The 56555-nt window shown below is 73.0% G+C and carries 52 protein-coding genes and 1 pseudogene (1 of these 53 running past the window's edge); 31 read left to right on the top strand and 22 right to left on the bottom strand.

The window, feature by feature from the left end; all coding sequences use genetic code 11:
• Positions 1-58: 58 nt before the first annotated feature.
• The 4 genes from pflA to CUT83_RS18865 all read right to left on the bottom strand — a co-directional run bounded on the left by pflA (position 59) and on the right by CUT83_RS18865 (position 7183).
• Entirely contained in the window at positions 59-868 is an 810-nt protein-coding gene (pflA, locus tag CUT83_RS18850; protein ID WP_101257033.1) for a pyruvate formate-lyase-activating protein, read from the bottom strand.
• On the bottom strand, positions 868-3180 hold the full coding sequence (gene pflB, locus CUT83_RS18855; RefSeq protein ID WP_101257034.1) for a formate C-acetyltransferase: 2313 nt from the start codon (positions 3178-3180) through the stop codon (positions 868-870). Before pflB ends, pflA begins: the two co-directional genes overlap by 1 nt.
• A 50-nt stretch (positions 3181-3230) precedes the next feature.
• Positions 3231-5954: a bifunctional acetaldehyde-CoA/alcohol dehydrogenase gene (gene adhE, locus CUT83_RS18860; RefSeq protein ID WP_101257035.1), complete on the bottom strand. Its 2724-nt coding sequence runs from the start codon at positions 5952-5954 to the stop codon at positions 3231-3233.
• Positions 5955-6106: 152 nt separating this feature from the next.
• Complete coding sequence (locus tag CUT83_RS18865; protein ID WP_101257036.1) at positions 6107-7183, bottom strand: carbohydrate kinase family protein; 1077 nt, start codon at positions 7181-7183, stop codon at positions 6107-6109.
• An 88-nt stretch (positions 7184-7271) separates the two neighbouring features.
• Here CUT83_RS18865 and CUT83_RS18870 point away from each other — a divergent pair, with 88 nt between their 5' ends.
• The 12 genes from CUT83_RS18870 to CUT83_RS18920 all read left to right on the top strand — a co-directional run bounded on the left by CUT83_RS18870 (position 7272) and on the right by CUT83_RS18920 (position 16834).
• Positions 7272-7850 (top strand): GNAT family N-acetyltransferase, encoded by a 579-nt coding sequence (locus CUT83_RS18870; protein WP_101257085.1) that lies wholly within the window; start codon positions 7272-7274, stop codon positions 7848-7850.
• 122 nt (positions 7851-7972) lie between these two features.
• Positions 7973-8056, top strand: a complete 84-nt coding sequence (locus CUT83_RS31615) for a putative leader peptide (protein WP_369126574.1) — start codon at positions 7973-7975, stop codon at positions 8054-8056.
• Positions 8057-8213: 157 nt separating this feature from the next.
• On the top strand, positions 8214-9911 hold the full coding sequence (locus CUT83_RS18875) for a nitrite/sulfite reductase (protein WP_101257037.1): 1698 nt from the start codon (positions 8214-8216) through the stop codon (positions 9909-9911).
• Positions 9912-9996: 85 nt separating this feature from the next.
• Positions 9997-10182 (top strand): hypothetical protein, encoded by a 186-nt coding sequence (locus CUT83_RS18880; RefSeq protein WP_093660134.1) that lies wholly within the window; start codon positions 9997-9999, stop codon positions 10180-10182.
• Positions 10179-10910: a phosphoadenylyl-sulfate reductase gene (locus CUT83_RS18885; protein WP_101257038.1), complete on the top strand. Its 732-nt coding sequence runs from the start codon at positions 10179-10181 to the stop codon at positions 10908-10910. The genes CUT83_RS18880 and CUT83_RS18885 overlap by 4 nt, the downstream gene beginning before the upstream one ends.
• A gap of 47 nt (positions 10911-10957) precedes the next feature.
• Positions 10958-11554, top strand: coding sequence for an adenylyl-sulfate kinase (cysC, locus tag CUT83_RS18890; protein ID WP_240957525.1), 597 nt, complete (start codon positions 10958-10960; stop codon positions 11552-11554).
• Positions 11551-12549, top strand: a complete 999-nt coding sequence (gene cysD, locus CUT83_RS18895) for a sulfate adenylyltransferase subunit CysD (protein WP_165869350.1) — start codon at positions 11551-11553, stop codon at positions 12547-12549. The genes cysC and cysD overlap by 4 nt, the downstream gene beginning before the upstream one ends.
• Positions 12550-12552: 3 nt before the next feature.
• Positions 12553-13950 carry a sulfate adenylyltransferase subunit 1 gene (locus CUT83_RS18900; RefSeq protein WP_101257039.1) on the top strand — a complete coding sequence of 466 codons (1398 nt, stop codon included), beginning with the start codon at positions 12553-12555 and terminating at the stop codon, positions 13948-13950.
• Complete coding sequence (locus CUT83_RS18905; RefSeq protein WP_101257040.1) at positions 13938-14066, top strand: hypothetical protein; 129 nt, start codon at positions 13938-13940, stop codon at positions 14064-14066. Before CUT83_RS18900 ends, CUT83_RS18905 begins: the two co-directional genes overlap by 13 nt.
• 176 nt (positions 14067-14242) lie before the next feature.
• The gene (locus tag CUT83_RS18910; protein WP_101257041.1) at positions 14243-15061 is read left to right on the top strand and encodes an ABC transporter ATP-binding protein; all 819 of its coding nucleotides are present in this window, start codon (positions 14243-14245) and stop codon (positions 15059-15061) included.
• Positions 15048-15986 (top strand): ABC transporter permease, encoded by a 939-nt coding sequence (locus tag CUT83_RS18915; protein ID WP_101257042.1) that lies wholly within the window; start codon positions 15048-15050, stop codon positions 15984-15986. Before CUT83_RS18910 ends, CUT83_RS18915 begins: the two co-directional genes overlap by 14 nt.
• Before the next feature lie 95 nt (positions 15987-16081).
• A complete protein-coding gene (locus CUT83_RS18920) occupies positions 16082-16834 on the top strand; it encodes a sirohydrochlorin chelatase (RefSeq protein WP_101257088.1) in 753 nt (250 codons plus the stop codon).
• Between the two features lie 84 nt (positions 16835-16918).
• On the opposite strand, the gene CUT83_RS18925 is transcribed toward CUT83_RS18920, so the two are convergent.
• Positions 16919-17656 (bottom strand): RICIN domain-containing protein, encoded by a 738-nt coding sequence (locus CUT83_RS18925; protein WP_101257043.1) that lies wholly within the window; start codon positions 17654-17656, stop codon positions 16919-16921.
• A 251-nt stretch (positions 17657-17907) separates the two neighbouring features.
• On the opposite strand from CUT83_RS18925, the gene CUT83_RS18930 reads away from it, so the two are divergent.
• Positions 17908-19722, top strand: coding sequence for a hypothetical protein (locus CUT83_RS18930; protein ID WP_158239032.1), 1815 nt, complete (start codon positions 17908-17910; stop codon positions 19720-19722).
• Positions 19723-19756: 34 nt separating this feature from the next.
• Here CUT83_RS18930 and CUT83_RS18935 read toward each other — a convergent pair whose 3' ends face one another.
• Positions 19757-20422 carry a GPR1/FUN34/YaaH family transporter gene (locus CUT83_RS18935; RefSeq protein WP_101257045.1) on the bottom strand — a complete coding sequence of 222 codons (666 nt, stop codon included), beginning with the start codon at positions 20420-20422 and terminating at the stop codon, positions 19757-19759.
• A 224-nt stretch (positions 20423-20646) separates the two neighbouring features.
• Here CUT83_RS18935 and CUT83_RS31620 point away from each other — a divergent pair, with 224 nt between their 5' ends.
• Positions 20647-21015 carry a protease inhibitor I42 family protein gene (locus tag CUT83_RS31620; RefSeq protein WP_101257046.1) on the top strand — a complete coding sequence of 123 codons (369 nt, stop codon included), beginning with the start codon at positions 20647-20649 and terminating at the stop codon, positions 21013-21015.
• A 38-nt stretch (positions 21016-21053) separates the two neighbouring features.
• On the top strand, positions 21054-22790 hold the full coding sequence (locus CUT83_RS18945; protein ID WP_158239034.1) for a C1 family peptidase: 1737 nt from the start codon (positions 21054-21056) through the stop codon (positions 22788-22790).
• Between the two features lie 18 nt (positions 22791-22808).
• On the opposite strand, the gene CUT83_RS18950 is transcribed toward CUT83_RS18945, so the two are convergent.
• The gene (locus CUT83_RS18950) at positions 22809-23357 is read right to left on the bottom strand and encodes a DUF1697 domain-containing protein (RefSeq protein WP_101257048.1); all 549 of its coding nucleotides are present in this window, start codon (positions 23355-23357) and stop codon (positions 22809-22811) included.
• Between the two features lie 93 nt (positions 23358-23450).
• Positions 23451-24749 (bottom strand): DUF5919 domain-containing protein, encoded by a 1299-nt coding sequence (locus tag CUT83_RS18955; RefSeq protein WP_101257049.1) that lies wholly within the window; start codon positions 24747-24749, stop codon positions 23451-23453.
• A gap of 217 nt (positions 24750-24966) precedes the next feature.
• On the opposite strand from CUT83_RS18955, the gene glgX reads away from it, so the two are divergent.
• From glgX to CUT83_RS18970, 3 genes are all read left to right on the top strand, one after another.
• Positions 24967-27081 (top strand): glycogen debranching protein GlgX, encoded by a 2115-nt coding sequence (glgX, locus tag CUT83_RS18960; protein ID WP_101257050.1) that lies wholly within the window; start codon positions 24967-24969, stop codon positions 27079-27081.
• 166 nt (positions 27082-27247) lie between these two features.
• Positions 27248-29695: a malto-oligosyltrehalose synthase gene (gene treY, locus CUT83_RS18965; RefSeq protein WP_101257051.1), complete on the top strand. Its 2448-nt coding sequence runs from the start codon at positions 27248-27250 to the stop codon at positions 29693-29695.
• Between the two features lie 180 nt (positions 29696-29875).
• The gene (locus tag CUT83_RS18970; protein WP_240957526.1) at positions 29876-31018 is read left to right on the top strand and encodes a lytic polysaccharide monooxygenase; all 1143 of its coding nucleotides are present in this window, start codon (positions 29876-29878) and stop codon (positions 31016-31018) included.
• A 56-nt stretch (positions 31019-31074) separates the two neighbouring features.
• On the opposite strand, the gene CUT83_RS18975 is transcribed toward CUT83_RS18970, so the two are convergent.
• Positions 31075-31617 (bottom strand): FHA domain-containing protein, encoded by a 543-nt coding sequence (locus CUT83_RS18975; protein ID WP_101257053.1) that lies wholly within the window; start codon positions 31615-31617, stop codon positions 31075-31077.
• A gap of 364 nt (positions 31618-31981) precedes the next feature.
• Here CUT83_RS18975 and CUT83_RS18980 point away from each other — a divergent pair, with 364 nt between their 5' ends.
• Both CUT83_RS18980 and treZ read left to right on the top strand, forming a co-directional pair.
• The gene (locus CUT83_RS18980) at positions 31982-32926 is read left to right on the top strand and encodes an N-acetyltransferase (RefSeq protein WP_101257054.1); all 945 of its coding nucleotides are present in this window, start codon (positions 31982-31984) and stop codon (positions 32924-32926) included.
• Positions 32927-32985: 59 nt separating this feature from the next.
• Positions 32986-34725, top strand: coding sequence for a malto-oligosyltrehalose trehalohydrolase (treZ, locus tag CUT83_RS18985; protein WP_101257055.1), 1740 nt, complete (start codon positions 32986-32988; stop codon positions 34723-34725).
• A gap of 126 nt (positions 34726-34851) precedes the next feature.
• Here treZ and msrB read toward each other — a convergent pair whose 3' ends face one another.
• The 4 genes from msrB to CUT83_RS19005 all read right to left on the bottom strand — a co-directional run bounded on the left by msrB (position 34852) and on the right by CUT83_RS19005 (position 38408).
• Positions 34852-35259, bottom strand: coding sequence for a peptide-methionine (R)-S-oxide reductase MsrB (msrB, locus tag CUT83_RS18990; protein ID WP_101257056.1), 408 nt, complete (start codon positions 35257-35259; stop codon positions 34852-34854).
• 16 nt (positions 35260-35275) lie between these two features.
• Positions 35276-36700 (bottom strand): UDP-N-acetylmuramate--L-alanine ligase, encoded by a 1425-nt coding sequence (murC, locus tag CUT83_RS18995; RefSeq protein WP_101257057.1) that lies wholly within the window; start codon positions 36698-36700, stop codon positions 35276-35278.
• Positions 36701-36927: 227 nt separating this feature from the next.
• Positions 36928-37407: an indole-3-glycerol phosphate synthase gene (locus CUT83_RS19000; RefSeq protein WP_101257058.1), complete on the bottom strand. Its 480-nt coding sequence runs from the start codon at positions 37405-37407 to the stop codon at positions 36928-36930.
• 140 nt (positions 37408-37547) lie between these two features.
• Positions 37548-38408, bottom strand: a complete 861-nt coding sequence (locus CUT83_RS19005) for a pyrimidine reductase family protein (RefSeq protein ID WP_101257059.1) — start codon at positions 38406-38408, stop codon at positions 37548-37550.
• A 66-nt stretch (positions 38409-38474) separates the two neighbouring features.
• Between CUT83_RS19005 and zapE the strand changes: the two genes are divergently transcribed.
• The 3 genes from zapE (at position 38475) to CUT83_RS19020 (ending at position 42451) form a co-directional block, all read left to right on the top strand.
• Positions 38475-39611, top strand: coding sequence for a cell division protein ZapE (gene zapE, locus CUT83_RS19010; protein ID WP_420882375.1), 1137 nt, complete (start codon positions 38475-38477; stop codon positions 39609-39611).
• Between the two features lie 201 nt (positions 39612-39812).
• Positions 39813-41198: an alkaline phosphatase PhoX gene (locus CUT83_RS19015; RefSeq protein WP_101257060.1), complete on the top strand. Its 1386-nt coding sequence runs from the start codon at positions 39813-39815 to the stop codon at positions 41196-41198.
• Between the two features lie 164 nt (positions 41199-41362).
• Positions 41363-42451, top strand: coding sequence for a polysaccharide deacetylase family protein (locus CUT83_RS19020; protein WP_143688590.1), 1089 nt, complete (start codon positions 41363-41365; stop codon positions 42449-42451).
• A 52-nt stretch (positions 42452-42503) separates the two neighbouring features.
• Here the strand turns inward: CUT83_RS19020 and CUT83_RS19025 are convergent, their stop codons facing one another.
• Positions 42504-42707: a hypothetical protein gene (locus CUT83_RS19025; RefSeq protein WP_143688591.1), complete on the bottom strand. Its 204-nt coding sequence runs from the start codon at positions 42705-42707 to the stop codon at positions 42504-42506.
• A gap of 90 nt (positions 42708-42797) precedes the next feature.
• Between CUT83_RS19025 and CUT83_RS19030 the strand changes: the two genes are divergently transcribed.
• Entirely contained in the window at positions 42798-43553 is a 756-nt protein-coding gene (locus CUT83_RS19030; RefSeq protein WP_101257062.1) for a peptidyl-tRNA hydrolase, read from the top strand.
• A gap of 32 nt (positions 43554-43585) precedes the next feature.
• Here CUT83_RS19030 and CUT83_RS19035 read toward each other — a convergent pair whose 3' ends face one another.
• The gene (locus CUT83_RS19035; protein WP_173915108.1) at positions 43586-45280 is read right to left on the bottom strand and encodes a BCCT family transporter; all 1695 of its coding nucleotides are present in this window, start codon (positions 45278-45280) and stop codon (positions 43586-43588) included.
• A gap of 216 nt (positions 45281-45496) precedes the next feature.
• On the opposite strand from CUT83_RS19035, the pseudogene CUT83_RS31050 reads away from it, so the two are divergent.
• Positions 45497-46928 (top strand): annotated as a pseudogene (locus CUT83_RS31050) (MbnB/TglH/ChrH family RiPP precursor modification enzyme).
• 81 nt (positions 46929-47009) lie between these two features.
• On the opposite strand, the gene CUT83_RS30360 reads toward CUT83_RS31050, so the two are convergent.
• The 6 genes from CUT83_RS30360 to CUT83_RS19075 all read right to left on the bottom strand — a co-directional run bounded on the left by CUT83_RS30360 (position 47010) and on the right by CUT83_RS19075 (position 50487).
• The gene (locus tag CUT83_RS30360) at positions 47010-47618 is read right to left on the bottom strand and encodes a Fic family protein (RefSeq protein ID WP_173915109.1); all 609 of its coding nucleotides are present in this window, start codon (positions 47616-47618) and stop codon (positions 47010-47012) included.
• Positions 47605-48327 (bottom strand): hypothetical protein, encoded by a 723-nt coding sequence (locus tag CUT83_RS19055; RefSeq protein WP_101257065.1) that lies wholly within the window; start codon positions 48325-48327, stop codon positions 47605-47607. Before CUT83_RS19055 ends, CUT83_RS30360 begins: the two co-directional genes overlap by 14 nt.
• A gap of 399 nt (positions 48328-48726) precedes the next feature.
• The gene (locus CUT83_RS19060; RefSeq protein WP_420882376.1) at positions 48727-48921 is read right to left on the bottom strand and encodes a DUF397 domain-containing protein; all 195 of its coding nucleotides are present in this window, start codon (positions 48919-48921) and stop codon (positions 48727-48729) included.
• 11 nt (positions 48922-48932) lie between these two features.
• A complete protein-coding gene (locus CUT83_RS19065; protein WP_101257067.1) occupies positions 48933-49136 on the bottom strand; it encodes a DUF397 domain-containing protein in 204 nt (67 codons plus the stop codon).
• On the bottom strand, positions 49133-49984 hold the full coding sequence (locus tag CUT83_RS19070; RefSeq protein WP_420882377.1) for a helix-turn-helix domain-containing protein: 852 nt from the start codon (positions 49982-49984) through the stop codon (positions 49133-49135). The genes CUT83_RS19065 and CUT83_RS19070 overlap by 4 nt, the downstream gene beginning before the upstream one ends.
• 203 nt (positions 49985-50187) lie before the next feature.
• Positions 50188-50487: an NIPSNAP family protein gene (locus CUT83_RS19075; RefSeq protein ID WP_101257068.1), complete on the bottom strand. Its 300-nt coding sequence runs from the start codon at positions 50485-50487 to the stop codon at positions 50188-50190.
• Between the two features lie 303 nt (positions 50488-50790).
• Between CUT83_RS19075 and CUT83_RS19080 the strand changes: the two genes are divergently transcribed.
• Positions 50791-51969: a hypothetical protein gene (locus CUT83_RS19080; protein ID WP_101257069.1), complete on the top strand. Its 1179-nt coding sequence runs from the start codon at positions 50791-50793 to the stop codon at positions 51967-51969.
• A gap of 64 nt (positions 51970-52033) precedes the next feature.
• On the opposite strand, the gene CUT83_RS19085 is transcribed toward CUT83_RS19080, so the two are convergent.
• Positions 52034-52243, bottom strand: coding sequence for a DUF397 domain-containing protein (locus CUT83_RS19085; protein ID WP_101257070.1), 210 nt, complete (start codon positions 52241-52243; stop codon positions 52034-52036).
• A gap of 186 nt (positions 52244-52429) precedes the next feature.
• On the opposite strand from CUT83_RS19085, the gene CUT83_RS29685 reads away from it, so the two are divergent.
• The 5 genes from CUT83_RS29685 to CUT83_RS19110 all read left to right on the top strand — a co-directional run.
• The gene (locus tag CUT83_RS29685; protein WP_107490866.1) at positions 52430-53077 is read left to right on the top strand and encodes an ATP-binding protein; all 648 of its coding nucleotides are present in this window, start codon (positions 52430-52432) and stop codon (positions 53075-53077) included.
• A gap of 442 nt (positions 53078-53519) precedes the next feature.
• Complete coding sequence (locus tag CUT83_RS19095) at positions 53520-53969, top strand: hypothetical protein (RefSeq protein ID WP_093850355.1); 450 nt, start codon at positions 53520-53522, stop codon at positions 53967-53969.
• A gap of 84 nt (positions 53970-54053) precedes the next feature.
• Positions 54054-55331, top strand: a complete 1278-nt coding sequence (locus tag CUT83_RS19100) for a hypothetical protein (protein WP_143688592.1) — start codon at positions 54054-54056, stop codon at positions 55329-55331.
• Complete coding sequence (locus tag CUT83_RS19105) at positions 55328-55915, top strand: hypothetical protein (RefSeq protein WP_101257072.1); 588 nt, start codon at positions 55328-55330, stop codon at positions 55913-55915. The genes CUT83_RS19100 and CUT83_RS19105 overlap by 4 nt, the downstream gene beginning before the upstream one ends.
• Positions 55912-56555, top strand: partial view of an ABC transporter ATP-binding protein gene (locus tag CUT83_RS19110; protein ID WP_101257073.1) — the 5' portion only. 97 nt of this gene lie beyond the right edge of the window; the window shows 644 of its 741 coding nt (coding positions 1-644); the start codon lies at positions 55912-55914; the stop codon falls past the right edge of the window. The genes CUT83_RS19105 and CUT83_RS19110 overlap by 4 nt, the downstream gene beginning before the upstream one ends.

Here is a 56555-nt window from a genome sequence, read left to right on the forward strand (position 1 = left end):
GCCCGCGCGGCCCGCGCACCGGTGCGGGTGCGGGTGCGGGTGCGTACCGGCCCGGGGCTCACACCGCGTACAGCCCGTGGCCGGCGAAGATCCCGCGGGCCTCGGCCACCTGCTCCGGGGTGGGCACGGGGGTGCCGGCCAGGGGGAAGGTCCTCCCGACGGCCTCCCACTTGGCGGCGCCCAGCTTGTGGAAGGGCAGTACGTCGACGCGGGAGACGTTGCCGAGGGAGGCGGCGAAGGCGGCGACGCCCTCGATGTTGTCGGGCCCGTCGGTCAGGCCGGGGACCAGCACGAACCGTACCCACACCTCGTTGCCCAGCAGTGCCAGGCGGCGGGCGAAGGCCACCGTGGGGGCGATCTCGCCGCGGCCCCCGGTGACCTTCCGGTACAGCCCCGGCTCCCAGGACTTGATGTCCAGCAGCACCAGATCGGTGTCGGCCAGCAGTGCGTCGGATGCGCGGGCGCCGAGGAAGCCGGAGGTGTCCAGAGCGGTGTGCAGGCCCAGTTCGTGCTTGAAGCGGTGCAGCAGTTCTCCGGTGAACACCGGCTGGAGCAGCGGCTCGCCGCCGCTGAGGGTGGCGCCGCCGCCCGCGGCCCGGATGAAGGCGGTGTACTTGCCCGCCTCGGCGACGAGCTCGTCGGCGGTGGTGCGGCGGCCGTGGCGCAGCCGCCAGGTGTCGGGGTTGTGGCAGTACAGGCAGGCCAGCGGGCAGCCGGCGAGGAAGGCGGTGAAGCGGGTGCCGGGGCCGTCCACGCCGGTGGACAGGTCCCAGGAGTGCACCGACCCGGTGACCGGGCGGCGGGTGGCCGCCCCGGCGGGGGTTGCGGCCCCCGCCGGCGCGGTCGCCTGGTAGGTCAGGCGGTCCATCACAGCGCTCCGTGGAAGGTGCGGGCGATGACGTCGAGCTGCTGCTCGCGGGTGAGCTTGACGAAGTTCACCGCGTAGCCGCTGACGCGGATGGTGAGCTGCGGGTACTTCTCCGGGTGCTCCATGGCGTCCACCAGCGTCCGGTGGTCCAGGACGTTGACGTTCATGTGGAAGCCCCCGGCGGCGGTGTAGCCGTCCAGCACCCCGGCGAGGTTCCCGGCGCGCTCGGCCGGGGTGCGGCCCAGGGCGTCGGGGGTGATGGTGTTGGTCAGCGAGATGCCGTCCTCGGCGTCGTCGTAGTCCAGCTTGGCCACCGACAGGGCCGAGGCGATGTAGCCGTGGCGGTCGCGGCCGTTCATCGGGTTGGCCCCGGGGGCGAAGGGGGTGCCGGCACGGCGGCCGTCGGGGGTGTTGCCGGTCTTCTTCCCGTAGACGACGTTGGAGGTGATGGTGAGCACCGACTGGGTGTGGACGGCGCCCCGGTAGGTGGGGTGGCGGCGCACCTTCTCCATGAAGCCGTGCACCAGTCCGCGGGCGATCTCGTCGGCCCGGTCGTCGTTGTTGCCGTAGGCCGGGTAGTCGCCCTCGACCTCGTAGTCGACGGCCAGCCCGGTGGCGTCGCGGATCACCCGCACCCGTGCGTGCTTGATCGCCGAGAGCGAGTCGGCGGCGACCGACAGCCCGGCGATGCCGCAGGCCATGGTGCGCAGCACCTCGCGGTCGTGCAGGGCCATCTCCAGCCGCTCGTAGGCGTACCTGTCGTGCATGTAGTGGATGACGTTCAGGGCGTGGACGTAGGTCCTGGCCAGCCACTCCAGCATCGCGTCGTAGCGCTCGGCGACGGTGGCGTAGTCCAGGTACTCGCCCTCGACCGGGCGGAACCCGCGCACCACCTGCTCGCCGGTGATCTCGTCGCGGCCGCCGTTGATGGCGTAGAGCAGGGCCTTGGCGACGTTGACGCGCGCCCCGAAGAACTGCATCTGCTTCCCCGTGGCCATCGCGGAGACGCAGCAGGCGATGGCGGTGTCGTCGCCGTACTTGGGGCGCATCAGCTCGTCGGACTCGAACTGCAGGGCGCTGGTGTCCACCGCCGTCCTCGCCGCGAACTCCTTGAAGCCCTCCGGCAGCGCCCGCGACCAGAAGACCGTCAGGTTGGGCTCCGGCGCGGGACCGAGGTTGTACAGGGTCCGCAGGGCGCGGAAGGCGGTACGGGTGACCAGCGGGCGGCCGTCCTCGCCGATCCCGGCCAGCGACCAGGTCACCCAGGTGGGGTCGCCGGAGTAGAGCTGGTTGTACTCGGGGGTGCGCAGGAAGCGGACGATGCGGAGCTTGATCACGAAGTCGTCGACCAGCTCCTGGGCGCCGCTCTCGGTCAGCAGCCCGCGCTCGATGTCGCGCTGGAGGTAGACGTCGAGGAAGGCGTCGATGCGGCCGATGGACATGGCCGCGCCGTTCTGCTCCTTCACGGCGGCCAGGTAGGCGAAGTACAGCCACTGGACGGCCTCGCGGCCGGTGGCGGCCGGGCGGGAGACGTCGTACCCGTAGGAGGCGGCCATCTCCTTCAGCTCGCGCAGCGCCCGGATCTGCTCGGCGTTCTCCTCGCGGTCGCGGATGACGTCCTCGGTGGGCCACTGGTCGTCCAGCAGCGCCCGGTCGGCCTGCTTGTCGGCGATCAGCCGGTCCACGCCGTACAGGGCGACGCGGCGGTAGTCGCCGATGATGCGGCCGCGGCCGTAGGCGTCGGGCAGGCCGGTGATGATGCCGGCCGAGCGGCAGGCCCGGATCTCGGGGGTGTAGGCGTCGAAGACGCCGTCGTTGTGGGTCTTGCGGTAGGTGGTGAAGATCTTCTTCACCTCCGGGTCGGGCTCGTGGCCGTAGGCCTTCAGGGCCGCCTCGACCATCCGCCAGCCTCCGATGGGCATGATCGCCCGCTTGAGGGGGGCGTCGGTCTGCAGGCCGACGATCAGGTCCAGGTCCTTGTCGATGTAGCCGGGGCCGAAGGCGGTGATGGTGGAGGGGGTGGCGGTGTCCACGTCGTACACGCCGCGCTCGCGCTCGGCGGGGAACATCGCCAGCAGCTTCTCCCACACGGCGGTGGTGCGGTCGGTGGGGCCGGCGAGGAAGGAGCCGTCGCCCTCGTAGGGGGTGTAGTTGTGCTGGACGAAGTCGCGGACGTCGACGGCGTCCCGCCACAGGCCGCCCTTGAAGCCCTGCCAGGCGCCGGCGTCGGCGCGGGGACCGGTTTCGGTGCGGGCGCCGGTACCGGCGCGGTCCGGCGAGTGGGGGGTCTGCGGCTGCGGAATGGTGGTCATGGCTGGTCTCCCTTGGGGTTGACCCGTGCGGGGCGGTCGGGCGGCTGTGCTCATGCCCTGGCGGCATGGCCGTAGTAGGCCTGGCGCATCAGCGCCTGCATCTCGTCGAGCATCGGCATCCGGGGGTTGGCGGGGGCGCACTGGTCGGCGTAGGCGTTGCGGGCCTGCTCGGGCAGGGCGGCGAGGAACTCCTTCTCGTCCACGCCCGCCTCCTGGAAGGAGGCCGGGACGCCGCAGCGGGCGCGCAGTTCCTCCACGGCGCGGGCGTAGGACTCCACGCCCTCCTCGGGGGTGGCGGCCGGCAGGCCGAGCATCCCCGCGATCTCCTGGAAGCGCTCGTGGGCCCGGTAGGTCTCGTACTTGGGCCAGCCGGTCAGCTTGGTGGGGATGCGGCCGTTGTGGCGGATGACGTGCGGCAGCAGCAGCGCGTTGGTCCGGCCGTGGGTGATGTGGAAGGTGTTGCCGAGGGTGTGGGACATGGCGTGCACCAGGCCGAGGAAGGCGTTGGCGAAGGCCATGCCGGCGATGGTGGAGGCGTTGTGCATCCGCTCGCGGGCCCTGGGGTCGGCGGGGCCGTGGGTGACGCAGCGCTCCAGGTTCTCGAAGATCAGCCGGATGGCCTGCAGGCACAGCCCGTCGGTGTAGTCGTTGGCGTAGACCGACACATACGCCTCGGTGGCGTGGGTGAGGGCGTCGAAGCCGGAGTCGGCGGTGACGGCGGGCGGCAGGGTGGCGGTCAGGACCGGGTCGACGATGGCGACGTCGGGGGTGAGGGCGTAGTCGGCCAGCGGGTACTTGCGGGCTGCGGCCGGGTCGGAGATGACGGCGAAGGGGGTGACCTCGGCGCCGGTGCCTGAGGTGGTCGGCACCGCGATCAGCTTCGCCCGCTCCCCCAGCGGCGGGAAGGTGAAGGCGCGCTTGCGGATGTCGGAGAACTTCTCCTTGGTGTCGGCGAAGGCGATCTCGGGGTGCTCGTACATCAGCCACATGACCTTGGCGGCGTCGATGGGCGAGCCGCCGCCGAGGGCGACGATGGTGTCGGGCTCGAACTCGCGCATCCGCTCCGCCCCGCGCTCGACGGTGGCCAGCTCCGGGTTGGGCTCGATGTCGTCGATGATCTGGAGGTTCACCGGCTCGGTGCGGGAGCGCAGGATGTCCTTGACGCGGGTGAGGTAGCCCAGGCGGTCCATGGTGCGGTCGGTGACGACGGTGACGCGCCGCATGCCGCGCATGTCGCCGAGGTAGCGCAGGGAGTGGCGCTCGAAGTAGATCTTCGGCGGGACCTTGAACCACTGCATGTTGGTGTTGCGCCGCCCGATGCGCTTGATGTTGAGCAGGTCGACGGCGGTGACGTTGCCGGAGACGGAGTTGTGGCCGTAGGAGCCGCAGCCCAGGGTCATCGAGGGCAGGAAGGAGTTGTAGACGTCGCCGATGCCGCCGAGGCTGGAGGGCGCGTTGGCGATGACGCGCACGGCCTTGACGCGGCGGCCGAACTCCTCGGTCAGCACCTCGTCGTCGGCGTGGATCACCGCGCTGTGGCCCAGGCCGTCGAACTCGACCATCTTCGCGGCCAGTTCGATGCCCTGCTCGGTGCTCTGGGCGCGCAGCAGGGCCAGCACCGGGGAGAGCTTCTCGCGGCTGAGCGGCTCGGCGGGGCCGACGCCCGTGATCTCGGCGAGGATGACGGAGGTGTCCTCGGGGACGGTGAAGCCCGCCTGCTCGGCGATCCAGTGCGGCGGCCGGCCGACGGCGTCGGCGTTGAGCTTCGCCCCGGCGCAGTTGGCGCTCCGGGCGGTGGTGCCGAAGAGGAACTTCTCCAGCTTCTCCTTCTCCTCGGCGGTGGCCAGGTACGCGTGGAGCCTGCGGAACTCCGCCACGGCCCGCTCGTAGATCTCGGCGTCCAGGACGGCGGCCTGCTCGGACGCGCAGATCATGCCGTTGTCGAAGGCCTTGGACAGGACGATGTCGTGCACCGCGCGGGGGACGTCGGCGGTGCGGTGGACGTAGGCGGGGACGTTGCCCGCGCCGACGCCGAGGGCCGGCTTGCCGCACGAGTAGGCGGCCCGGACCATGGCGTTGCCGCCGGTGGCCAGGATGGTGGAGACGTCCGGGTGGTTCATCAGCAGACGGGTGGCCTCCATCGACGGCTCCTCGATCCACTGCACGCAGTGCTCGGGGGCGCCCGCGGCCACGGCCGCCTCCCGTACGATCCGGGCCGCCTCGGCGCTGCACCGCTGGGCCGAGGGGTGGAAGGCGAAGACGATCGGGTTGCGGGTCTTGAGCGCGATCAGCGCCTTGAAGATCGTGGTGGAGGTGGGGTTGGTCACCGGGGTCATGGCGCACACCACGCCGACGGGCTCGGCGATCTCGGTGATCCCGTTCAGCTCGTCGCGGCGGACGACGCCGACCGTCTTCAGCCCCTGCATCGAGTGGGTGACGTGCTCGCAGGCGAAGAGGTTCTTCATCGCCTTGTCCTCGAACACCCCCCGGCCGGTCTCGGCGACGGCCTGCTCGGCCAGTTCGCAGTGGCTCGCCAGGGCCGCCAGGGAGGCCTTCCGCACGATGTGGTCGACCTGCTCCTGGGTGAAGGAGGCGTACTCGTCGAGGGACTTGACGGCGTTCGCGGCCAGGGTGTCGACGGCGTGCCGGACGGTCTCGGCGTGCTCGCCGCTCCCGGTGCGCCCGGCGTCCGCCGGCGCGGCGGGACGGGCTGCGGGACGGGCGGCGGAGCGGGCGGTGGAGCGGGCTGCGGGACGTGCGGTGGCTTCTGCCATGGGGATCACCTCTGGGTGGGGGCCTCGGTGACTCCATTGCACGCCGCCCGGGGCGTGCGGCGCAGTCGCCGAAGGGGCCCCGCCCCACGGCCGAAGGTCCCGCCCCGGCGGGGGGTGCGGGCCGAAGGTCCCGGTACCGGCCGGTAGGGCGCTCACCTGCGCATATGACGGCCCATCTGGTGCGTCCGGGGCGGGTCGGCGCCCCGGACCGCACAGGTGGCGGCGGCGACGGCGGCGCCGGTGGCCAGGGCCTGTTCCAGGGCGCTCGCGGTCAGCCCGTCCAGGCGCCCGCCGAGGGCCCCGGCGGTGTGGAGGGAGTGCAGCAGGCCGCCCATGAAGGCGTCGCCCGCGCCGACGGTGTCCACCACGGCGGTGGGTTCGGCCGGCGCCCTCAGCCGTACGCGCTCCGCGCCGCCCGCCCCCTCCAGCGAGGCGTACGCGCCCGCCGCTCCGAGCGTGACGACGACCAGGGCCGCGCCGTGGCCGTGGAGGACGCCGGCGGCCTCCTCCACACCGGCGCCGGGCAGGAGGTGGCCGAGGTCGTCGTCGGACAGCCGCAGGATGTCGGCCGCGGCGCACCAGCGCGGCAGCCGCTCTCGGTAGACGGCCGGTTCCACCAGCAGCGGCCGGACGTTGGGGTCGATGGAGACGGTGGCCCGCCCGCGCACCCTCGCCAGCAGCCGTTCCACCGCCTCCCCGCCCGGCGGCCGCACCAGTGCCAGCGATCCGGTGTGCAGACAGGCCGCCGGAGCGGCCGCGGCCCGTTCCAGCTCGTCGTCCGTCCACTGCCAGTCGGCGGTGCCCTCGGCGTGGAAGGAGTACTCGGCGCGGCCGTCGGCGTCGACGTCGGCGACGGCCAGGGTGCTGGGCTCGGCCGCCTCGACCGCGGCGGCCAGGTCCACGCCGGAGGCGGCCAGATGTTCGCGGAAGAGGCGGCCGAAGACGTCCCGCGACAGCCTGCCCAGGAAGCGGGTGGGGGTGCCGAGGCGGGCGAGGGCCACGGCGGTGTTGGCCGGTCCGCCGCCGGGCAGGACCTCCAGCCCGATCGAGGGGGTGGAGGTCCGCTCCCCGCCGCCGGGCGCCGGGACGGTGAAGGCGTCGGCGACGCACTCGCCGAGCACCGCGACGGGCGGGGCGGCGGTGGGCGCGGGCACGGGGGCGGTGGGCGCGGGCACGGGGGCGGTGGGCGCGGGCACGGGGGCGGTGGGCGCGGGCACGGGTGTGGGCATGGGGGCATTCTGGTACGCGCCGCCGGCCGGGGGGCGGTCCTCGGGGCCGCTTCCCGGCCGCCTGCGGCGGCGTGCTTCACTGCCCGACATGAGCACCACCATCACCGTCACCATCTGGTCGCTGGAGCAGACCTCCCCGTCCGACCTCTCTCCCGCCCACATTCCGGACAGCGGGTCCGGCATCCGGATTGTCCGCGCGGAGGTGCCCAGCCCGGAGTTCAGCCGCTTCCTCTACACCGCCGTCGGCGGGGACGTCACCTGGACGGACCGGCTGGGGTGGACGTACGCGCGGTGGCGGGAGTTCCTGGAGCGGCCCGGCGTGGAGACGTGGGTGGCGTACGACCGCGGGACCCCGGCCGGGTACATCGAACTGGAGGCGCAGCCCGAAGGGGCGGTGGAGATCACCTACTTCGGCCTGATCGCCGCCTTCCGAGGCCGGCGCATCGGCGGGCACCTGCTGTCGTACGGGACCGCGCGCGCCTGGGACCTGGCGGAGCGCTGGCCGGAGCGGGAGCCCACCCGGCGGGTGTGGCTGCACACCTGCAGCAAGGACGGCCCCCATGCGCTGGCGAACTACCGGCGGCGGGGCTTCCGTCTCTTCGACACCAGGACGGAGGACGAACCGGACGTCCCCGCCCCGGGCCCCTGGCCGGGAGCGGAGGTCTGACGCCCCGCCCGGGGCCCCGCGGCCCCGGGCCCGACACCATCCCGTCTCGCGGATCGGGACACCTTTGTCCGGACTATGGATAGCGGTGGACTGTCGCGAGATGCTCATGCCACGCTTCTGCCATGTCTCGAGCTGGAATTGCCTTGGTGAGTCGGCGGCACGTCGACCTCGGCCGCATGTCCAGCGCCATCTGTCCGACGGGCTGACAGTCCCAGCACCGCCGCACATCCGCCGCCCCCGTCGTCGCGGGCAGGCGCCCCCCGATTCCCGCTTCCCGTCCGGGTTCACGCATGTCAGCGCACCCGGGCGGATCCGGTCCGCTTCCCGCGCAGCCGAGTCCAGCAGAAGGACGAACACACCGCCATGGCCGACACCCCCAAGCCAGCCAGCGCTGCCCCGACCCGCCGCAAGGCCGGCCGCCACCGCGGCGAAGGCCAGTGGGCCGCCGGGCACTTCACCCCGCTGAACGCCAACGAGCAGTTCAAGAAGGACGACGACGGTCTCAATGTGCGGACACGCATTGAGACGATCTACGCCCACCGCGGGTTCGACTCCATCGACCCCGGCGACCTGCGCGGCAGGATGCGCTGGTGGGGTCTGTACACCCAGCGCAGGCCCGGGATCGACGGCGGCAAGACCGCCGTCCTGGCCCCGGAGGAGCTGGACGACGAGTACTTCATGATGCGCGTGCGCATCGACGGCGGACGGCTGACCACCGAGCAGCTGCGCGTCATCGGCGAGATCTCCCAGGAGTTCGCCCGCGGCACCGCCGACATCACCGACCGGCAGAACATCCAGCTCCACTGGGTCCGCATCGAGGACGTCCCCGAGATCTGGCGCCGCCTGGAGGCCGTGGGCCTGTCCACCACCGAGGCCTGCGGCGACACCCCGCGCGCCTTCCTGGGCTCGCCGGTCGCCGGGATCGCCGCCGACGAGATCATCGACGGCACGCCCGCGCTGGAGGAGGCCAAGCGCCGCGTCGTCGGCAACCCGGCGTTCTCCAACCTCCCCCGCAAGTTCAAGGCTGCCATCTCCGGATCCCCCCTGCTGGACGTGGCGCACGAGATCAACGACGTGTCGTTCGTCGGCGTACGCCACCCCGAGCTCGGCCCCGGCTTCGACGTGTGGGTGGGCGGCGGCCTGTCCACCAACCCCAAGCTCGGCGTCCGGCTGGGCGCCTGGGCACCGCTGGAGGACGTGGCGGACGTCCTGGAGGGCGTCGTCTCGGTCTTCCGCGACTACGGCTACCGCCGGCTGCGCAACCGCGCCCGCCTGAAGTTCCTCGTCGCCGACTGGGGTGCCGAGAGGTTCCGCCAGGTGCTGGAGGACGAGTACCTGGGGCGGAAGCTGGCCGACGGCCCCGCCCCCGAGAGCCCCGTCCAGCGCTGGCGCGACCACATCGGCGTGCACCGGCAGAAGGACGGCCGCTTCTACGTCGGCTTCGCCCCCCGCGTCGGCCGCGTCGACGGCGCCACCCTCACCAAGATCGCCGAACTGGCCGAGGGCCACGGCTCGGGCCGGGTCCGCACCACCGTCGAGCAGAAGATGATCATCCTCGACGTGACCGAGGACCGGGTGGACTCCCTGGTGGAGGGCCTGGAGTCGCTGGATCTGACGGCGCGTCCGTCGGTCTTCCGGCGCGGCACCATGGCCTGCACCGGCATCGAGTTCTGCAAGCTGGCCATCGTCGAGACCAAGGGCCGCGGCTCCACCCTCATCGACGAACTGGAGCGCCGCCTGCCGGACTTCGACGAGCCGGTCACCATCAACATCAACGGCTGCCCCAACGCCTGCGCCCGCATCCAGGTCGCCGACATCGGCCTCAAGGGCCAGCTCGTCACCGACGCGGACGGCAACCAGGTGGAGGGCTACCAGGTCCACCTCGGCGGCGCGCTGGGGCTGGAGCCCGGCTTCGGCCGCAAGGTGCGCGGTCTGAAGGTCACCGCCGCCGAACTGCCCGGCTACGTCGAGCGCCTGCTGACCCGCTACCGCGAGGAGCGGCAGGACGGCGAGCGCTTCGCCCAGTGGGCGGCGCGGGCCGAGGAGGGGGCCCTCAAGTGAGCGACGCACACGCGGCCACCGCCCCGCACCCCACCACCAACCCGCACCGTCGCCGCGTGGGCGGAGAAGCGAACGAGGAGGCACCGTGAGCGAGCGTGCCGCCCCGTTCTACTGCCCGTACTGCGGAGACGAGGATCTGCGGCCGTCCGAGGACGGCCACGGCGCGTGGGAGTGCGCCTCCTGCAATCGCGCCTTCAGGCTCTCGTTCCTCGGACTGCTGGCCGACGGCCTGCGGCGGTCCGGTTCCACCGAGGGAGACAGCACACGATGAACGCCGCCGAGGACCGTTACGACCTGTACGACCTGCGGGCGGACGCCGGCGAGCTGCGCCGGCTCGCCGAGAAGGCGGGCCGTGAACTGGAGGACGCCCCGGCGCTGGAGGTCCTGCGCTGGGCGGCCGGCGCCTTCGGCCCGCGCTTCTGCGTGACCTCCTCGATGGAGGACGCCGTCGTCGCGCACCTGGCCTCGCGCGTGGCGCCCGGTGTGGACGTGGTGTTCCTCGACACCGGCTACCACTTCCCGGAGACCATCGGCACCCGGGACGCGGTGGCGGCGGTGATGGACGTCAACGTCGTCACGCTCACCCCGCGGCAGACCGTGGCCGAGCAGGATGCCGAGTACGGGCCGCGCCTGCACGACCGCGACCCCGACCTGTGCTGCGCGCTGCGCAAGGTCAGGCCGCTTGAGGAGGGCCTGCGCGGGTACGACGCCTGGGCCACCGGGCTGCGCCGCGACGAGTCCCCGACCAGGGCGGGGACGCCGGTCGTCGGCTGGGACGAGAGGCGGGGCAAGGTCAAGGTCTCGCCCATCGCACGCTGGACGCAGGACGACGTGGACGCCTACGTTGCCGAGCACGGTGTCCTCACCAACCCTCTGCTGATGGACGGTTACCCCTCCATCGGGTGCGCGCCCTGCACTCGGCGGGTGCTGGAGGGCGAGGACGCCCGTTCCGGCCGCTGGGCCGGACGCGGCAAGACCGAGTGCGGACTGCATGGCTGATGGCGAACCCGATGGCCGTAGGGGCCCAGACAGTTGAGGAGCGTCAGATGAGCGGGGCGACCGCCTCCGGCACGGACAGAACCGGCACCACCGGCAGCACCACCGGAACCGGCACCGGAGCCACGATCTGGCTCACCGGCCTGCCCAGCGCCGGCAAGACCACGATCGCCCACGCGCTGGCGGGGCGGCTGCGCGACGAGGGCCACCGGGTGGAGGTGCTGGACGGCGACGAGATCAGGGAGTTCCTCTCCGCCGGTCTGGGCTTCTCCCGCGAGGACCGCCACACCAACGTGCAGCGGATCGGCTTCGTCGCCGAACTGCTGGCCTCCAACGGCGTGAAGGCCCTGGTCCCGGTGATCGCGCCGTACGCCGACAGCCGCGAGGCGGTCCGCAAGCGCCACCAGACGGAGGGCACGGCCTATCTGGAGGTGCACGTGGCCACGCCCGTGGAGGTGTGCTCCGAGCGCGATGTGAAGGGGCTGTACGCCAGGCAGGCCGCCGGGGAGCTGTCCGGGCTGACCGGGGTGGACGACCCGTACGAGGCGCCGGCCGATCCGGACCTGCGGATCGAGGCGCACACCGAGCCGGTGGACGACTCCGCCGCCCGGCTGTACGCACTGCTCGCCGAGAGGGGACTGGCGTGACGACCTCGACCGAACCGACCACCGGGCCCGCCGACGCCACCGGAACGGCCGCCGCCGCCGACGCATCCGCAGACGCCACCGGAACGGCCTCCGGCACGGCGTACGCGCTGAGCCATCTGGACGCGCTGGAGTCGGAGGCGGTGCACATCTTCCGCGAGGTGGCGGGCGAGTTCGAGCGGCCGGTGATCCTGTTCTCCGGCGGCAAGGACTCCATCGTGATGCTGCATCTGGCTCTGAAGGCGTTCGCCCCGGCGCCGGTGCCCTTCGCGCTGCTGCACGTGGACACCGGCCACAACTTCCCCGAAGTCCTCGACTACCGCGACCGGGTGGTGGCCGAGCACCGGCTGCGTCTGCACGTCGCCTCCGTGCAGGAGTTCATCGACCGCGGCGAGCTGCGCGAGCGCGCGGACGGCACCCGCAACCCGCTGCAGACCGTGCCCCTGCTGCACGCCATCGAGAGCAACCGCTTCGACGCGGTCTTCGGCGGCGGCCGGCGCGACGAGGAGAAGGCCCGCGCCAAGGAGCGGGTGTTCTCGCTGCGCGACGAGTTCGGCGGCTGGGACCCGCGCCGCCAGCGCCCCGAACTGTGGCAGCTGTACAACGGCCGCCACGCGCCGGGCGAGCATGTGCGCGTCTTCCCGCTGTCCAACTGGACCGAGCTGGACGTGTGGCAGTACATCGGGCGGGAGAAGATCGAGCTGCCCGCCATCTACTACGCCCACACCCGCGAGGTCTTCAAACGCAACGGGATGTGGCTGGCGCCGGGCGAGTGGGGCGGCCCCAGGGACGGCGAGACGGTCCGGGAGCGCCGGGTGCGCTACCGCACCGTCGGCGACATGTCCTGTACCGGGGCGGTGGACTCCGACGCCGCCACCATCGAGCAGGTCATAGCCGAGATCGCCGCCTCCCGGCTGACCGAGCGGGGTGCGACCCGGGCCGACGACAAGCTGTCGGAGGCCGCCATGGAGGACCGCAAGCGCGAAGGGTACTTCTGACCGATGACCACCGCTGCCACCACTTCCACAGCCGGCGCCGCCGAGGCCGCCGGGGCCGCCGGGGCCGCCGGACTGCTGCGGGAGACCTCGCTGCTGCGTTTCGCCACCGCCGGTTCGGTCGACGACGGCAAGTCCACCCTGGTCGGGCGGCTGCTGCACGACTCCAAGTCGGTCCTGGCCGACCAGCTGGAGGCCGTCGAGCACGCCTCCCGCAGCCGCGGCGCCGAGGGCCCGGACCTGGCGCTGCTGACCGACGGGCTGCGCGCCGAGCGCGAGCAGGGCATCACCATCGACGTGGCCTACCGCTACTTCGCCACGCCGCGGCGCCGGTTCATCCTGGCCGACACCCCCGGCCATGTGCAGTACACCCGCAACATGGTCACCGGCGCATCCACCGCCGACCTGGCCATCATCCTGGTCGACGCCCGCAACGGCGTGGTCGAGCAGACCCGCCGTCACGCCGCGGTCGCCGCCCTGCTGCGGGTGCCGCACGTGGTGCTGGCCGTCAACAAGATGGACCTGGCCGGCTACGACGAGGCCGTCTTCGCCTCCATCGCCGAGCAGTTCACCGCCTACGCCGCCTCGCTGGGCGTGCCGGAGGTCACCGCCGTGCCGATCTCGGCGCTGGTCGGCGACAACGTGGTCACCCCGTCCGAGCACATGGACTGGTACAGCGGCCCGACCGTCCTGGAGCACCTGGAGACCGTCGAGGTCGACCACGACCCGGCCGGGGACGTGGCCCGCTTCCCCGTCCAGTACGTCATCCGCCCGCAGACCGCCGAGCACCCCGACTACCGCGGCTACGCCGGCCAGCTCGCCTCAGGCGTGCTGCGCGTGGGCCAGCCGGTGACGGTGCTGCCCTCGGGCCGCACCTCGGTGATCGAGGGCATCGACGCACTGGGCCAGTCGGTCCGGGCCGCCTGGGCGCCGCAGTCGGTCACCGTCCGCCTGGCGGACGACCTCGACATCTCCCGCGGCGACCTGATCGCCCCGGCCGACGACGCCCCGGCCCCGAGCCAGGACGTCACCGCCACCGTCTGCCACCTGCACGACACCCCGCTGCGGGTGGGGCAGCGGGTGCTGCTGAAGCACACCACCCGCACGGTCAAGGCGATCGTCAAGGAGATTCCCTCCCGGCTGACCCTGGACGACCTCTCGCCCCACCCCGAGCCGGGCGAGCTGGTGGCCAACGACATCGGCCGGGTGCGGATCCGCACCGCCGAGCCGCTGCCGCTGGACCCCTACGCGCTCTCCCGCCGCACCGGTTCGTTCCTGCTGATCGACCCGGCCGACGGCTCCACCCTCACCGCCGGCATGTCCGGCGAGGCCTTCGCCGGAGCCGACAAAGCGGTACGCGCCGCCGGGAACGACACCCCGCGGGAGGACGGATGGGACTTCTGAGCGCGGCGGGCACCGCCGTGCAGGACGCCTTCTCCACCTTCGACCACACCGGTGGCCGGATCGGCAGCGGCGTCCGGGGCAGCGGGCAGGGCGGACTGGCGGGATGCCGCCGGTGACGCCCGGCGCCCGGCCGCACGACCCGCACCCCGGGCACGACCAGCCCGACCCGTACGACCCGCGCTCCGAGGGCATCCCATATGCCCCCGAAGTGCGGTATGTCCCCGCCGTACACGCCGGCTCTCCCCCGCCGTAGCCGCCCGAACAGGGTGGCGAACCACGAGAGGACCCCGCTGTGTCCACCGAACTCGCCACCCCCGCCCCGGCGCCGTCCGTCACCGGTGCCGGGGCCGGGCAGGCCCGTCCGTACGCGGTGCGGCTCGACCGCGTCTCGAAGTCCTTCGGCTCCTCCCCCCGCGCCCGCCAGCAGGTGCTGGACGGCATCGACCTGACGGCGGCGCCCGGCGAGTTCGTCTGCCTGCTGGGCGCCTCCGGCTGCGGCAAGTCCACCCTGCTGAACCTGGTGGCCGGACTCGACCACCCGACCTCCGGCGAGGTGCGGGTGCCGCACGGCCGGCCCGCGCTGATGTTCCAGGACCATGCGCTCTTCCCCTGGCTGAGCGCCGGCCGCAACGTGGAGCTGGCTCTGAAGCTGGCCGGAGCGCCCAAGTCCGAGCGGCGCGGGCGGGCCGAGGAGCTGCTGCGGCTGGTACGGCTGCCGGACGCGTACGGCAAGCGGGTGCACCAGCTCTCCGGCGGGATGCGGCAGCGCGTGGCGCTGGCCCGCTCGCTGGCCCAGGGCAGCCGGGTGCTGCTGATGGACGAGCCCTTCGCCGCGCTGGACGCCATCACCCGCGACCTGCTGCACGAGGAGCTGACCCGCGTGTGGCGCGAGCGGGAGCTGACGGTGCTGTTCGTCACCCACAACGTGCGCGAGGCGGTACGGCTCGGACAGCGGGTCGTGCTGCTGTCCTCGCGTCCGGGGCGCGTGGCGCGCGAGTGGGACGTGGACATCCCCTACCCCCGCCGTATCGAGGACGCCGCGGTCACCTCCCTCGCCCGGGAGATCACCGGCCACCTGCACGAGGAGATCGTCCGACATGCCCGCCACTGACACCGAGGACTCCCGGCGGGGCGCCCGGTACGAACCCTCGGGGCGCGCCCCCGGTGCCCCCGGCGGTTCCGGCCCCGGCGACTCCGACGAGATGGCGTCCGGCCTGGACGCCCTGGAGTCCCCCGTGTCCGCCACCGCCGCCACCTCGCGGCGGGTGCTGGCCAAGGCCGCGCCGCCGCTGGCGGCCGTCGCCCTGGTGCTGGTGCTGTGGCAGACGGCGTACGCGCTGAACTGGTCGGCCTCCCTGCCCTCCCCCGCCGCCGTGTGGGGCGAGCTGGCGGGCGCCTGGTCGGACGGCACCCTGCTGCCCGCCCTCGGCCACAGCCTGCTGCGCTGCCTGATCGGCTTCGCCGCCTCCGCCGCCGTCGGCGTCCCCCTGGGACTGCTGCTCACCCGGGTCGCGCCGCTGCGCACGGTCCTGGGGCCCATCCTGTCCGCCGTGCAGTCGCTGCCGGCCGCCGCGCTGGTGCCGGTCGCGGTGATCGCGCTGGGCAACTCCGAGGGCGCGGTGTACGCCGTGGTGCTGCTCGGCGCGGTGCCGTCCATCGCCGTCGGGGTCACCGCCGCCGTCGACCGGATTCCGCCGCTGCTGCTGCGGGCGGGCCGGTCGATGGGCGCCGGCGGCCTGCGCGGAGCCGTCCACGTCCTCGTCCCCGCCGCGCTGCCCGGCTTCGTGACGGCCCTGCGGCAGGGCTGGACCTTCGGCTGGCGCGCCCTGATGACGGCCGAACTCATCACCGCCACCCCCCTGCCCGGCATCGGCCGGATGCTGGACGCGGGCCGGCAGGGCGGCGAGCTGAGCCTGGTGCTGGCCTCGGTGGTGCTGATCCTGGCGGTCGGCGTGGCCGTGGAGTCGGCGCTGTTCTCCCCCGTGGAGCGCCGCGTGCTGCACAGCCGCGGCCTGGCGTCGGCGGCCGGGCGGTGAGCGGTCCCGTGCGCGCCCTCCGCGTCACCGCCCGCCACACCCCGGACACCCGCGGCGTCCACGACACCCGCGACACCCGCGGCGACCGTCCCGCCCTGCTGGTCGTCGCGCACGGCAGCCGCGACCCGCGCCACGCGGCGACGGTGGCCGCGCTGTGCGCCCGGCTGCGCGGGCTGCGCCCGAAGCTGCGGGTCGAGGTGGGCCATCTGGACTTCAACGCCCCCTCCGTCCCCCAGGTGCTGACCCGTCTGCACGCCGACGGGGTGCGGCGGGTGGTGGCGCTGCCGCTGCTGCTCACCCGCGCCTTCCACGCCAAGGCCGACATCCCCGCGGTCCTCGGCGAGACGGTGGCGCGGCTGCCGCGGCTGGCGGTGCGCCAGGCCGACGTCCTGGGCCCGGACCGGCTGCTGACGGCCGCCCTGGAGCGGCGGCTGCACGAGGCCGGGCTGCGGCCCGGCGACGAACGCTCGACCGGGGTCGTCCTGGCCTCGGCGGGCTCCTCCGACCCGGAGGCGATCGCGGTGATCGCAGATATCGCGCGGGAGTGGCGGCACATCTCCGGTTGGTGTGCCGTGCGGCCCGCGTTCGCCTCCGCATCCCTTCCCCGCACCGCCGACGCGGTGCGGGAGCTGCGCGCCCGGGGGGTGCGGCGGGTGGCCGTCGCCCCGTACGTCCTCGCGCCCGGCTTCCTCCCGGACCGCATCGCCGCCGGCGCCCGCGAGGCGGGCGCGGACCTGCTGGCGCCGGTGCTGGGCGACGCCCCGGAGCTGGCCCGTCTGATGGCGTGCCGCTACGACGAGACGCTGGTGCGGTGGCCGGTGGAGGGCGGGGTGCCGGTCAGCGCGTGATCCGGCCCCGCGCACCCGGCGGGCCGGACGCGCGGAGCGCCCGGCCGGGGTGCCGGCCGGGCGCTCCGCCTGCGGCGGCGCGGATCAGCCGTTCATGCCCGCGCCCTTCCACTGCTGGTTGGTGTGGTGCGAGGCGCAGGTCCAGATGCCCAGCCGGGCGCCGTTGCCGGTCTGCCAGCCGAGGGCGTCGAGGCACTTGCCGGAGTGGACGTTGCGCAGCAGCCCTCCCGGCAGCTTCTCCCACCGCTGGTTGCCCGCGCCGTGGCAGGAGTTGAGCCCGATGTGGGAGCCGTTCTCGGTCTTGGCGTACTGCACGTCCATGCACTTGCCCAGGGCCCGGATCGTTCCGTCGGAGTGGATCTTCCAGGCCTGGGCGACGCCGCCGTTGCAGGTGTAGAGCTGGATCGGGGTGCCGTCCGCGGTGTTGGCGCCCTTGACGTCGACGCACTTGCCGGAGTGCACGCCGACGATCGGGCCCGCGTCGGAGGGGACCGGAGGCAGGCAGTAGATCTCGATGAAGATCTGCCAGTAGGTCTCGTTGACCTGGTATCCGATCGGTCCCCGCACGACGCGGCAGTTGGCCGCCGGGTAGCCCTCCTGGGCCGCGGCGCCGTAGGCGGTGAGCCGTGCGTTCTGGACCGCGATGTTGTAGGGGCCGCCCCCGGAACCGGTGAAGTACTTCGGGGCGGTGGGCGCCGCGGCCGTCGCCGTGGTGGCGGCCCGGTCGGGCGCCGCCGGGGCGGCGGTCGCCGTCCCGGCCAGCATCAGGGTCGAGGTGAGCAGCGCCGCGAACACCGCGGCGAGCTTTCTGACCGACTTCACAGTGGTTCCCCTCACGTTGACGAGTACGGGTTGGTCGGGTCGCACGGGAACCCGCCGGACACGGCGGGCGATCCCCCGTGCGCCGACGGTAGGCGCGCCCCCTCCCGCGGCGACAGCGCCGCGGAGTCTCAGGGGAGTCTCAAACGCGCTGTGTGTCCACGCGGGCACGTTCCGGTCGCATCCGGTGATCTGGTGGCCGCCGCCGTCACTCGATAGGGTCGGCCGGTCACCGAGAGCGGGAGCGAGGGGGCATGGGGGAGTGCGTGGCGGCCCGGCTGGGGGCGGCGGTCGCGGAGCACCGGTTCGTCAATGTGACCGGACCTCCGGGTGTGGGGAAGAGCAGGCTCGTCGCGGGGCTGGCGGACGCGCGGCTCGTCGACCTGGACGACGGGGCCGGGATGCCGCCGGGGGGACTGCCCGGCGCACTGGCCGGCGCCGGCGGGCGGCTCCTCGTCGTGGACGGGGTGGACGGACGGCGGCGGCTGGAGGCCCTCGGTGCCGCTCTGGACGCCGTCCCCGCCGCGGGGTGCCGCCTCGTCGTCGTCAGCCGCGGGCCGGTGGCGGTGGACCCGGCGTGGGGCGGCCGGGACATCGCGCGCGTACCGGTGCCGCCGCTGCCGGACACCGCCGTCGTGAAGCTGGCCGAGACCTGGTGCGCGGATCCCGGGGCGCGGAAGCTGGCCGTGCGGCTCGCCTGCGGTGTGCCGTTCGTCGCCGAGGCGGTGTGCCGGGCGGTGCTGGCGGGGGCGCCGGCCTCGGCTCCGGGAGCGGTGGCCGACCGGGTCGCCGGCGAGCTGATGGGGCGCCTGGCCCGGGAGGCGCCGGGGCGCCGCTGGCAGCACGCCCTGCGGCTGCTGGCCACGGTGGGGGCCGGCGACGAACGGCTGCTGTCGGCGGGACCGGAGGTGTTCGACGTGCTGGCCGGCCTCAGCGTCGTGCGCCGGGGCGCGCTCGGGCTGAGCGTCGAGGAGCCGTACCGGCAGCTGCTGGAGCTGGCCTACCGGTGGCGTTCCCCGGACGCGCACGGCACCGCCCGCACCCGCGCCTCCGGCTACCGCGTCGGGCTGCTGGCCGGGGCCCGTGAACCGGAGGAGCGCGCGGACCTGGTGGAGCAGGCCCTGTTCCTGACCGGCGACCCGGTCCTGCGCGGATCGCTGTTCCCCTCCGACCGGCCGCCGGCCGCCGTGGAGCGGGCCGGCCCCTCGGACGCCGCGCCCATCGGCCGGCTGCTGCGGCGGTGGGCCGCGCGGGGCGGCTTCGACCTCCGCCGCGCCGAGCGCCTGACGGAGCACTGGCAGACCGAGGCGTTCCACATCGCCCGGGACGGCGACGGCCGGGTCGTCGGGCTGGCGAGCCTGCTCCCCATGAGCGGATGCGGCGCGGACGGCGTCGAGCCGCTGCTCCAGCAGCACGCCGACGCGCTCGTCGACGCGGGACGGGCCGGCGGGCTGTTCCTGGGCGCGGCGTTCTGCCCGGACCGGGCCACGCACGCGCACCTTCTGCGGCACGTCCTGAGACAGGCCGTGCTCGACGGCCCGCTGGTGGTCTCGACGGCGACGCCCGAGTACCAGTCGCTGCTGGGAAGCCTGGGGTTCCGGCGGCACGGAAGCGTCCGGGACGACGTCTACCGGTGCGGGCGCCGTCCCGAGGTCTACAGCAACGACATGCGTCCGGAGGCCCTGCCCCGGTGGCTGCGGAGCATCACGCGGGAGGACCCGCCGGCGCGGGCCGGTACCGCGACGGTGCGGCAGTGGATCGGACAGGCCCTGGGTCAGTTGCACGACACCCGCGCCCTGGCCCGGAGCCCGCTGCTGGCCCACCCCGAGGCGGCGACCGCGACCGCCCTGCGCCGCCGGCTGTGCGACGCCGTGCGGATCCTCGCCGTGAGCGACGACCCCGCCGACGCCGAGGCGGGCGCGATTCTGCGGGCGTACTACCTCGAGCGGGGCCCCACCCACCGGCACGTCGCGGCACGGCTGCATCTGAGCCGTGCCACCTACTTCCGCCGTCTCGACCGGGGACTGACCGCGCTGGCCGACATGTGGGAGAGGCCGTTCCCGCCGTGACCGCCGTGACCGCCGCCCCGCACCGCCCGCGGCCTCACAGCCGGGGGCGCACCCCCGGCTCGTCGCCGGCCGGCTTTCCGCGCAGCACCGGCAGCACGGCGCGTCCCAGGGCGTTCTCCAGCAGGAAGGCGAGCGCGGCGTAGCAGGCCAGCGCGGCCAGGACGAGACCGGTGACCCCGGCGGCGCTCTCCCAGGCGGGGGACGCGGTGAGCTCGGCTGTCCCGGTGACGGCGAAGCGGACGGCCGAGAGGGTGACCACCGCCGCCGCCACGAGTTTTCCGCCGTCGGCCGCGGCGGCCACCAGCAGGGCGACGGCGGAGGCCAGCAGCGCCAGGCCCAGCGCGTCGCTGTGCGAGCCGGGCGGGGTGAGGGCGGTGGTGCCCGCGGCGACGGCCCAGGTACCCGCCAGCAGCCCCATCGCCGTACCCGCTCCGGGGTCCCGGCACAGGAAGCCGAGCACCGAAGCCAGCAGTTGCAGCGGCACCGTCAGCAGCAGTACGGCCAGGGCCACCAGGCGTCCCTCGTGGGGCCGGAGCCAGTCGAGCTGGAGCGCGGCGAAGAGGAAGGTGGCGAAGCCCAGGGCGAGGAAGCCCAGGGGCAGCGGGGTGGCGGTGGGCCGCAGGACGATCCGGGTGCGCCGCTCCGTCCCCGTCGGCCCCTCTCCCGTCTTCCCGGCCCCTGTCTCCTCCGTGCCCTCCATCGGCGTACCTCCGGTCGGTGTGCTCCACGACCGGGGACGGGTGCCCCGGAGCGGCGGCGGCCACACCGCCCGGCCGGGTGCACCGGAGGCGCCGGTCCGCAACCGGCCCGACACGCCGTCGCCCACCCGGCCGATCCGCCCCTGGCGCTCGCAGGACAGCGCGTTTGCGGAGCCTCGGAGGAGGTGTTCCACTGAGAGAAGCCGACCGATGATCTGGAAGAAGCATGACGGACCGGGGCGGACGACAAGACGAAACGCGGCTCCGGTTCCGGGATGCGGGAAAGCCGGTGACACGGGGAGACGCGGGTTCTGTCGTCCACTGCGCACCGGGGGAATCTCTCCTGCTCCTCCTGGAGGAGATACCGGCGACGGGTTACGTCTGGAGCCTGAGTCTCAGCGGAGCACTGGAGGTCGTGTCCAGTGGTTACGACCAGTATCCGGAATCGCAGGTCGGTGGCGGCGGTGTGAGGTTCTTCCGCCTGCGGCTGCTGCGACCGCTCAATTCGCGCGCAGAAGCCGTGCTCAGGCGCCCCTGGGAGGGATGTGCTTCCGGGATCGACAAGGTCGAGTTCGACGTCAGACCGCCTCCCTGAAGCCCGAGCGGCACTTCGTGGTGGGAAGGGGATGCGCTGTGAGCGATCTGGGCAGGGTTCAGGAGGCGATCCGGCGCTCGGGGGCCCGGTGGACCGCGCGTGAGACATCGGTTTCCAGGCTCACTCACGAGGAACGGCGCAGAAGGACGGGCTACCTTCCGGGGCCCGGCGAGCCGAGCCTGGAAGAACGGGAGATACGCGGCCGGGAAAATCTCGGCACCGCACGCTCCGCAGCCGACCTGGGCGTCTCGAAAACCGTCGACTGGCGGGACAGGAACGGGCACAGTTATGTGTCCGCCGTCAAGGACCAGGGAAATTGCGGCGCATGCACGGCCTTCGGTACGTCAGCGACCATCAGCGCCATGGCTCGCATTCGGCACGGCACTCCATCGGAAATACCGCTGGACATCTCCGAGGCGCAGCTCTTCCGCTGCGGAGGGGCAGGGGACTGTACGCACGGGATGTCCGTGAAAGCCGCTCTCCGATACGCAACCGACCCGGGTGCCGTCCCTTGCTGCGAGTACCCATACGTCGACGAGAACCGCGATTGTGATCAACCGGTCTACTTCAGGGAGCACGCCACACGGATATCCGACTACAGCGTCCTCACGCACATCGACTGGATGAAGGAATGGCTGGACTACCGAGGGCCGCTGGTCACCAGTTTCACGGTTTACTGGGATTTCTACTTCTACGCCGGCGGTGTCTACAGCCATTCATGGGGGGAGGCGGGTTCCGGTCACTGCGTATGCGTGGTGGGGTACGACGACGACAAGAAGGCCTGGCTCTGCAAGAACAGCTGGGGAAGCGGCTGGGGGGAAGGCGGGTACTTCTGGATTGCATACGGGCAGTGCGGTATCGACGCCTGCATGTGGGGGATCGACCGGCTCGACAGGATCTACCTCCCGCACTGGATGATCATTGCGCACCAGGGTCATGGAAAAAGGGGCGAGCTCTGGTACACCCTCTTCGAGGACGGCTATCAGTGCCGTGATGCGCAGGTCCCCGGCGTCGGAATGTCGTGCACTCCCGCTCTGGCCTTCTACGGCGGGAAACTGCACTGCCTGCACCAGGGATACGGGCTGAGCGGAGAACTGTGGCACACCGTGTTCGAGGGCGGCGCCTGGTCCAGGGACACGAAGGTGCCCGAGATCAGGGTGTCCGGCAGTCCCGCTCTCGCCGTCCACGACGGGAAACTGCACTGCCTGCACCAGGGAAGCGGAAACAGCGGTCGACTCCGGCACACCGTCTTCGACGGCGACGGGTGGTCCACGGACACGGAGGTGTCGGGTTACGGCATGTCCGAGAGTCCCGCTCTCGCCGTCCACGACGGGAAACTGCACTGCCTGCATCAGGGGTACGGAAACAACGCCGAACTCTGGCACAAGATCTTCGACGGGAAAACCTGGTACTGGGACAAGAAGGTGGACGTTGGGTGCATGTCCAGCAGTCCCGCCCTTGCCGTCTACCACGGAGCACTGCACTGCACGCACCAAGGTCCGTCCGACAACGGGGAACTGTGGCACACGCGGTACGACGGCGTCTCCGGTACGTGGTCCGGGAAGAAGAAGGTGGCCGGTGTCGGCATGTCAGCCAGTCCGAGCCTTGCCGTCCATGACGACCTGTTGCACTGCTTTCACCAGGGGTATGCCGATAACGGAGAGCTGTGGCACACACAGAGCGACGGAACCGGCTGGTCCCATGACCGGCAGATCCCCGGGATCGGCATGACGGACGGTCCGGCCCCGGTCGTTTATGGCAGTTACCCGCTGTGAAGCGGGCTGCGGAGGGCCTCAGGACACCATCTCCAGCAGTCTGGTGACCGTGCGCCAGTTGCGGCCGGTGACGGTCGTACCGCGGCAGGCCGTCTCCAGCGCGCCGGGCAGCTTGCTGCGCCCCATGCCGTCCGGGAACCAGCAGTACAGCTCGCGCTCCCCCACCCGGAACTCGTCGGGCGCGTACGCCGCCGCGTCCACCGCCGCCAGGCGCCCGCGGTCCGGCGCGCGGCCGAGGAAGAGGACCAGCAGCTTGGCCGGGTCGATGTCGGCGGCCGGGTACGGGCAGGCGTCGACCGCCGCGCGCAGTTCGCCGGAGGTGCGGACCAGGCAGGAGACGGTGAAGCCGAAGCGGGCGGCGATCGCCGCCTCCAGCTCGGCCGCCAGCTCGCCGGTGTCCCGCCGGCCCGCGCCGAAGACGGCGTTCCCGCTGTTGACGTAGGTGCGCACGTCCTGCCAGCCGAGCTCCGCCATCACCTCGCGCAGCCCGGCCATGGGCACCTTCTTGTTCCCGCCGACGTTGATCCCGCGCAGCAGCGCCGCGTACCTCTCCGGCTGTCCCGTCATGTCCGGCAGCCTAGCGGCGGGGGGTGACAGCACCGGCCGGAGCGCGGCGGTGCTGGGCAAGGCGGGCCTCCGGCCGGGCCGGGCCGGGCCGGGTCAGGACACCGGCCGGGAGTCGGCCCACACCGACTCCATCTCCTCGCGGTAGAGCTGGAACAGTCCGCTCTCGGCGGCCTCCCCCCGCGGGCCGCCCTGGACGGCTCCCCCCTGGACGGCTCCCCCCTGGACGGTTCCGCCCTGGACGATGTCCCGGCCGCCGCCGCGCAGCACGAAGACCGGGGCCTCCATCCCCCGGATGCGGCGCAGGTAGGACTGGACCACCGCGATGCCGTCCGGCCCGTCGCCGTCGACGAGGTAGGCGGTGAAGCGCGGGGTCTCGTCGAAGACGTGGATCTGGAAGGCGCCGGCGTCCCGCAGCCGGGAGCGCACCCGCCGCATGTGGAGGATGTTCATCTCCACCGAACGGCTCAGCTCGCCCTTCTTCAGTCCCAGCTCCCGCTCCCGGCGGCGCACCGCGCTGCTGGCCGGGTTGAGGAAGAGCAGCCGCACCCGGCAGCCGGACTCGGCCAGCCGCACCAGACGGCGTCCGGAGTAGTTCTGGACCAGCAGGTTCAGTCCGATGCCGATGGCGTCCAGCCGGCGCGCTCCGCCGAACAGGTCCTCGGCCGGGATCTGGCGCTGCAGGCGCACCCGGTCCGGGTGGACGCCGACGACGTCGGCGAAGCGGTCGCCGACCAGCTCCTCCACCGCGTCCACCGGCAGCCGGTGGGCGGAGGGGATGTCGCGGCCGGCGCCCAGCAGGTCCAGCAGCCGGGCCGAGATCCGCTCGGCCTGGGCGAGGACGGCCGGGGACAGCGCACGGTTGCGCGCCACCGCGCTGCGGGCGACCTCCAGCTCGTCCAGGGCCAGCTCCAGCTCCCGCCGCCCGTCGAAGTAGGGTTCGAAGCAGGGCCAGTGCTGCACCACCAGCTCGCGCAGCTGCGGCAGGGTCAGGAAGGACAGCAGGGTGTCGTCGGCCGGGTCGAGCAGATATCCCTTGCGGCGGCTGACCTCGCGTACGGCCGCGGCCCGCTGGACCCACTCCTGCCCGGTCGGGCCGGCCGCCGCCACGACCCAGTCCTCGCCGTGCACCGGCTCGTAGATCGGCCGCAGCACCGCCGCGACCACGGCGCGCAGCCGCTGCTCGACGAGATTGAGCCAGATGTAGGCCCGTCCCGCCCGCTGGGCGCGCAGCCGCACCTCGGCCCACTCCTCGGCGCCCCAGGCCAGATCGGCGCCGATCTCCATCGGCCGGGCCAGGGAGACCGTGCCGGGCGGCACCGCTCCGGGCGCCCCGGCGGCACCGCTCTCGCCGCCCCCGTTCCCCGAGGGAAGCTCAAGCCCTCCCGAGCCCACCTGCGCACCGCCTTCCGGACCTGCTGTTCGATCAAGGAGCCTACTGCCCTCCCGGGAGGGGACGCAGCAGTATCCCGCCACCAAGTTCCTTTCTCCGTACGCTCATCCGGGGGAAGATGGATGCTGTGCCCATCCGGTGGCCGTCTCCCGCACCAGTCCTGCGCAAGGATGCAGCGAAAACGGGTAACGGGTAGAGACCGCGACAGGAAGAGTCGACATGCAGGTCTGGCCTGGACGGGCTTATCCCCTCGGCGCCACGTACGACGGGGCCGGGACGAACTTCGCCGTGTTCTCGGAGGCGGCGGAGCGCATCGAACTGTGCCTGCTGCACGACGACGGGTCGGAGACGGCGATCGAGCTGCGCGAGTCCGACGCGTTCGTGCGGCACGCCTACCTGCCGGGCGTCATGCCCGGCCAGCGCTACGGCTTCCGTGTACACGGGCCGTACGAGCCGGAGAAGGGAAAGCGCTGCAACAGCGCCAAACTGCTGCTGGACCCCTACGCCAGGGCGATGAGCGGCGCCATCGACTGGGACGAGGCGGTCTACGGCTACCACTTCGGCCAACCCGAACGGCGCAACGACCTCGACTCCGCCCCGCACACCATGGCGTCGGTGGTGGTCAACCCCTACTTCGACTGGGGCGACGACCGGCCCCCGCGCACCGACTACCACCAGACGGTCATCTACGAGGCCCACGTCAAGGGCCTGACGATGCTCCATCCGGAGCTGCCCGAGGACCTGCGCGGCACCTACGCGGCGCTGGGCCATCCGGCGATCGTCGAGCATCTGGTGAAGCTGGGGGTGACCGCGCTGGAGCTGATGCCGGTCCACCAGTTCGTCACCGACCACCGGCTGGCCGACGCCGGGCTGGCGAACTACTGGGGTTACAACACCATCGGCTTCTTCGCCCCGCACAACGCCTACGCCTCCTGGGGCGACCGGGGCCAGCAGGTGCTGGAGTTCAAGCAGGCGGTCAAGGCGCTGCACCAGGCCGGCATCGAGGTGATCCTCGACGTGGTCTACAACCACACCGCCGAGGGCAACCACCTGGGGCCGACCCTGTCCTTCCGGGGCCTGGACAACGCCTCGTACTACCGGCTCACCGACGACCCCCGGTACTACATGGACACCACCGGCACCGGAAACTCGCTGCTGATGCGCTCCCCGCACGTACTGCAGCTGATCATGGACTCGCTGCGCTACTGGGTCACCGAGATGCACGTGGACGGCTTCCGCTTCGACCTGGCGGCCACCCTGGCCCGCCAGTTCCACGAGGTGGACCGGCTGTCGTCGTTCTTCGACCTGGTGCAGCAGGACCCGGTGGTCAGCCAGGTGAAGCTGATCGCCGAACCGTGGGACGTGGGCGAGGGCGGCTACCAGGTGGGGAACTTCCCGCCGCTGTGGACGGAGTGGAACGGCCGCTACCGCGACACCGTGCGGGACCTGTGGCGGGGCGAGCCGCGCACCCTGGCCGAGTTCGCCTCCCGCCTGACCGGCTCCTCCGACCTGTACCAGGACGACGGGCGCCGCCCGCTGGCCTCGATCAACTTCGTCACCTGCCACGACGGCTTCACCCTGCACGACCTGGTGGCGTACAACGACAAGCACAACGAGGCCAACGGCGAGGGCAACCGGGACGGCGAGAGCCACAACCGCTCGTGGAACTGCGGGGTGGAGGGGGCCACGGACGACGAGGACGTCCTGGCGCTGCGCGGGCGGCAGATGCGCAACTTCATCGCCACCCTGCTGCTCTCCCAGGGGGTGCCGATGCTCTCCCACGGCGACGAGTTCGCCCGCACCCAGAAGGGCAACAACAACGCCTACTGCCAGGACGGCGAGCTGTCCTGGGTGCACTGGCCCAAGCCGGGCGAGAAGCATGCGCTGTGCGGGTTCGTGCAGGCCATGGTGGGGATGCGCCGCGACCACCCGGCCTTCCGGCGGCGGCGCTTCTTCCACGGGCGGCCGGTGGAGGGCACCCACGACGAGCTCTCCGACATCGCCTGGTTCACCCCCGAGGGCGAGGAGATGACCCATCGGGACTGGCAGGAGGCCCAGGCCAGGGCACTGACGGTGTTCCTCAACGGCAACGCGATCTCCGAGCCCGGCGAGCGCGGCGAGCGGATCACCGACGACTCCTTCCTGCTGATGTTCAACGCGCAGCCGACCCCGCGCCGGTTCACCGTGCCGGTGGACCACGGGCGGGAGTGGCAGGTCGTGGTGGACACCTCGCGGGAGGACGGGGTGCCGCCGGGCACCGGCCCCACGGTGCGGGCGGGCTCCCGGATCACCCTGGTGGACCGCAGTCTGACGGTGCTCCAGCGTCCCGCCTGACCGGCCCCGCACGCCTCGGCCAGGCAGCCGACCGGCCCGGCCGCGCCGACCGGCCCGGCAGCCCGTACGGCCGGCCCCGCGCGCCCTCCCCGCGCGCCCTCCCCGGACGGGGATGTCGCCCGACAGGCGGCGGGTTCGGCGTGCACCCGCAGGGAACATGCACCACATGTCCCCTCAGTCCCCCGCCGTGCCCGCCGTGCCGACCGCCACCTACCGGCTCCAGCTCCAGCCCGGCTTCCCGTTCTCCGCCGCCGAGAAGGCCGTGCCCTACCTGGCCTCGCTGGGGGTCTCGCACCTGCACCTGTCCCCGGTGCTGGAGGCCGCCCCCGGCTCCGCCCACGGCTACGACGTGACCGGGCACGCCCGGGTCCGCGAGGAGCTGGGCGGCGAGGAGGGGCTGCGGTCGCTGTCGCGCGCCGCGCGGGAGCACGGCATGGGCATCGTGGTGGACATCGTCCCCAACCACATGGGCGTCCCCGTCCCCGAACGGCTCAACGAGGCGCTGTGGGAGGTGCTGCGCGAGGGGCCGGCCTCCCCGTACGCGCGCTGGTTCGACATCGACTGGGAGGCGGGCGGCGGCCGCCTGCTGCTGCCGGTGCTGGGCGGGCGGCCGGCCGAGGAGCTGGGGGCGCTGACGGTCAAGGGCGGCGTCCTGGCCTACCACGACCACCGCTTCCCGCTGCGCGAGGGCACCGAGCACCTGCCGCTGCCCGAGCTGCTGGACGCCCAGCACTACCGGCTGGCCTGGTGGCGGCTGGCCCGCACCGAGCTGAACTACCGGCGCTTCTTCACCATCGCCGACCTGATCGGGGTGCGTGTGGAGGACCCGGAGGTCTTCGCCGCCACCCACGCGTGCGTGCTGCGGCTGCTGCGCGAGGGCGTGGTCCACGGTCTGCGGGTCGACCACCCGGACGGGCTGGCCGATCCGGGCGCGTATCTGCTGCGGCTGGAGGAGGAGAGCGGCCGGGCCTGGACGGTGGTGGAGAAGATCCTCGGCCCCCGCGAGCGGCTGCCGGTGTCCTGGCCGGTGGCCGGGACGACCGGGTACGACGCGCTGCACCGTGTCGACGGCCTCTTCGTCGACCCGGACGGGCTGGCGGAGCTGTCCGCCCTCTACCGCGGCTTCACCGGCACCGCGCCGGACCTGGGCGGCGAGTGGGGGCCGACCGTGCGGCGGGCCGCCCGGGAGGTGGTCGCCCACGACCTGGCCGCCGAGGTCGGGCGGCTGACCCGCACCGCCGCCGCCGTGTGCGAGGCCGCGCCCGGCCTGGCGCTGCGCGACCACGCGCCCTGGGCGCTGCGCACCGCGATCGAGGAGGTGCTGGCACGGGTGCCGGTGTACCGGCCGTACGTCACCGCGGGCGGACCGGTGGGCGCGGAGGACCGGGCGATGCTGGAGGAGGCGGCCGAGGGCGCGCGGGCCGCGTTCGCGGTGCCGCAGGAGGCCGCCGCGGTGGACGTGGTGCGTGACCTGACGCTGGGCCAGTTGGGCGACGGCGAGGCCCAGCGGGACTTCTGCGCGCGGTTCGCGCAGGTCTGCGCGGCGCTGCGGGCCAAGTCGGAGGAGGACACCGCCTTCTACCGCTACGCGCCGCTGCTGTCGGCCGCCGAGGTGGGCGGGGATCCGGGCAGCCCGCAGGTGGCGCCGGAGGAGTTCCACACGTACTGCGCCCGGCTCCAGCGCGACTGGCCGGCCACCGGCACCGTGCTGTCCACGCACGACACCAAGCGCAGCGCGGACGTACGGGCGGCGCTCGCGGTGCTGACGGAGTGCCCGCAGCGGTGGGGGGAGCTGCTGGAGCGGGTGACGCGGGAGACGCTGCGCGCCTCCGGGGTGGAGGCCCCGGACCGCCATGTGGCGTGGGTGGCGTGGCAGACGGCGTACGGCATGGGCTTCCCCTACCAGGAGCGGCTGGTGCCCGCGCTGCTGAAGGCGGTGCGGGAGGCCGGGCTGCGCACCACGTGGACGGAGCGGGACGCGGAGTACGAGGAGGCCGTCGAGCGCTTCGCGGTGGCGGGGCCGGGCGGGCCGCAGCTGTACACGGTGGCGGAGTTCGCGCGGGGGCTGGCCGGCGCGGTGCGGGCCAACGTGCTCGGCGCGGCGCTGCTGCATCTGACCATGCCGGGCGTGCCGGACCTCTACATGGGCACCGAGCGGGTGTACGCCGCGCTGGTCGATCCCGACAACCGGCGGCTGCCGGACTTCCCGCCCTTCACCCCGGACGCGCCGGAGGAGACCGCGGAGGCCCGCCGGGAGGCCGCGGCCTGGCTGCCGGAGTCCCTGTCCGAGGAGAAGCGGGCCCTGACCGGGGCGGCGCTGCGGCTGCGGCGGGAGCACCCGGAGTGGTTCGGCGCGAAGGCCTCGTACGAGCCGCTGCGGGCCGCGGGGCCCGCGGCCGGGCACTGCGTGGCGTACGCGCGTTCGGGTGCGGTGGTCTGCGTCGTGACCCGGCTCTCACTGCGGCTGGCGGAGGCGGGCGGCTGGCGGGAGACCTCCCTGGAGCTGCCGCCGGGGCGGTGGCGGGATCTGCTGGGCGGCCGGGAGGCGGAGGGGAGCACGGGGCTGGCGGAACTGCTGGACGGGCGGCCGGTGGCGCTGCTGGTGCGCGGCTGAGGAGTACCGGGAGGCCGCCCTCCCGGTAGGGAATTTCCGTCGCGTTGTGAACGGAGCATTTACACGCACCGGCCCTCGCGCTACCTTCACCTGGAGATGGGAGCGCTCCCATCCATCATAGTCCCACCCCCACACGTGCTTGAAGGGACCTCCGGCACGATGACGACACGCTTAGACGGCATGCCCGCCATGAATGGCATGGTCACACCAAGAACGAGCCGCCCCCGCAGAGGCGTCCTGCTGACGCTGCTGGCCGCACTGCCGGCCCTGTGCCTGGTGTTCTTCCTCCCCGCGGGCAAGGCCCAGGCGCACGGCGCGCCCATGAACCCGGGCAGCCGCACATACCTGTGCTGGGAGAACGCCCAAACCTCCTCCGGCGCGCTCCAGCCGGACAACCCCGCCTGCGCGGACGCCCTGGCCCAGGGCGGGTCCACCCCGTTCTACAACTGGTTCGCCGTGCTCCGCTCCGACGGCGCCGGACGAACCGAGGGCTTCATCCCCGACGGCGAGCTGTGCAGCGGCGGCACCGGCGGCCCGTACGACTTCACCGCCTTCAACCAGGCCCGCTCCGACTGGCCGTACACCCGGCTGACCTCCGGCGCCCAGATGCGGTTCGCCTACAACGCGTGGGCCGCCCACCCGGGCACCTTCCACCTCTACGTCACCAAGGACGGCTACGACCCGAACCAGCCGCTGGGCTGGGACGACCTGGAGGACCAGCCCTTCGCCTCGGTGACCGACCCGCAGCTGTCCGGCTCGGTCGGCACCATCGACGGCAAGTACACCTGGACCAGCGCCCTGCCCGCGAACAAGAGCGGCCGCCACATCATCTACATGGTCTGGTCGCGCTCGGACAGCAACGAGACCTTCTACAGCTGCTCCGACGTCGCCTTCGACGGCGGCAACGGCGAGGTGGTCTTCCCCGGCTCGGACGGCGGCGAGGACCCGACCGACCCCGGTGAGGAGCCCACCGACCCGGGCGAGGACCCGACCGACCCCGGTGAGGAGCCCACCGACCCGGGCACGGCCTCCTGCACCGCCGCCATCCGCAAGGTCAACGACTGGGGCAGCGGCCACCAGGGCGAGGTGACCGTCACCAACCGCGGCGACACCGCCCTGAACGGCTGGACCGTCCACTTCGAACTGGCCTCCGGCCAGCGGGTGGACAGCCTGTGGAACGCCTCGCCCACCTACGACGGCTCCAACGTCTACGCCCAGAGCCAGCAGGGCTCGACTCTGGCACCGGGGCAGTCGGCGACCTTCGGCTACGTGGTCAACGGCGGAGCGGGCGACCCGTCCGCACCGCACTGCATGCCGCACTGATCGCGGCGCCCGCCCCGCGCGGGCACCGACTGAAGAACTGAAGAGGTGAGGGCGGGTCAGCGGCTGCCGAGGCGGAAGCTGACCTGCCCGAACCGCACATGGTCCCCCGGACGCACGCTCACCGATCCGGTCACCCGGCGGCCGTTGACCCAGGTGCCGTTGGACGAACCCAGATCGCGCAGCGTCCAACCCCGCGCCGAGCTGTGCAGCTGGGCGTGCGTCCGGGACACCGTCTCGTCGCTCAGCCGCAGCACCGAACCGGGCGCACGGCCGATGCTCATCGGATACGGGCCGGGCGCGGGCAGCATCAGCTCCGGCAGCCGGGCCGTCCGCCAGGCCCGCCGCAGCCGCCCCGGCAGCGCCGAGACCGCGCCGACGAACCTGATGAGCGCCGGCTCCGGCGGCCGGGGGCGCAGGTCGTGCACCGCCGCCTCGATCTCGTCGAAGCGGCGGGCGGTGAGGATCAGATCCATCCGGTGCTCGAACGTCCCGTGCGACACCCGTCCCTCGGCCGCGCTCTCGCGCAGCACCTCCAGGGCGCGTTCCCGGTCCTCCTCCGACGGACGCGGCGGGACCGCCCGGGACTCCACAGATGCCATGACCCGTCATTCTCCGGACCCGCACCAGAGCTGTCCAGCCCGCTCCGGGCGAAGCCGCGGGAGGGCCCGGGCGGCTCAGAGCCGGCCGAGGTCGACCTTCACGGGGGAAGGGCGCCGAAACCCTGACCTCGCCGGTGAAGACCTAGCCGTCCCGGTAGGCCCCGGCGGCCGGGCCGGAAAACGCGTGGACGCCCACCTGGCCGCCGGGCTACGGTGCGCTCACGCCCCTGGAGCGGAAGAGGAGGTGAGAGCCGTGCACGCCGTACACACCCCTGCCGTCACGCGCTCCCGCCCCGTCCGCCGGGCGTTCCTTCCCTGACCGGGAGCGCGGCGGTGCCCGTGTCCTCCGCGAAGGAACCACTCCATGACTTCTCCTGCCTCCACGGTCGTCCGCGCGCTCGCCGAGGGCGAGGCGCGCGAGCTGTTCACCTCCCTGTCCGATCCGACCGCCTCCCTGGTCGGCCGCTCCCTGCTGGGGCGCCCGTACGCCACCGTCGCCGAGGGCGGCGAGTACCGTCCCGAGTGGACCTGGGTGGCCCTGCGCGACGGCGAGGTCGTCGCGCGCGCCGCCTTCTGGGGCGGGCCCGGCGACACCGAGCCGGTCGCGCTCGACTGGTTCGACTTCACCGACCGCGACGCCGCGGTGGAGCTGCTGCGGCGCGTCCCGCTGCGCGCCGAGTACGAGCTGATGCTGCCGCCCGACTGGCGCGGCCGGGAGGAGGTGCGGGCCGCCGCCGAGGCCCGTATCGCGGCGGCCGAGGCCGCCGGGTACGCGTTCCTGGTGGAGCGCCTGCGCTACGTCTGGACCCCGGAGTGCGGGCTGCCCGAGCGCCCCGGCAGGCTGGAGTTCCGCCCGGTGCCGGACGGCGACGCGGGCGACGAGACGGTGCTGGAGGTGCTGCGCCGCGTCCACTCCGTCACCCTGGACGCGCACGCCCGCCGCGCGATCGCCGCCGGCGGCGTGGAACTGGCGGCGCGGGAGGAGCTGGACTTCTTCCGCTGGTGCCCCTCGCCGCGTAGCTGGTGGCGGCTGGCGTACACGCCGCGGGGCGAGCCGGTGGGTCTTCAGGTCCCGGCGCGCAACCCGTCCGGCCCCTGCGTCGGGTTCATCGGGGTGGTGCCCGGGCAGCGCGGCCACGGGTACGCCTACGACCTGCTGGTGGAGTGCACCCATCAGCTCGTCGCCGAGGGGGCCGGTGCGATCGCGGCGTCCACCGACGTGGGCAACACCCCGATGGCCGCCCACTTCGCCCGTGCCGGGTATCCGGTGGTGCAGCGCCGCGTCTGCATGGGCCGCGCAGCACGCTGAAACCCGCCGAAACGGGCATGCTGGTCCCCTGAGGTGCCGTCGGCCGAAGGAGATCTGCGGTGTTGTTCGAGGTGTGGGCGCCACACGCGCGACGGGTCGCGCTGCACGCGGGGGGCGAGGAGCACCCCATGCACCGCGACCCGGAGCGCGAGGGGTGGTGGCGGGCCGAGGCGTCCGCCGGTTACGGGACCCGCTACGGCTTCTCGGTCGACGACGGGCCCGTGCTGCCCGACCCCCGCGCCCGCCGGCTGCCCGACGGCCCGGACGGGCTCGCCGCGGTGGTTGACCAGGAGGCGTACGTGTGGCGGCACGACTGGGAGGGGCTCGGCCTGGACGGCGCGGTCCTGTACGAGCTGCACGTCGGCACCTTCACCGAGGCCGGGACCTTCGACGCGGCGGCCGGCCGGCTGGGCCATCTGGCCGAACTGGGCGTCACCCATGTCGAGCTGATGCCGGTCGCCCCCTTCCCCGGCGTCCACGGCTGGGGCTACGACGGGGTGGCGCCCTGGGCGGTGCACGAGCCCTACGGCGGGCCCGAGGGGCTCAAGCGGTTCGTGGACGCCGCGCACGGCCACGGGCTGGGCGTGGTCCTGGACGTGGTCCACAACCATCTGGGGCCGTCGGGCAACCGGCTGCCGGAGTTCGGCCCGTACTTCACCGAGCGCCACCACACCCCGTGGGGGGCGGCGGTCAACCTGGACGCGCCCGGCTCGGACGAGGTGCGGGCGTACTTCGCCGGCAGCGCGCTGGCCCTCCTGCGCGACTACCGGCTGGACGGACTGCGGCTGGACGCGGTGCACGCGCTGATCGACGAGCGGGCCGGGCACTTCCTGGCCGAGCTGTCGGCGGCCGTGGACGGCCTGTCGGCCGAGCTGGGCCGCCCGCTGTTCCTGATCGCCGAGTCCGACCGCAACGACCCGCGCACCACCGCGCCGCGCGGGGAGCACGGGCTGGGCATGGACGCCCAGTGGGACGACGACGTCCACCACGCCCTGCACACCGCGCTGACCGGCGAGGCGCAGGGCTACTACGCCGACTTCGCCCGCGCCCCGATGGCGGCCCTGGCCAAGTCGCTGACCGGCGCCTTCTTCCACGACGGCACCTACTCCTCCTTCCGGGGCCGCCGCCACGGCATGGCGGTGGACCGCGCCGCCACCGAGGCCCACCGCTTCCTCGCCTACGCCCAGACGCACGACCAGATCGGCAACCGGGCCCGCGGCGACCGGCTCGCCTCCCACCTCTCCCCCGGCCTGGCGGCCTGCGCTGCGGCGCTGGTGCTGTGCGGGCCGTACACGCCGATGCTGTTCATGGGCGAGGAGTGGGGGGCGCGCACTCCCTGGCAGTACTTCACCGACCATCAGGATCCGGAGCTGGCCGAGGCGGTGCGGCGGGGGCGGCGGCGGGAGTTCGCCGCGCACGGCTGGTCGGAGGCGGACGTGCCCGATCCGCAGGACCCGGCCACCCGGCTGCGCTCCTGTCTGGACTGGGACGAGCCGCACCGCGAGCCGCACGCCGGCCTGCTGGCCTGGCACCGGGCGCTGATCGCGCTGCGCCGCGCCCATGTCTCGCCCCGCACGCGGCTGGTGGACGTCCACGTCGCCCACGACGAGGAGCGGCGCTGGCTGTGCATGCGCCACGGCGGGCTGCACGTGGCGGTGAACCTGGCCGGGGAGGGCGCCGCCGAGATCCCGCTGTCGGTGCACACCGCCGCCGAGCTGGCCTCCTGGGGCGAGTGCGAGGCCCCGGAGGGCGACGGCCTGCTGCGGCTGGGGCCGCATTCGGCGGCGGTGCTGCGGTAGTCCGCCCCGCCCGGTCCCGAGCCCGCCCCGCCCGGTCCCGAGTCCGCCCCGCCCGGTCCCGAGCCCGCCCCGCCCGGTCCCGAGCCCGCCCCGCGCGGGGCGGGCTCGGGACCGGCTCCGGGCTCGTCAGCCCTCCTCGGGCACCAGCTTCAGGGAGACGGAGTTGATGCAGTAGCGCTCGTCCGTCGGGGTCGGGTAGCCCTCGCCGCGGAAGACGTGGCCCAGGTGGGAGCCGCAGCGTGCGCAGCGCACCTCGGTGCGGACCATGCCGTGGGAGCGGTCCTCCAGCAGTTCCACGGCCGAGGAGTCGGCCGGGTCGAAGAAGCTGGGCCAGCCGCAGTGCGACTCGAACTTGGTGTCGGAGCGGAACAGTTCGGACCCGCAGGCGCGGCACTGGTAGACGCCGGTGGTCTTGGTGTGGTTGTACTCACCGGTGAAGGCCGGCTCGGTGCCCGCCTCGCGCAGCACGTGGTACTCGGCGGGGCTGAGCTCCTGCCGCCACTGCTCGTCGCTCTTGTCGATCTCGTAACCCATGGATCTCTCCTCGGCCCTATCGGTTCGCCGGGCGGGCGGCCAGCCGCTCCAGCACCGTCGCGCCGAGTTCGGTGACGTCGCCCGCTCCCATGGTGAGAACGAGATCGCCGGGCTCGGCCATTCCGGCGATCAGGGCGGCGGCGGCCCGCTTGTCGGACTCGGGCCGCGCGTCCGCGCCCGCGGCCAGGGCGGCGTCGGTGATGACGGCGCTGGTGACGCCCGGGATCGGGTCCTCGCGGGCCGGGTAGACGTCCAGGACGACCGAGGCGTCGGCCAGTGCCAGGGCCTGTCCCATCTCCGCTCCCAGCTCCCGGGTGCGGCTGAACAGGTGCGGCTGGAAGAGGACCAGCACCCGGCCGCCCGCGGCCGCTCCCCGGATGGCCTCGATGTCGGCGGTCATCTCGGTGGGGTGGTGGGCGTAGGAGTCGATGACCCGCACTCCGCGCGCCTCGCCCTTGGGCTGGAGGCGGCGGTTGACGCCGGTGTAGGAGGCCAGCGCAGCGGCCAGGTCACCGGCCGGGACGCCCAGCGCCGCTCCGGCGGCCAGGGCGGCGACGGCGTTGTGGGCGTAGTGGCGGCCGGGGACGGAGACGGTGAAGGTGCGCTGCGCACCGTCGAGGACGGCGGTGACCTCGCTGGTCAGCCCCTGCGGGAGGACCTTGAGGACGCGCACGCCGGCGTCCTCGGCCTCGCCGTAGGTGACGATCCGCAGGTCCCGGGCGTCCTCGGCGACGCGGGCACGCAGGCGGGCGGTGAACTCGCGGGCGCCCTCGTGGTCGGCGCTGACCACCAGGGTGCCGCCGGGGCGGACGCGGTCGGCGAAGGTGAGGAACGACTCGTGGATCTCCTCCATCGAGGCGTAGTTGGCGTGGTGGTCCAGCTCCACGTTGAGGACGATCGCCACCTCGGGGGCGTACTTGTGGAAGCTGCGGTCGCTCTCGTCGGCCTCGGCGACGAAGATCTCCCCGCCGCCGTGCCGGGCGTTGGTGCCGGGGCCGTCGAGGTCTCCGCCGATGGCGTACGAGGGGTCCAGGCCCATCGCGTCCAGGGCGACGGCGAGCATGGAGGTGGTGGTCGTCTTGCCGTGGGTGCCGGCGACGGCGATGGGGCGCAGCCCGTCCATGAGGGCGGCCAGCGCGTCGGAGCGGTGCACGACGGGCACGCCGCGCTCGCGGGCGGCGGCCAGCTCGGGGTTGTCCTCGCGGATGGCGCTGGAGACGACGACGGCGGTGGCGTCGGCGGCGAGGTGGGCGGCGGCGTGGCCGATGTGGACGGTGGCCCCGAGGGCGCGCAGCGCCCCGGCGGTGGCGGAATCCCTGGTGTCGCTGCCGGCGACCTCGGCGCCGCGCTGGGCGAGGATCTTCGCGATACCGGACATTCCGGCTCCGCCGATGCCGATGAAGTGCGGTCGTTCCATCGCGGTCGGCAGGCCGGGCGCCATGCGGTGTCCTTTCGGGGTGCTCCGGGCGGTGCTCCCGCCGGGGCTGCGTTCTGGTGTGTCCTCGGACGTTCTTCGGTGTTCTCGGGTGCTCTCGGACGCTTCCGAGGTGTTCCGGGGTGTCCGCGCGGCGGTGCGGCCGGGCCGCGCACGCCGCCGGCGGGCACCCGGCCCCAGCCTATGCGAGCGGGCCGGGTGCCCGCGGGCGGCGTGCGGCTCCCGGGCCCGGCCTACTCGCCGTGGGCGAACAGCTTGAGCACGGGGACGCCGACCTTGTGGCGGGCCCGGGAGGCCCAGTCGCGGTGGAAGAACTCCTCCACCAGGTGCGGCGCGGTCAGCACGATCACCTCGTCGGCGCCGGTCTCCTCCACCACCGAGGTGAGCACGTCCAGGGGGTGGTCCTGGACGATCTGGCCGACGGCCTCCGCCCCCGCCGCGCGCAGCGCGCCCAGCGAGTGTTCCAGCGCCCGCTCGGCCGGGGAGACCGGGCTGTCGGCCGCCTCCTCCTCGTCCTGCCCGGTGGCCTCGCGGACGGCGTCGTCCAGCTCGCCCAGCGCCACGTCGTCCAGGGCGCGCAGCAGCCGGTCCTGGTCGCCGCGCGGCTGCATGAGCACGACGAACGAGACGGGCTCGTCGCCGTGGAGTGTGGTGACGAGCTCGACATCGGTGGGCACCAGCGGCTTCTCGATCATCAGTACGGATGTGAACACGGCAGGTGCCCTTCCTCCTGACGGGTCGGCGACCCGTACGACGACTATCCCGTCCCACATCGGTGTGGGACTGCACATTTCACTCTGCGTATCTCATTCTGTGCACGTCACACCTTGTTGGCGCGGACAAACAGATCCGGTCATTTCCGGGCCGTCCCCGGGTAGCGGCGGTAGCGCGAGAAGAGGAACCCGTCCTCCTCCAGCAGGGAGGTCAGTTCGTACTCCACGGGGGTCTCGAAGCCGGGGCCGTCCAGGATCCGCGCGGCGTCCCCCGCGGTGATCCGGGGGGAGACGGTCAGGCACAGTTCGTCCAGGACGCCGGCGGCCGCGAAGCGGCCCAGCAGGCGCGGCCCGCCCTCGGTGAGCAGCCGGGTGTGGCCGTGCCCGGCCAGCAGCCCCGGCACCCGCGCCGGGTCCACCTCCGCGCCCTCGCCCGCGTGCACCACCACCGCGCCCGCCTCGCGCGCCGCCTCCTGGCGGCCGGCCGGGGCGGCGGCGCCGGTGATCACCAGGGTGGGCACCAGGGGCTCGGTGAACAGCGGCAGGGAGAAGTCCAGGTCCAGGCTCGCGCTGACGACCGCGATGGCGGCGGCCGGCCCCTGCCCGGCCGCCTCGCGCCGGGCGGCGAAGGCCTCGCGGCGGCGGGCCGGCCGGTATCCCTCCCGGCGTACCGTCTCGGCGCCGACGACCACGGCGTCCGCCAGGGCGCGCAGCACCCCGAAGATCCGCATGTCGGTGTCGCAGGACAGCGGCTGGGAACGTCCGCCGTGGTGGGCGGCGCCGTCGAGGGAGGCGACCATGTTGCCGCGCAGCCAGGGCCGCGCGGCCCGTCCTGCCTCCCCGCCCCCGGCAGCGGTGGCGGGGTAGGCGTACGCGTCGGCGATCTCCTCCAGCGTCCAGGGCCGGCCGGCGGACGGTGACTCCTGCGGCCCGGGGGCCGTGGGTGCCGTGGGTGCCGTGGGTGCCGCGGAGTACTCGGATGGAGGGAACAGGCGTCGCATACGGCGCAGTGTGGCACGTGCCACTGGCGTGTTTCGCGCCCCGCCACGCCACGTACAGTGATAAGGGTGTCGTCCTCCCCCGCCCACAAGCCCGCCCCGAGCGCCGGACCGGAGCGTCCGGCGGCCGACGGGGCCGCTCCGCTGTCCCTGTGCGACCGCGAGCCGCACGTCCCCGCCGACCGCCTGGTCGCGGAGATGGTGCCGCCGCCGCGCTTCGACTCGGTGCGCTTCGACAACTACATCCCCGACCCCTCCCAGCCCAGCCAGTCCGAGGCGGTGAAGGTGCTGAGCGAGTTCGCGGGCGGGCTCGGCGGGGACCGGGCGGACGACGGGGGCGGCGGCATCCGCCGCTGGTTCCGCCGCGGCGGGCGGCGGACGGCGCCCACCGGGCCGCGCGGGGTGTACCTCGACGGCGGCTACGGCGTCGGCAAGACCCATCTGCTGGCCTCCCTGTGGCACGCCACCGAGGCCCCGCCCGAACGCAAGGCGTTCGGCACGTTCGTGGAGCTGACCAATCTGGTGGGCGCGCTCGGCTTCCAGCAGACGGTGGCCACGCTCGGCGGGCACCGGCTGCTGTGCATCGACGAGTTCGAGCTGGACGACCCGGGCGACACCGTGCTGGTCTCCACCCTGCTGAGCCGTCTGGTCGAGGAGGGCGTTGCGCTGGCGGCCACCTCCAACACCCTGCCCGGCAAACTGGGCGAGGGCCGGTTCGCCGCCGCCGACTTCCTGCGGGAGATCCAGGGCCTGTCGGCGCACTTCCGCACGCTGCGCATCGACGGCGAGGACTACCGGCACCGCGGTCTGCCCGAGGCCCCGCCGCCGGCCGGCGACGCCGAGGTGGCCGCCGCCGCGCACCGCACCCCCGGCGCGTCCCTGGACCACTTCCCCTCCCTCCTGGAGCACCTCTCCCGGGTGCACCCCAGCCGCTACGGCGCACTGTGCGACGGCGTTCGGGCGGTCTGTCTCACGGATGTCCAGCCGGTGCCGGACCAATCCACCGCGCTGCGCCTGGTGGTCCTGGCCGACCGCCTCTACGACCGCGAGGTGCCGGTGCTCGCCTCCGGTGTGCCGTTCGACCGGCTCTTCGGCGAGGACATGCTCAAGGGGGGCTACCGCAAGAAGTACTTCCGGGCGATATCCCGGCTGACCGCGCTCGCCCGCGACGCGCGGCGCCTGACCGGGGAGAGCGGCGGGGCCTGAGCGGGAAGGGCGACGGTGGCCGACCGGCGGCGTCCGACCGGGGCGGCGCCTGGCGGAAGCGGGGAACGGCCGGATCCGTACGCCGGGAGGGTCGCGGTGCGCGCGGGCGGGTTCCGTCCGTGCCGTGCCTGGTTCCCGCTGAGCGGACGGCATGCTACACACAAGCGGGTCATCAACCTGTCCGCCAGCAGGGAGTTGCCCATGTCAGCAACGCGACGCCAGATCCTGGGAAGTGCCGCCGCCGTCGGGGCGGGGATCGCCTTCACCGGATCGCTCTCCGAGATCTTCGCCGGTACGGACGCCGCCCACGCGGCCGGCGGCCGGGGCGGATACGGCCCCCTCGTGCCCGACCCCGACGGTCTGCTCGACCTGCCGAAAGGTTTCCGCTACCGGGTGCTGTCGCGTGAGGGCGAGCCCATGCTCTCGGGCCAGGGACCGGTCCCCGGCAGCCACGACGGCATGACCGCCCTGCCCGGCACCCGCCCCGGACACGTACAGCTGGTGCGCAACCACGAGAACCGCCACGACGACCCGTACCGCGTCCCCGCCGTGCGCGGGCTGACGTACGACCCGCAGGGCCTGGGCGGCTGCACGGTGCTGGAGCTCTCCGGCGGCGACCGCGTGCTGGACGAGCGGGTGGGCATCGCGGGCACCGCGGTCAACTGCGCGGGCGGCCCGACCCCCTGGGGCACCTGGCTGACCTGCGAGGAGACCGAGGACAGGGCCGGCTCCAACGGCTACACCAGGGACCACGGCTTCATCTTCGAGGTCGGCCTGCGGCCCGGTCACCGCACCGTCCCCGAGCCGCTCACCGCGATGGGCCGCTTCCAGCACGAGGCCATCGCCGTCGACCCGCGCGAGGGCGTGGTCTACGAGACCGAGGACGCCTTCGACCACCCCTTCGGCCTGTTCTACCGCTTCCTGCCGCACCGGCCCCGCGGCGGCTTCGACTCGCTGCGCGCGGGCGGGAGGCTGGAGGCCATGCGGGTGCCCGGCGTCCCGGACCTGTCGGCCGTCACCGAGCCGGGCACGCACTTCGACGGCGTCCAGTGGCTGCCGGTGCCCGATCCGCCGGCGAAGCGGACGCCCATCCGCCTCCAGGACTTCGGCCCCGGCGGCGTCACCCACGCGCAGAAGCTGGAGGGCTGCTACTGGGGCAGCCACCGGGGCGAGGGCGCGGTGTACTTCGTCTCCAGCTACGCGCGCAGCTCCGAGGGATCGGCGGCCGACCACTTCGGCCAGGTGTGGCGCTACGAACCGGGCCGCCGCCGGCTGACGCTGGCGGTGATCTTCGGGCCGGACACCGGTGTGGACACCCCCGGCGAGTCCCCGGACAACATCTGCCTCGCCCCGGGCGGCGGACTGATGCTCTGCGAGGACGGCGGCGGCGAGCAGCACGTCTACGGCCTCACCCGCCACGGCGAGATCTACGCCCTGGCACGCAACGCCCAGAACACCGGCACCGCGCGGGAGCCGGCGTACGGCGAGTTCGCGGGCGTCACCTTCTCGCCCGACCGCCGCACCATGTACGTCAACTGCTACGACCCGGGGACCACGTTCGCCGTCACCGGGCCGTGGCGCCACTGACGGCGGCTGGACACCGGGACCGACGGGGACCGCACCGGCGGCGGTGGCGGTGAGGGCGGTGGCGGGTGGTTGCCCGACCGGGCGTCACCCGGGCCGGGGGTGGCGGTAGTCCGACAAGAGCAGCAGCCCGCGCGACCGTCACGGATCGTCGTTACGTTCCGATCATGACCGTCTCCGTGCGCCGCACCGCCCGTCCCCTGACCGCTCTCGCCCTGGTCGCCGCCGCGGCGGCGGGCTGCGCGGGCCCGGGTGGCGATACCACCCGGGCCGGCGCCTCCCCGGCCGCGCCCTCCTCACCGGCGGCCTCGGAGGGAGGCTCCGAGAAGGGCGGTTTCTCCGCCTCCCCGCGCTCCTCGGTATCCCGCCCGGACGGCGCCGACCAGGACGTGTCGCCCTCCGACCGGTACGCCACCCTGCCCGCCTCCATCAGCGGCCGGGTGCCCGTCTTCCGGCACGGCCCGCGCGCCGAGGCCCCGCAGGCCACCGACGACGAGGGCGGGAAGCCGGAGGAGGACAAGCAGCGGGAGAAGCCGGCGGAGGACGACGAGAACCAGGAGAAGCGGAAGAAGGCCGAGAAGACCGAGAAGAGCGGTGACCAGGGCGACAAGGTGGTGGCGCTGACCTTCGACGCCGCCCTGTCCGCCGAGGGCCGCGAGCGGGCCGAGGAGGACGGCAAGCGCCACGACAACCCCGCACTGATCGCCGCGCTGCGCCGCGAGAAGGTCCCCGCCACCGTCTTCATGTCGGGCCTGTGGGCGCAGACCTACAAACACCAGGCGCGCTCCATCGGCCGCGACGACCTGTTCGAGGTCGGCAACCTCTCCCACTCGCACCGCGCCTTCACCGACGACTGCCGCGACCTCCCCGCGCTCGCGCCCGACAAGCAGCTCGCGGACGTGCGCAAGGGGCGGAAGGCGATCCGCGCGGCGGGGGTGGAGAACCTGACGCCCTACTTCCGCTTCCCCGGGGGCTGCTTCGACGACCGCTCCCGGCGGAAGATCGCCCCGGCGAAGGTGACGGCGGTGGCCGGCGACGTGGTGGCACCGGACGCCGGGGAGAAGGACCCTGAGAAGGTGGCCGAGCGGGTGCTGAAGGACATCAGGCCTGGCTCGGTGGTGGTGCTGAACTGCGACCGCGAGAAGGCGCCGGCCACCGAGAAGGCCGTCCGCCGGATCGTCCCGGAGCTGAAGGAACGCGGATACCGCATCGTGCACGTCTCGGAGATGATCGCCTCGGCCATGGGCCGGGACTGAGCCCCCGGCCCCGGCGGTTCCGTCCGGCTCCCTCCGGCTCCCCCGGCCCCGTTCAGCAGGAGCAGGCGACGCGCTCGGCCTCGTGCCACTCGCACACCGGGCACAGCGTCGCGCCGCGCGTGCTCGCCGGGTACTCGGTCGGCTCACCGCACTGCACGCACATGGCCCGCTCCTCACGCCCGGCGCCGTCGGGGGCGGCGCCGGCGTCCGGGGCGGCCGTCGTCCCGGGTGCGGTCCAGCCGGATACGAACTCCATGGAGCCGAGGGTACCCCCGGCCCCCACCCGCCCGGGACCTCGCACGTAAACGGGTACGAACGCCCCGGCGGCGGCTGGCACACTGGCCCCGTGAGCACCTCCGACGCCCCCTCCACCGACCCCTCCACCACCCCCGCCGCCCGCGAGGCCGCCGACCGGGACGCGGCCCCGCAGTACGTGCTGCCGCTCGTCGTCCGGATCGAGCGGTCCGCTCCCCCCGGCCCGCCCGCGCGCACCGACGCGCTCGAAACGGCGGCGCGCGCGGTACTGGTGATGCTGTCGGACGAACGCGCGACGGACCCCGGCGGCGACTGGCACCGGGCGGTGCGCGACTGGCAGGACGGGCGCATCCGCAAGGTGGTGCGCCGGGCGCGCGGCGCGGAGTGGCGGCGGGCCTGCGCCCTGCCGGGCGTCACGGTGACCGGCGGCGAGCACCCGGCCGAGGTGCGGGTGTTCCCGCCCGTACCGCTGGACGGCTGGCCGAAGGACCTGGCCCGCCTCCAGGTCTCCGGCACCGACCTGGAGGACCCCGCACCGCCCGCCGCGCCGGAGCCCGGCACGCCCGTGCTGTGGCTCAACCCGGAACTGGAGATGTCCGCCGGCAAGGCGATGGCCCAGGCCGGGCACGGCGCCCAGCTCGCCTGGCTGGCGCTGGACGGCGCGGCGCGGGCCGCCTGGCGTGCGGCCGGCTTCCCGCTGGCGGTCCGCACCGCACCGCGCGGTGAGTGGGAGCGGCTGACGGCGTCGGGCCTGCCGGTGGTACGCGACGCGGGCTTCACCGAGATCGCCCCGGGCTCGGCCACGGTCGTGGCCGAGCACCCCGCGCTTCCGGTGCGGCGCGCCTGAGGCGACTGAGGGGCCGCCGGCGGCCGAGAAGGCTACTGCCCGCCCTCGCGAGCCCCTCCCCCGGTCCCCTCGGCACCTCCGGGGGCCTCCCCCTCACCGCCTTCACCGCCCTCGCCGTCCCGTTTGCCCGCGCCCCACTCCCGCGTCCTGCGCTCCCGCTCCATCCGCCGCCGCAGCGCGGCGGGCGGGCCGGTGAGCTCGGGGAAGTCCGTCCGCATGGCGCGGACCAGCGCGTACATCATCAGGAACGCCAGGACGAAGAACGGCAGACCGAGCACCGTGATCACCTCGGCGAGCGCGTCGAGGCCGCTCTTGCCGGTGGCCGCGATCAGAGTTCCCGCGACCACGCCCTCGGTGATCGCCCAGAACACCCGCTGCCGCGTCGGCCCGCCCTCCTCCCGCTGCCCGGCGCTGAGCATGTCCACCACCAGGGACGCCGAGTCCGAGGAGGTGGTGAAGAAGATGACCACGATCAGCACCGACAGGGCCGAGACGAAGGTGGTGAGCGGGTAGTTCTCCAGGAAGGTGAAGAGCGCGCCGGGGATGTCGCCCTCCTCCACCACGTTCCGCACCAGCCCGCCCGCGCCGTTCATCTCGATGTCGATGGCGGACATCCCGAAGACGCTGAACCACACGATGGTGAAGGCCGTGGGCAGCGCGAGGACGCCGAGGACGAACTCGCGGATCGTGCGGCCCCTGGAGATGCGGGCGATGAAGATGCCCACGAACGGCGACCAGGTGATCGTCCAGGCCCAGTAGAACACCGTCCAGGTGCCCTGCCAGCCGGTGTTGGCGAAGGTGTCGTTCCAGAAGGCCAGCGAGACCAGCGAGGACAGGTAGACGCCGACGTTCTCGATGATCCCCTTGGCCAGGAACAGCGTCGCGCCGGTGGCGAACACGAAGAGCATCAGCCCGACGGCCATGACGATGTTGATGTTCGACAGCCGCCTGATGCCCTTGTCCAGGCCGTAGACCACCGAGGTGGTGGCGATGGCGGTGATCACGATGATCAGCAGGACCTGCACCAGCGAGTTCTCCGGCAGGCCGAACAGCCGCGCCAGCCCGCTGTTGATCTGCATCGTGCCCAGACCGATGGAGACGGCGACGCCGAAGAGCGTGCCCATCACCGCCGCGATGTCCACGATCCGGCCCGCCGTGCCGTACACCCGGTCCCCCAGCAGGGGGTACAGGACCGAGCTGACCCGGAACGGCATCCCTCGCACGTAGACGAAGTAGGCGAACGTCAGCGACGGCAGACAGAAGATCGACCAGGTGTGCAGGCCGAAGTGGTACAGCGAGTAGGCCATCGCCATCCGGGCGGCCTCGGTGCTCTCCGGCTCGACGCCCTGCTGGGGCGGCTCGGCGAAGTGGCTGATCGGCTCGGCGACCCCCCAGAACATCAGGATCGTGCCGATCCCGGCGGCGAACAGCATCGCGAACCAGGTGCGCGTGCTGTACTCCGGGCGGTCGTCCTGGGCGCCCAGGCGGATGTGGCCGTAGCGGCTGACGGCGATCCAGAGCAGATAGACCAGGAAGGTCGTCACGCCCAGGATGTAGAACCAGCCCAGTTGGGTGAGCAGCCATTCCGAGGCCGTGGCGAAGATCCGGTCCACCTGCTCCGTCAACGAGATCGCCGCGACCACGAACAGCACGGTGAGCCCGGCCGAGGTGAAGAAGATGACCGGATCGGTACGGAGCCCCAGTAGGCGCTGCAGCTTTTCCAGCATGTACCTCTCCCTGGAGGACTGGTCCGATTTTCGTCGTTCTCCGGTCCGATACGGGCGCGACACACGGGCGGCGGCCGCGAACGGACCGGGGTGGGGCCCCGGCGAAAGCTCAGGTGAAGCTCTGAACTCCGCCGCGCGGGATTGGTGAACCCTCTGCCCGGAGATGACAACCCCACACGGGGAGGAACCGGGGAGGAACCGTCGAGGGGGGCGGGCGTGACACGACTGGGTACGGGGATCGGCTGGCGGCCGGCGATCGCGGACGCGATCGAGGCCCTGCCGGACGTCGGCTGGGTGGAGGTGGTCGCGGAGAACGTCTGCCCCGACCACCTTCCGCCGGCGCTGGCACGGCTGCGCGAGCGCGGCACCACCGTGGTGCCGCACGGGGTGGGGCTCGGGCTCGGGGGCGCGCAGCGGCCCGACCCCGCCCGGCTGGCGGCGCTGGCGCGCCGGGCCGAGGCGCTGGGGGCGCCGCTGGTCACCGAGCACATCGCGTTCGTACGGGCCGGCGGGCCGGGGACCGGGGCGCCGGGAGCCGGGGCGCCGGGAGCCGAGGGGCCGGTGATGGAGGCCGGGCACCTGCTGCCGGTGCCGCGCACCCGCGACGCGCTGGAGGTGCTCTGCGAGAACGTCATGATCGCCCAGGACGCGCTGCCCGTGCCGCTGGCCCTGGAGAACATCGCGGCCCTGCTGCCCTGGCCCGGCGAGGAGCTGAGCGAGGCGGAGTTTTTGACCGAGCTGGTGGACCGCACCGGCGTCGGCCTGCTCATCGACGTCGCCAACCTCCACACCAACCGCGTCAACCGCGGCGAGGACCCGCTGGCCGTCCTGGACGGCCTGCCGCTGGACGCGCTGGCGTACGTGCACGTGGCGGGCGGTGTGGAGCGCGACGGGGTGTGGCACGACAGCCACGCCCACCCGGTGCCGGAGCCGGTGCTGGAGCTGCTGGCCGAGCTGTGCGCGCGCACCGATCCGCCGGGGGTGCTGCTGGAGCGCGACGACGACTTCCCTCCGGAGGAGGAGCTGACCGCCGAGCTGGCGGCCGTACGGAGCGTGTTCGAGGGCGCGGCGCGGGGCGCGGGAGGCACCCGTGCCTGACACCCGCCCCACCACCGGACCCGTCACCACTCCTGGAACCGGCCCCGACACCGACCCGGACACCGGACCCGACCCTGTCCCCGGCCACCGCATCGGGGCCGGCACCAGCCCTGGCCCCGACCCGGACACCGGCACCGGCACCGAGGCGGCCCGCCATCGGCTCGCCGCCGCCCAGGCCGCCCTGCTGGGCGCACTGGTCGCCGACGGCCCCGCGCCCGCCGGCTTCGACCCCGCGCGGCTGGAGGTCCAGCGCCGGGCGCTGGTCGCCAAGCGGGCCTCGGTCATCGCCGGTATCGCGCCCGAGCTGCCGCGCATCCTGGGCGACCGCTACCGACCGGCCTTCGCCGCCTACGCCCGCGGCCGCCCCATGACCGACGGATACCGCCCGGACGCCATGCGCTTCGTCGCGCACCTGCTGGCCTCCGACCCCTCCCTGTCCCGGTACCAGCGCCGCCGCCTGCGCCGCTGGTACCGCGAACGCTCCGGCCGGGCCCCTCGGGGGTGGGGCCCGGCCGGTCTCCTCCCCCGCCTCCTGCGCCGGGGTACGTAGCGGGCGGGGACGTGGCGGGCGGCCGTCCCGGAGTCCCCGCCCCCGTTGCGGAAGCCCGTCGGTGCTCTCGGCCTGGACGCCTCAGCGTCGGCGGCGGTTGAGCACCCCGATGAGAACGGCGAGGTCGGCGGCGCCGGCCGGGTCGTCCGCGTAGCGGGTGGTCTGGAGAGGACCGACCTCGGGAAGGATGATGCCTTCCCGTGCCAGAACATGGACCAAGGTCAACAGCGCGGCGCGGGCGTTGCCATCGGTGAAAGGATGGAAGAACGCCACATCGAGGTACGCGCGGGCCGCGCGAGCCGCCGGCGGGATGTCCGGGTCGGTCGTCTCGCGCAGGCAGGAATCGAAATCGGCCTGCGTGTCACTGGTCAGGCCGTAGCGCTCGCGGCCGGCCTTCGCGTAGGCGTCGCCCACGCGGAACGGCGCCTCTGTCGCAGCGAGGATCTCACGCTGCCAACCGGAAAGCAGGGCGAAATCCAGCGGGGTACGGCGTGCGGCGTCTTCTCGGGCCAGGGCGTACGCCGCGAGCAGGCGCTCGGCGCGAATCGGGTCGCGCCGGCGCACCGGTCCCTCGCACCAGACCCGGAACCCGTCGCGGCCGGGCGGGACCCGCTGCAGTGTTGGTGCACTTCGCCAGTCGACCTCGCGGCGTACGCGCAGCCAGACCGAGAGGCTGTCAGTAGCGGTCATGGAGATCCTCCAGCACCGCCCTCTCACGGTGGTCCTGGTACGGGGCGTGACCGGTGAGGCCAACGGCCAGGTCCTCGCCGACGGACTCGATCAGCGCCCGCTCCGGGGAGACCCAGCTCTTGAACCTGCCGCCGATCGCGCGCTCCACAGCTCGCGCGGCTTCGGTCCGGTCCATGCCGGTGCTGGTGAGGAACCAGCCCAGGACGATCGAGGCCTGGTTGTGCCAGCCGCCCTCCGCGCCCGAGTCCAGAGTGCGGGTCACCAGCCGGACGCAGGCCCGTTCCAGGTGCCAACTGCGGTCCTCGGGGGAGGCGTCCGGCGGCGGCGCCAGTTCGGCGAAGCGCTGGGCCGTCCGCTCCAGCCACTCCCGCCACTCCAGCAGTGCGGCCACGACGCGCGCCGCGGTCTCGTCGGGGGTCGTCACCGAGCTCGGCCCGCTGACCCAGTTACCGATGGGCCCGCCGTGGCGGTAGCACCAGCTCCACCCCCAGGCCCAGGTGCCGTATCGCTCCCGGATGAGCGCGTTCACCTGGCTCTCGCACCAGTATTCGCCCTGCCACGAGCCGGCCATGCCGGAGAGCACGGGTGGCACCCACTCGCGGACCAGCGAGCGGAGGTGGGCTTCCTCGTCCTCGTCCCAGGCGAACGGGTGGCGGGCCGGATCGTTCTCGTCCCAGTTCCGAATGCCCTCGTAGGTGACGGGGGGCACACGGTTATCAGGGAAGGGCAGGGTGTCGCGGTTGTACGTCAGCGCTGGCCACTCTTCCTGTCCGATGTGGTCGGCCCATCAATTTCGGCCCGCACCCCCGTGCGGGCATCCGTGCAGGGCCTGTAGCCCGCTCTCATCGTCATCGGGCGACGGTTCGCGCAGCGGTCGGCGCCCGGTCTCGGCGGGGCGGAAGAAGACGTACCGGCCGAGGAAGTCGACGTGGTCGAACCGGAGCGGCGAAAGACGGCGAGGAGGCCGCCGACGGTGAGCTGCCTGGCGCCAGGACCCGAACACCCGGGCGCGTCCCCCGAGCCGTACGTGCGGGCACCGCACGCGCTGACGGTGCCCGCTCACGCGCAAGGCCGGCCCGGGCCCGGGTGGCCCGGGCGGGCCTTGCGCTCAGACGCTCACCGCGGAGCCGCCGACGACGTCACCGACGAACGCGGCCCAACTCCGGGCCGAGAAGCAGATCGCGGCCCGCTCGACGTCCTTGGAGTCCCGCACGTACACGGCATCCGGCCCGGCGGCCACCTCCACGCAGTCTCCGCCGTCCGATCCGCTGTGGCTGCTCTTGAACCAGTGCAGCCCATCCACGTCGCCACTCCCTACCTTATGAATGTCACGAACGCGGACCATTGGTCTTGGCCGGTCCGCAGCACCGGTCCGTCGGCCAGGCTCTTGGAGTCCCGTACGTATACGGCGTCGAGGTCAGTGGCCACCTCGACGCAGTCACCACCGCTTGTTCCGCTGTAGCTGCTCTTGAACCAAGCCAGTCCGGCGGGCTGGGCGGCATAGCGTTCGATGCTCATAGCTCCCCTACCATGCGCTCGATGAGGCATGAGGACTCCTCGGTGTTGAGGGCCTGCGTGCGCAGCATCCCATACCGCAGCCAGAACTCGCTGACCTCGTCCTGATCCGACCTGACAGTCACAACATCTTGCGCTTCGACATAGACGTGGCGCCTGCGGTCGATGGACTCCAGCAACACCATGGGGCCGTTGAGCCCACTGTGGGCGCCCCGAACGGTCGGCATGATCTGAAGCTCGACATTCCGTCTCTGGCAGCATGACAACAAGTGATCCAGTTGCTCACGCATCACAGCTTTGCTGCCCACAACTCGTCGGAGCGCCCCCTCCTCCACGATGAACACAAAGATCGTGAAGGGGTTCCTGCGAGTCAGCAGGGCTTGACGTGCGAGGCGGGCCGCAACACGTTGCTCGACGGTCTCCTCGTCCAGCGGAGGAAAGTGGGCTTCCAGCAGCGCCTGTGCGTAGGACTCGGTCTGCAACAACCCGGGAACCAGCAGGGGATCGTACGAGAACCTGCTCAGTGCCTCGGTCTCCAGCAGCGCGGTGTTACGGAAGAAGCGCGGTAGTTTGGCCCGTTCCACGTCGTCCTGGAGGACTTCCAAGGCGCCCCGCGCCTCCAGCGCACGATCCGCCGCGATCGTGAACGCGGCCTTCGCCGGCCGCCGTCCCTGCTCGACCGAGGCGACCTGCTCCAGCGAGTAGCCGATCGCGTCCCCGAGCTTCTGCTGGCTCAACCCGGCCTGTTTGCGGAGGTGCTGGAGCAGTCTGCCGTACGCCGACCACACCCCCGGCGGGTCGCCGCTGTCCTCCTTCACCCGTACCGCACGGCCGTTCCGCGTGTCCCGCACCGCCCTCACGCCCCTTCGTCCCCGAGTCCGTCCCGCTGGTCGGCTCCCCCGGCGGCTTCCGCCGTCCGTCACCGCCGGGGACATGTCCAACGCGGCCCGCGCGGGCCGGGGCACGGTCCGGGACCCGTACAACACCCGTACAAGGTCCGGTTGTACGGGCCGTCGGTGGCCGGCGCAGGCCCGGCCACCGACGGCGCGTGCGGTCAGCGGACCCGCTCGACCGTCCGGTCGTCGGTGCGGGTGAGGTAGTCGTCCGGGTCGAGGCCCATGGCCGTGCGCCGGGGCGAGGCCCAGTACACGGCGTTGCGTTCCTCGAACGTCTCGGGACCGTCGTAGGAGATCAGCCAGACGAACCGGTTGCGCTCCCTGTCCACCCAGGCCCCGTCGATCGTGAAGCCCAGTGCCAGGCGCAGCGGGACGATCTCCTCCCGCCACCGTTCCAGCCACTCGTCCAGCATTCCGTCCCGGACGGTGTACGTACGCAGTTGTGTGGTCTTCGCCAAGGCGGGCGCCTCCTCCGGTCGAGGGCCGCGGCCCACATGGTCAGGGGCGGCCCGGTATCGCGGACTCGCGTCATCGTCCGCCGCCTTCCGCCCTCCGCTTCGCGGGACCGGGAGGAAGGGTGCGGGGCACATACGTCCAGGTCATCACTCATTCGGGGGTGCTGGGAGGCAACCGCCCAGCGTGGGGCCGCACGTTCCGCCAACACCGGCGGCGCGGAACCGTCTTGGCCGGAAAACGCCTGCGTCGCCCGATCGGACCCAGGGAAAGGATCGGCTCGTCACTGAAAGCGACAAGGGGGTTGCGTGGGGTTCGGGCAAGAGTGGAAAGAGCGCTTCGAGAAGAAGCTCGACGCCTACGGCAGGAAGCTCGGCGAGATCGACGAGAGAGTCGCGGCGGTCCGCACGTCGCTCGCCGAGGCGGCCGACAAGTCCGCGTCACCGCAGTCGCAGGTATCGGACCAGGAGCTCTACAAGCTCCGGGAGACCGTCTCCACCGGGACGATGGTCCTGCGGGAGGAGAACCGGGAACTGCGCCGGCGGCAGGAGAGGATGCTCGGCGACCTGAAGGACCTGCGCCTGGAGATCACCGGCGGCCGCACCGGGGCGCAGCCGCCGTCCGTCCCGGTCGCCCCCAGTATCGGGGAATCCGGCGAACCCGGAGACGAAGAGACGCAGGCGGCGGAAGACCCGCCGGTCGAGACCTGCGGAGTACAGGACAACCAACAGCAGGAGAAGTGCGTGGACCAGGGGCAGGGGCAGGAGCGGGAGCCGGACGGCGAGCGGCCGGATACCGGGGACGGCGTACCGGCCGCCCCGACCGGGGCGACTCCCTCCGGGGAGACCGAGGAGACGCCGGAAGAGCGCGTGAGGACGGTGAAGAAGACCGCCGAGCAGACCCTCCGGAACCGCTCCGAGGACTCCCGCGGTCGTACCGACCGCACAGCCGCGCCCCCGGCGGCGGACGGACGGCGGCTCCACGGTGTCCATGCAGACGGCGGAGACGGGCATCGGCCGGGGCGGCGGGACGGCGGCCAGGGGACGCCGCCCGACCCACTGAACGAGCACGCGGAACTGCTTCTGAACGCCGCTGGGGTGTCGCGCGCCGAACTGGTCTGCCACCGCGACACCTGGGAGTTCCTGCTCGTACAGGCCTCGCGTCACCCGCGCTTCCGCGTCCCCGGCACGGTCGAGGAGGACGCCGAAAACGGCCTGGTGTGGACGCACCTGTCCGGGCCGTCCCTCATCGCCGCTCTGATCAGCCTCTGGAAGACCCGGGAGGAGGCGAGCGAGGAGGTGGACGCGGACTGGGCGATGGCCGCCGTGCTCTACGACCGCATCCGCGACCGGCTGACCGAGGCCGGGCCCGGCGACGGACGCCGTACCGTCCGCATCGTCCTGGACGACGGGGACGGGCCGGAGGGGACGGCGGCGGCCGCCGAGCCCTCCGCCGAGCCCTCCGGGGAGGAGTCGGAGGCCGCCTGACCCCGCCCCGCTCGCACCGCTGCGGCCCGGACGGCGTCCGGGCCGCAGCGGTGCGGAACCGGGTTCAGCGCCCGGCCGCGAGCGCGACGAACGCGGCCCACCCGTCGCGGCCGAGCCGCAGCACGGGCCCGTCGGCCGTCTTGGAGTCCCGCACGTACACGGCCTCCGGCCCGGCGGCCACCTCCACGCAGTCCCCGCCGTTCGGGCCGCTGTGGCTGCTCCTGGCCCAGGACAGTTCACCGGGCGCGTCCCCGCCCTGCCGTTCGATGCTCATGTCTCCCCTGCCGCCCGCTTGATGAGATCGGCCGAATCCTCGGCGTTGAGGGCCTACGGCGAACCGCGTCGGTGCCGGGCAGGTCACGGGCGACGGCCGTACGATCGCCGTACAAGGGGTTCGCGCACGGGCGTGTACGGCGGTCCGACCTGGCCGTACGCCCTTGTGTGACGGGACCGTTACGGCATGCGACACCAGAGTTCCGCCGCCGGGCGGTCCGCCACACGCCCCACCGACCGCGCTGCCGACCGCCCCACCGACCGTGCCGCCGAACAGGCCACCGGCGTACCGCGGCTCACCACCCGCCTCAGCGGCACGCGGCGGGGCGCGCGGCTGGCGCGCAGGCTCGCCGTGCAGCAGTTCGCCGAGTGGACCGGCCTGCCGCACGGCTGCGACGCCGCACACGCCGTCGCCCTGGTGACGGCCGAGCTGGCGGCCAACGCCGTCACCCACGGCAGCCTTCCGGGCCGGGACTTCCGGCTGACGCTGCTCCTGCCGTCCGAGCCGGTCGTGCATGAGCCCGCTTCGCCCGAGCCGACCCCGTCCGAACCGGCCGCGCACGGGCCGGCCGTGATGCGGATCGAGGTGACCGACACCCGGCCCGAACGCCTCCCCCGCCACCCCGCCACCGAACCGGGGGTGCCCGAGGAGGTGTCGGGGCGGGGGCTGTTCCTGGTCACGGTGTACGCCCGGCGCTGGGGGTGCGAGGTGCGGGACGCGTTCACCAAGACCGTCTGGGCGGAGGTGCCGCTGCGGGCGCCGAGCGCCACCCGCCCGGCGGAGGACCGGCCGGGCACGCGAGGCGCGGCAGGCCGCCGGCCGCCCCGCCTCTGACGGGCCCGTGAGACAACCGTCACACTGGGTACCGTCGAACAGAACACCCCGCAAAGTCGCCAACCGCCACGAACACGCCGACCGGCAGAGCTGCTTGACAAAGCCGGCGCGAGCCATAGGTTTCCGGTATCGGAACGTGAATTCCCCCGAATTCGGAAATCCCTGCCGAATTCATCCGGCCAAGGCCGGTACGAACATCCCGGACATCACCTACCAGGCCTGTGACCTGCGACTTCACGACGCACGGCACTCATCGGGGCACCCATTCGAAGGAAGTGAGCAGTGGCCGCTTTGTCAACTGCCGTAAAAAGTAAACGAGTTGACAGCGCGATGAACGTACGTGATCTTTAGAGCCCCTCCAGGCCCGGCAAGGCCCGGAGGGGCAGGGAGGCGTGCCCGCCTCCAGACCGCATCATCCGTAACCTGGCTAGGAGCAACAGATATGCGTTCCGCTACCACCATACGCCGTGCCGCACTGGTCGCCGCGGCCATGGCGTCCATAGGTCTGATCAACGCGCCCTCGGCCTCCGCGAACTGGTCCAGCTACATCAGCAGTTGGACCGACGGCGAGGAGTCCCGGCGCTGGGAGGACCAGGGCACCTACTCGCAGGTCCAGTTCCGGGACTGCTTCGCCCAGAACGCGGGCAGCTCCAACCAGAAGGTCACCCTGACGGAGCGGGTGGACATCAGCTTCTCCCCGGACAAGGTCCTGGACTCCAAGACGTTCTCCAACTGCTTCAAGGGCAGCAGCTACTGGAGCAACGGCGAGTGGACGGACGTCCCGTCCGGCACGAACACGCTGTACTTCAGGGCCGACAAGATCGGTCAGGGCGGCTCGTGCTGCCTGCTGTTCGTCTCCGAGGTGTACGTGGACACCTCGAAGGCCGACTGACCGAAGGCCGGACATCTCGGCGGAGCCGGTGCGTGGGTGGTGCCCACGCGCCGGCTCCTTCACTCCCCACTCTCTGGAGAACGAGTGCGACTGCGCACCCTTGTCAGGACGTCGAGCGCGTTGCCGGCCCTGCCGCTGGCCCTCGCTCTCGTGGTCCTGTACTACACCTCCGGGACCAGTGAGCAGATCGCCTTCTGGCCCTACCCGTACGCGCCGACGCTGGTGCAGCAGCCGATCGAGTTGATGTACGCGGTCAGCTACGCGGTGGTCTCGGCCGCCGCCGCGTGGCAGGGCGCCCGGCTGAAGGAAGCCGGTGTGTGGCAGATGGCCGCCTCCCGGCCCACATGGCAGATCATCACGCTCGCGCTGGCCCCCATAGTCGCCCTGGGCTGGCTGATGCTCATCACTCCTGTGGTGATGGCGTTCGTCCAGACCCCCACCTGGCCCACCTGGGACAGTCTCCCCCCTCTGCTGCTGGGCATGGCGCTGTGCTGCGCGCACGCCCTGATCGGGTTCAGCATCGGCCGCTGGGTCAAGCCCCTCATCGCCGCGCCGGCGCTGATGTGCCTGGTGTTCGTCGTCGTGGCGTTCCCCCACTCGATGAATCCCCCGTGGCTGCGGCACATGATGGGCGAGTACTCCGCCCAGCTCGGCTTCGGCGAGACCGCGACCTTCGCGTCCATGGCCGCCCAGTTCCTGCCCACGGCGGGCGTGGCGGCGGCGGTGGGACTGGTCTGGATCCGCCGCGGGCACCTGGCGGTGCGCGCCGGGATCGGCGCGGCGCTGGTGGTGGCCTCCACGGCCGGGGCCTACAACATCGTCGAGGACTGGAACTTCAATCCGTCCCTCAACGCGGGCCGGGTCGCGGTGGTGTGCTCCGGCAGGGCTCCGGAAGTCTGCATGCCCGAACAGGCCCGCGGCGACATCGCGGCCGTGTCCGCCGAGGTGAGGGACACCTACACGAAGCTGAAGGCCTACGGCGTGGTGGAGGACGTTCCGCGGACGGTGCGGGACTCCATCATCTACGGCCGGTTCGAACCGGATCCCTCGCCCACGACCGCCTACATCCCGCTGTCGCTCGCGTGGAAGAGCCACGCCGTGTCGGCGACCATCGTCGACGGGACGCCCAAGTTCGGGTGTGACGCGAGGCCGGAGGCGTCCATCGCGGTGAACATGTGGCTGGGGAGGAAGCTGGGGCACACCATCAGCTTCGAGAGCGTCGCACGCGGCAACCCCTTCTACACCCGCGCCCAGCACGACGAGATCACGCGGACCGTGGACGAGGTCTCGCGCAAACCGGTCGCACGGCAGAAGGCCTGGTACGGGCAGATGCTCGAGGACGGCTGCGAGGAGGCTCCGTGATCTGGTGGCTGAAGGCCCGCCGCGTGCACCCCGTGCTCACCCTGGCGGTCGGCGCGTTCGTCCTGCTGACGTTCGTCTTCCGGGACAACGCCGTCGTTCTGCCGTCGTTCTCCGTCAGCGCGGGCAACAACGTCGTGCTGTCCTTCTTCACCCCCCTGATCGTCGTCGGTGCGATCGGCCAGTGCCTGGACGCGCGGCTGCCCTCGGCCGAGCTGACCGGCCTGCGCCCCGTCGGGTGGATGGACACCGGTCTGGCCCTGGCCGCCGTGAGCGCCGTCCTGGTGGGCTCGGGGGCGGCGTGGTTGTCGCTGGATTCGAGAGCGGCGTTGCAGGCCGGCCGCAACACGCTCTTCCTCACGGGGCTGATGCTGCTCGGCCGGGGCTTCGTCGGCCGCGCGGCGATCGTGCTGCCGCTGGTGTGGGTGTTCGCCGTGGTGTTCTTCGGCCGTAAGACCGGTGCCGCCTACCACGCCTGGGCCGTCACCGGGCTGGAGGCGTCCCACCAGTACGCCGCGGCCCTGGCCGCCGCGACCTTCGTCGTCGGGGTCTCCGTGAACCAATACACCTCAAGGACAGCGCTGTGAGTCTCACCTTCCAGGACTGCACGTACCGTTACGGCCGCAAGCTGCGCCCCGTACTGGACGACTTCTCCTACCGGGTGCCCGGAGGGCTGACGATCCTCCTCGGCCCCAACGGAGCGGGAAAGTCCACCCTCCTGAAACTGGCGGCCTCGGTCAGCCGGCCCCAGGCGGGCCGGATCGACTTCGACAGGATCGGCTCGCGCTCGCGCGCATACCGCCGGCACGTCTCCTGGATGCCCCAGAACGTGGCCGCCATGGCCGGTCTGACCGCCCGGGAGCAGGTCGCCTACAGCGGCTGGCTGAAGGGCATGAACCGCGCCGACGCCTGGCAGCGCGCGCTGGATTCCCTCGCCCTGGTCGATCTGCGCGAGCACGCCGACGACAAGGCGTCCACCCTCTCGGGCGGCCAGCTGCGGCGCATGGGGGTGGCGTCGGCGCTGGTTCACGAATGCCGCGTCCTGCTGCTGGACGAACCGACCGCGGGCATGGACCCCCGCCAGCGGCGCGTGTTCCGCGACCTCCTGCGCAGCCTTTCGGGGGACGTCAGCATCCTGATGTCCACGCACGACGTCGCCGACCTCGCCGAGGAGGCCGACCACGTGACCGTGCTGTACGGCGGCAAGGTCCTCCAGACCGGTTCGAC

The organism is Streptomyces barkulensis (genome assembly GCF_002843305.1).
GTDB lineage: Bacteria > Actinomycetota > Actinomycetes > Streptomycetales > Streptomycetaceae > Streptomyces > Streptomyces barkulensis.

Excerpts from the sequence above, each read along its gene's own strand:
- CUT83_RS19020 (WP_143688590.1), top strand. The coding sequence starts at position 41,363 with ATGACCGTCTCCGTGCGCCGCACCGCCCGTCCCCTGACCGCTCTCGCC.
- CUT83_RS19085 (WP_101257070.1), bottom strand. The coding sequence starts at position 52,243 with ATGAGCATCGAACGGCAGGGCGGGGACGCGCCCGGTGAACTGTCCTGG.
- CUT83_RS18870 (WP_101257085.1), top strand. The coding sequence starts at position 7,272 with ATGAGCACCACCATCACCGTCACCATCTGGTCGCTGGAGCAGACCTCC.
- CUT83_RS18875 (WP_101257037.1), top strand. The coding sequence starts at position 8,214 with ATGGCCGACACCCCCAAGCCAGCCAGCGCTGCCCCGACCCGCCGCAAG.
- CUT83_RS19095 (WP_093850355.1), top strand. The coding sequence starts at position 53,520 with ATGCGTTCCGCTACCACCATACGCCGTGCCGCACTGGTCGCCGCGGCC.
- CUT83_RS18975 (WP_101257053.1), bottom strand. The coding sequence starts at position 31,617 with ATGGCATCTGTGGAGTCCCGGGCGGTCCCGCCGCGTCCGTCGGAGGAG.
- CUT83_RS19015 (WP_101257060.1), top strand. The coding sequence starts at position 39,813 with ATGTCAGCAACGCGACGCCAGATCCTGGGAAGTGCCGCCGCCGTCGGG.
- CUT83_RS18980 (WP_101257054.1), top strand. The coding sequence starts at position 31,982 with ATGACTTCTCCTGCCTCCACGGTCGTCCGCGCGCTCGCCGAGGGCGAG.
- CUT83_RS31615 (WP_369126574.1), top strand. The coding sequence starts at position 7,973 with ATGTCTCGAGCTGGAATTGCCTTGGTGAGTCGGCGGCACGTCGACCTC.
- CUT83_RS18930 (WP_158239032.1), top strand. The coding sequence starts at position 17,908 with ATGGGGGAGTGCGTGGCGGCCCGGCTGGGGGCGGCGGTCGCGGAGCAC.
- pflA (WP_101257033.1), bottom strand. The coding sequence starts at position 868 with ATGGACCGCCTGACCTACCAGGCGACCGCGCCGGCGGGGGCCGCAACC.
- CUT83_RS30360 (WP_173915109.1), bottom strand. The coding sequence starts at position 47,618 with ATGACCGCTACTGACAGCCTCTCGGTCTGGCTGCGCGTACGCCGCGAG.
- CUT83_RS18915 (WP_101257042.1), top strand. The coding sequence starts at position 15,048 with ATGCCCGCCACTGACACCGAGGACTCCCGGCGGGGCGCCCGGTACGAA.
- CUT83_RS18900 (WP_101257039.1), top strand. The coding sequence starts at position 12,553 with ATGACCACCGCTGCCACCACTTCCACAGCCGGCGCCGCCGAGGCCGCC.
- CUT83_RS18935 (WP_101257045.1), bottom strand. The coding sequence starts at position 20,422 with ATGGAGGGCACGGAGGAGACAGGGGCCGGGAAGACGGGAGAGGGGCCG.
- CUT83_RS18885 (WP_101257038.1), top strand. The coding sequence starts at position 10,179 with ATGAACGCCGCCGAGGACCGTTACGACCTGTACGACCTGCGGGCGGAC.
- CUT83_RS18865 (WP_101257036.1), bottom strand. The coding sequence starts at position 7,183 with ATGCCCACACCCGTGCCCGCGCCCACCGCCCCCGTGCCCGCGCCCACC.
- CUT83_RS18970 (WP_240957526.1), top strand. The coding sequence starts at position 29,876 with ATGCCCGCCATGAATGGCATGGTCACACCAAGAACGAGCCGCCCCCGC.
- CUT83_RS18950 (WP_101257048.1), bottom strand. The coding sequence starts at position 23,357 with ATGACGGGACAGCCGGAGAGGTACGCGGCGCTGCTGCGCGGGATCAAC.
- msrB (WP_101257056.1), bottom strand. The coding sequence starts at position 35,259 with ATGGGTTACGAGATCGACAAGAGCGACGAGCAGTGGCGGCAGGAGCTC.
- CUT83_RS29685 (WP_107490866.1), top strand. The coding sequence starts at position 52,430 with ATGCGACACCAGAGTTCCGCCGCCGGGCGGTCCGCCACACGCCCCACC.
- CUT83_RS19035 (WP_173915108.1), bottom strand. The coding sequence starts at position 45,280 with ATGCTGGAAAAGCTGCAGCGCCTACTGGGGCTCCGTACCGATCCGGTC.
- treY (WP_101257051.1), top strand. The coding sequence starts at position 27,248 with ATGTCCCCTCAGTCCCCCGCCGTGCCCGCCGTGCCGACCGCCACCTAC.
- CUT83_RS19065 (WP_101257067.1), bottom strand. The coding sequence starts at position 49,136 with ATGAGCATCGAACGCTATGCCGCCCAGCCCGCCGGACTGGCTTGGTTC.
- glgX (WP_101257050.1), top strand. The coding sequence starts at position 24,967 with ATGCAGGTCTGGCCTGGACGGGCTTATCCCCTCGGCGCCACGTACGAC.
- CUT83_RS31620 (WP_101257046.1), top strand. The coding sequence starts at position 20,647 with ATGACGGACCGGGGCGGACGACAAGACGAAACGCGGCTCCGGTTCCGG.
- pflB (WP_101257034.1), bottom strand. The coding sequence starts at position 3,180 with ATGACCACCATTCCGCAGCCGCAGACCCCCCACTCGCCGGACCGCGCC.
- murC (WP_101257057.1), bottom strand. The coding sequence starts at position 36,700 with ATGGCGCCCGGCCTGCCGACCGCGATGGAACGACCGCACTTCATCGGC.
- adhE (WP_101257035.1), bottom strand. The coding sequence starts at position 5,954 with ATGGCAGAAGCCACCGCACGTCCCGCAGCCCGCTCCACCGCCCGCTCC.
- CUT83_RS19005 (WP_101257059.1), bottom strand. The coding sequence starts at position 38,408 with ATGCGACGCCTGTTCCCTCCATCCGAGTACTCCGCGGCACCCACGGCA.
- CUT83_RS19025 (WP_143688591.1), bottom strand. The coding sequence starts at position 42,707 with ATGGAGTTCGTATCCGGCTGGACCGCACCCGGGACGACGGCCGCCCCG.
- CUT83_RS18905 (WP_101257040.1), top strand. The coding sequence starts at position 13,938 with ATGGGACTTCTGAGCGCGGCGGGCACCGCCGTGCAGGACGCCTTCTCC.
- cysC (WP_240957525.1), top strand. The coding sequence starts at position 10,958 with ATGAGCGGGGCGACCGCCTCCGGCACGGACAGAACCGGCACCACCGGC.